The 57,671-nt window shown below is 68.7% G+C and carries 41 protein-coding genes, 3 tRNA genes and 1 other RNA gene (2 of these 45 only partly in view); 21 read left to right on the top strand and 24 right to left on the bottom strand.

Features of this window, described 5'->3' with window-relative positions:
* Together HMPREF9058_RS13595 and HMPREF9058_RS05975 are read right to left on the bottom strand one after the other, a co-directional pair.
* A protein-coding gene (locus tag HMPREF9058_RS13595; RefSeq protein ID WP_175284674.1) for a hypothetical protein crosses the window boundary here: on the bottom strand, positions 1 to 124 show its 5' portion. The gene continues 17 nt to the left of window position 1, outside the view; only the first 124 of its 141 coding nucleotides appear in the window; its start codon is at positions 122 to 124; the stop codon falls past the left edge of the window.
* Positions 125 to 623: 499 nt separating this feature from the next.
* Positions 624 to 718 (bottom strand) — tRNA-Ile (locus HMPREF9058_RS05975).
* 203 nt (positions 719 to 921) lie between these two features.
* On the opposite strand from HMPREF9058_RS05975, the gene HMPREF9058_RS05970 reads away from it, so the two are divergent.
* Entirely contained in the window at positions 922 to 1,824 is a 903-nt protein-coding gene (locus tag HMPREF9058_RS05970; protein WP_009405760.1) for a Nif3-like dinuclear metal center hexameric protein, read from the top strand.
* A gap of 46 nt (positions 1,825 to 1,870) precedes the next feature.
* Positions 1,871 to 2,605: a zinc ribbon domain-containing protein gene (locus HMPREF9058_RS05965; protein WP_009406071.1), complete on the top strand. Its 735-nt coding sequence runs from the start codon at positions 1,871 to 1,873 to the stop codon at positions 2,603 to 2,605.
* Positions 2,606 to 2,640: 35 nt separating this feature from the next.
* On the opposite strand, the gene HMPREF9058_RS05960 is transcribed toward HMPREF9058_RS05965, so the two are convergent.
* Positions 2,641 to 3,450 carry a YaaA family protein gene (locus HMPREF9058_RS05960; protein WP_009405819.1) on the bottom strand — a complete coding sequence of 270 codons (810 nt, stop codon included), beginning with the start codon at positions 3,448 to 3,450 and terminating at the stop codon, positions 2,641 to 2,643.
* Positions 3,451 to 3,535: 85 nt separating this feature from the next.
* On the opposite strand from HMPREF9058_RS05960, the gene rnpB reads away from it, so the two are divergent.
* Positions 3,536 to 3,927, top strand: an RNA gene (rnpB, locus tag HMPREF9058_RS12775) — RNase P RNA component class A.
* An 88-nt stretch (positions 3,928 to 4,015) separates the two neighbouring features.
* Here rnpB and HMPREF9058_RS05955 read toward each other — a convergent pair.
* From HMPREF9058_RS05955 to panB, 3 genes are all read right to left on the bottom strand, one after another.
* A complete protein-coding gene (locus HMPREF9058_RS05955) occupies positions 4,016 to 4,861 on the bottom strand; it encodes a hypothetical protein (protein WP_254654070.1) in 846 nt (281 codons plus the stop codon).
* Between the two features lie 494 nt (positions 4,862 to 5,355).
* Positions 5,356 to 6,261: a type I methionyl aminopeptidase gene (gene map, locus HMPREF9058_RS05950; RefSeq protein ID WP_043537828.1), complete on the bottom strand. Its 906-nt coding sequence runs from the start codon at positions 6,259 to 6,261 to the stop codon at positions 5,356 to 5,358.
* 105 nt (positions 6,262 to 6,366) lie between these two features.
* Complete coding sequence (gene panB / locus HMPREF9058_RS05945; protein WP_009406119.1) at positions 6,367 to 7,212, bottom strand: 3-methyl-2-oxobutanoate hydroxymethyltransferase; 846 nt, start codon at positions 7,210 to 7,212, stop codon at positions 6,367 to 6,369.
* 202 nt (positions 7,213 to 7,414) lie between these two features.
* On the opposite strand from panB, the gene HMPREF9058_RS05940 reads away from it, so the two are divergent.
* The 3 genes from HMPREF9058_RS05940 (at position 7,415) to HMPREF9058_RS05930 (ending at position 13,110) form a co-directional block, all read left to right on the top strand.
* On the top strand, positions 7,415 to 8,746 hold the full coding sequence (locus HMPREF9058_RS05940; RefSeq protein WP_004564746.1) for a glutamine synthetase family protein: 1,332 nt from the start codon (positions 7,415 to 7,417) through the stop codon (positions 8,744 to 8,746).
* An 18-nt stretch (positions 8,747 to 8,764) separates the two neighbouring features.
* Positions 8,765 to 12,361, top strand: coding sequence for a bifunctional [glutamine synthetase] adenylyltransferase/[glutamine synthetase]-adenylyl-L-tyrosine phosphorylase (locus HMPREF9058_RS05935; protein ID WP_009405616.1), 3,597 nt, complete (start codon positions 8,765 to 8,767; stop codon positions 12,359 to 12,361).
* Positions 12,362 to 12,456: 95 nt separating this feature from the next.
* Positions 12,457 to 13,110, top strand: coding sequence for a histidine phosphatase family protein (locus tag HMPREF9058_RS05930; RefSeq protein WP_009406468.1), 654 nt, complete (start codon positions 12,457 to 12,459; stop codon positions 13,108 to 13,110).
* A 12-nt stretch (positions 13,111 to 13,122) separates the two neighbouring features.
* Here the strand turns inward: HMPREF9058_RS05930 and HMPREF9058_RS05925 are convergent, their stop codons facing one another.
* From HMPREF9058_RS05925 to lipB, 7 genes are all read right to left on the bottom strand, one after another.
* Positions 13,123 to 13,923, bottom strand: a complete 801-nt coding sequence (locus HMPREF9058_RS05925; RefSeq protein WP_009405903.1) for an amino acid ABC transporter ATP-binding protein — start codon at positions 13,921 to 13,923, stop codon at positions 13,123 to 13,125.
* The gene (locus HMPREF9058_RS05920; RefSeq protein WP_009406426.1) at positions 13,920 to 14,885 is read right to left on the bottom strand and encodes an amino acid ABC transporter permease; all 966 of its coding nucleotides are present in this window, start codon (positions 14,883 to 14,885) and stop codon (positions 13,920 to 13,922) included. Before HMPREF9058_RS05920 ends, HMPREF9058_RS05925 begins: the two co-directional genes overlap by 4 nt.
* Before the next feature lie 3 nt (positions 14,886 to 14,888).
* Positions 14,889 to 15,809, bottom strand: a complete 921-nt coding sequence (locus HMPREF9058_RS05915) for an ABC transporter substrate-binding protein (RefSeq protein ID WP_009405604.1) — start codon at positions 15,807 to 15,809, stop codon at positions 14,889 to 14,891.
* A gap of 155 nt (positions 15,810 to 15,964) precedes the next feature.
* Positions 15,965 to 17,389 carry a type I glutamate--ammonia ligase gene (glnA, locus tag HMPREF9058_RS05910; RefSeq protein ID WP_009406456.1) on the bottom strand — a complete coding sequence of 475 codons (1,425 nt, stop codon included), beginning with the start codon at positions 17,387 to 17,389 and terminating at the stop codon, positions 15,965 to 15,967.
* Between the two features lie 192 nt (positions 17,390 to 17,581).
* On the bottom strand, positions 17,582 to 18,337 hold the full coding sequence (locus HMPREF9058_RS05905) for a DUF4191 domain-containing protein (protein WP_009747267.1): 756 nt from the start codon (positions 18,335 to 18,337) through the stop codon (positions 17,582 to 17,584).
* 75 nt (positions 18,338 to 18,412) lie between these two features.
* Positions 18,413 to 19,444, bottom strand: a complete 1,032-nt coding sequence (locus tag HMPREF9058_RS05900) for a lipoyl synthase (RefSeq protein WP_009405909.1) — start codon at positions 19,442 to 19,444, stop codon at positions 18,413 to 18,415.
* Positions 19,445 to 19,535: 91 nt separating this feature from the next.
* The gene (gene lipB / locus HMPREF9058_RS05895) at positions 19,536 to 20,237 is read right to left on the bottom strand and encodes a lipoyl(octanoyl) transferase LipB (RefSeq protein WP_009406303.1); all 702 of its coding nucleotides are present in this window, start codon (positions 20,235 to 20,237) and stop codon (positions 19,536 to 19,538) included.
* Positions 20,238 to 20,339: 102 nt separating this feature from the next.
* Between lipB and HMPREF9058_RS05890 the strand changes: the two genes are divergently transcribed.
* Complete coding sequence (locus tag HMPREF9058_RS05890) at positions 20,340 to 22,070, top strand: serine/threonine-protein kinase (protein WP_043537824.1); 1,731 nt, start codon at positions 20,340 to 20,342, stop codon at positions 22,068 to 22,070.
* A 66-nt stretch (positions 22,071 to 22,136) separates the two neighbouring features.
* Here HMPREF9058_RS05890 and HMPREF9058_RS05885 read toward each other — a convergent pair whose 3' ends face one another.
* Positions 22,137 to 24,404: an FAD-dependent oxidoreductase gene (locus HMPREF9058_RS05885; RefSeq protein WP_009747572.1), complete on the bottom strand. Its 2,268-nt coding sequence runs from the start codon at positions 24,402 to 24,404 to the stop codon at positions 22,137 to 22,139.
* An 87-nt stretch (positions 24,405 to 24,491) separates the two neighbouring features.
* Here HMPREF9058_RS05885 and HMPREF9058_RS05880 point away from each other — a divergent pair, with 87 nt between their 5' ends.
* The 3 genes from HMPREF9058_RS05880 to HMPREF9058_RS05870 all read left to right on the top strand — a co-directional run bounded on the left by HMPREF9058_RS05880 (position 24,492) and on the right by HMPREF9058_RS05870 (position 26,466).
* Positions 24,492 to 25,112, top strand: coding sequence for a TetR/AcrR family transcriptional regulator (locus HMPREF9058_RS05880; RefSeq protein WP_043537663.1), 621 nt, complete (start codon positions 24,492 to 24,494; stop codon positions 25,110 to 25,112).
* 134 nt (positions 25,113 to 25,246) lie between these two features.
* Positions 25,247 to 25,489: a hypothetical protein gene (locus HMPREF9058_RS13780; protein ID WP_009406403.1), complete on the top strand. Its 243-nt coding sequence runs from the start codon at positions 25,247 to 25,249 to the stop codon at positions 25,487 to 25,489.
* A 2-nt stretch (positions 25,490 to 25,491) separates the two neighbouring features.
* Positions 25,492 to 26,466, top strand: coding sequence for a Clp protease N-terminal domain-containing protein (locus HMPREF9058_RS05870; RefSeq protein WP_009405751.1), 975 nt, complete (start codon positions 25,492 to 25,494; stop codon positions 26,464 to 26,466).
* 141 nt (positions 26,467 to 26,607) lie between these two features.
* Here HMPREF9058_RS05870 and sucB read toward each other — a convergent pair whose 3' ends face one another.
* The 3 genes from sucB to HMPREF9058_RS05855 all read right to left on the bottom strand — a co-directional run bounded on the left by sucB (position 26,608) and on the right by HMPREF9058_RS05855 (position 31,948).
* Complete coding sequence (sucB, locus tag HMPREF9058_RS05865; protein WP_009747345.1) at positions 26,608 to 28,293, bottom strand: 2-oxoglutarate dehydrogenase, E2 component, dihydrolipoamide succinyltransferase; 1,686 nt, start codon at positions 28,291 to 28,293, stop codon at positions 26,608 to 26,610.
* 30 nt (positions 28,294 to 28,323) lie between these two features.
* Complete coding sequence (gene lpdA / locus HMPREF9058_RS05860; RefSeq protein WP_009405889.1) at positions 28,324 to 29,697, bottom strand: dihydrolipoyl dehydrogenase; 1,374 nt, start codon at positions 29,695 to 29,697, stop codon at positions 28,324 to 28,326.
* 238 nt (positions 29,698 to 29,935) lie between these two features.
* Positions 29,936 to 31,948: a leucyl aminopeptidase gene (locus HMPREF9058_RS05855; RefSeq protein ID WP_043537662.1), complete on the bottom strand. Its 2,013-nt coding sequence runs from the start codon at positions 31,946 to 31,948 to the stop codon at positions 29,936 to 29,938.
* A 21-nt stretch (positions 31,949 to 31,969) separates the two neighbouring features.
* Here HMPREF9058_RS05855 and HMPREF9058_RS05850 point away from each other — a divergent pair, with 21 nt between their 5' ends.
* Positions 31,970 to 32,524, top strand: coding sequence for a hypothetical protein (locus HMPREF9058_RS05850; RefSeq protein WP_009405434.1), 555 nt, complete (start codon positions 31,970 to 31,972; stop codon positions 32,522 to 32,524).
* A gap of 54 nt (positions 32,525 to 32,578) precedes the next feature.
* On the opposite strand, the gene HMPREF9058_RS05845 is transcribed toward HMPREF9058_RS05850, so the two are convergent.
* Both HMPREF9058_RS05845 and HMPREF9058_RS05840 read right to left on the bottom strand, forming a co-directional pair.
* Positions 32,579 to 34,531: a chloride channel protein gene (locus tag HMPREF9058_RS05845; RefSeq protein WP_009405764.1), complete on the bottom strand. Its 1,953-nt coding sequence runs from the start codon at positions 34,529 to 34,531 to the stop codon at positions 32,579 to 32,581.
* Positions 34,531 to 36,561 carry a S9 family peptidase gene (locus tag HMPREF9058_RS05840; RefSeq protein ID WP_009406361.1) on the bottom strand — a complete coding sequence of 677 codons (2,031 nt, stop codon included), beginning with the start codon at positions 36,559 to 36,561 and terminating at the stop codon, positions 34,531 to 34,533. The genes HMPREF9058_RS05845 and HMPREF9058_RS05840 overlap by 1 nt, the downstream gene beginning before the upstream one ends.
* Positions 36,562 to 36,914: 353 nt before the next feature.
* On the opposite strand from HMPREF9058_RS05840, the gene dxs reads away from it, so the two are divergent.
* The 4 genes from dxs (at position 36,915) to pflA (ending at position 42,693) form a co-directional block, all read left to right on the top strand.
* Positions 36,915 to 38,972: a 1-deoxy-D-xylulose-5-phosphate synthase gene (dxs, locus tag HMPREF9058_RS05835; RefSeq protein ID WP_009405471.1), complete on the top strand. Its 2,058-nt coding sequence runs from the start codon at positions 36,915 to 36,917 to the stop codon at positions 38,970 to 38,972.
* 385 nt (positions 38,973 to 39,357) lie between these two features.
* Positions 39,358 to 41,472: a pyruvate formate lyase family protein gene (locus HMPREF9058_RS05830; RefSeq protein ID WP_009406215.1), complete on the top strand. Its 2,115-nt coding sequence runs from the start codon at positions 39,358 to 39,360 to the stop codon at positions 41,470 to 41,472.
* 76 nt (positions 41,473 to 41,548) lie between these two features.
* Positions 41,549 to 41,794 (top strand): autonomous glycyl radical cofactor GrcA2, encoded by a 246-nt coding sequence (gene grcA2, locus HMPREF9058_RS05825; protein ID WP_009406209.1) that lies wholly within the window; start codon positions 41,549 to 41,551, stop codon positions 41,792 to 41,794.
* A 23-nt stretch (positions 41,795 to 41,817) separates the two neighbouring features.
* Positions 41,818 to 42,693 (top strand): pyruvate formate-lyase-activating protein, encoded by an 876-nt coding sequence (gene pflA, locus HMPREF9058_RS05820; protein ID WP_004564789.1) that lies wholly within the window; start codon positions 41,818 to 41,820, stop codon positions 42,691 to 42,693.
* Between the two features lie 110 nt (positions 42,694 to 42,803).
* Here pflA and HMPREF9058_RS05815 read toward each other — a convergent pair whose 3' ends face one another.
* From HMPREF9058_RS05815 to glgX, 5 genes are all read right to left on the bottom strand, one after another.
* Positions 42,804 to 44,078, bottom strand: a complete 1,275-nt coding sequence (locus HMPREF9058_RS05815; RefSeq protein WP_009406047.1) for an HRDC domain-containing protein — start codon at positions 44,076 to 44,078, stop codon at positions 42,804 to 42,806.
* Positions 44,079 to 44,230: 152 nt separating this feature from the next.
* A complete protein-coding gene (locus tag HMPREF9058_RS05810; RefSeq protein ID WP_081385241.1) occupies positions 44,231 to 44,827 on the bottom strand; it encodes a DUF3000 domain-containing protein in 597 nt (198 codons plus the stop codon).
* Positions 44,828 to 44,988: 161 nt separating this feature from the next.
* On the bottom strand, positions 44,989 to 46,788 hold the full coding sequence (treZ, locus tag HMPREF9058_RS05805; protein WP_009747467.1) for a malto-oligosyltrehalose trehalohydrolase: 1,800 nt from the start codon (positions 46,786 to 46,788) through the stop codon (positions 44,989 to 44,991).
* Positions 46,785 to 49,418 carry a malto-oligosyltrehalose synthase gene (gene treY, locus HMPREF9058_RS05800; RefSeq protein WP_009406002.1) on the bottom strand — a complete coding sequence of 878 codons (2,634 nt, stop codon included), beginning with the start codon at positions 49,416 to 49,418 and terminating at the stop codon, positions 46,785 to 46,787. Before treY ends, treZ begins: the two co-directional genes overlap by 4 nt.
* A gap of 93 nt (positions 49,419 to 49,511) precedes the next feature.
* Positions 49,512 to 51,719 (bottom strand): glycogen debranching protein GlgX, encoded by a 2,208-nt coding sequence (gene glgX, locus HMPREF9058_RS05795; RefSeq protein WP_009406109.1) that lies wholly within the window; start codon positions 51,717 to 51,719, stop codon positions 49,512 to 49,514.
* A 215-nt stretch (positions 51,720 to 51,934) separates the two neighbouring features.
* On the opposite strand from glgX, the gene HMPREF9058_RS05790 reads away from it, so the two are divergent.
* From HMPREF9058_RS05790 to HMPREF9058_RS05765, 6 genes are all read left to right on the top strand, one after another.
* Positions 51,935 to 52,007 (top strand) — tRNA-Gly (locus HMPREF9058_RS05790).
* Position 52,008: 1 nt separating this feature from the next.
* A tRNA-Val gene (locus HMPREF9058_RS05785) sits at positions 52,009 to 52,083 on the top strand.
* Positions 52,084 to 52,369: 286 nt separating this feature from the next.
* On the top strand, positions 52,370 to 53,611 hold the full coding sequence (locus tag HMPREF9058_RS05780) for a carboxylate--amine ligase (RefSeq protein WP_009405572.1): 1,242 nt from the start codon (positions 52,370 to 52,372) through the stop codon (positions 53,609 to 53,611).
* Positions 53,612 to 54,937 (top strand): peptidoglycan bridge formation glycyltransferase FemA/FemB family protein, encoded by a 1,326-nt coding sequence (locus HMPREF9058_RS05775; RefSeq protein ID WP_009747645.1) that lies wholly within the window; start codon positions 53,612 to 53,614, stop codon positions 54,935 to 54,937.
* An 87-nt stretch (positions 54,938 to 55,024) separates the two neighbouring features.
* The gene (gene thrS / locus HMPREF9058_RS05770) at positions 55,025 to 57,076 is read left to right on the top strand and encodes a threonine--tRNA ligase (RefSeq protein ID WP_009406107.1); all 2,052 of its coding nucleotides are present in this window, start codon (positions 55,025 to 55,027) and stop codon (positions 57,074 to 57,076) included.
* Positions 57,069 to 57,671, top strand: partial view of an HIT domain-containing protein gene (locus HMPREF9058_RS05765; protein WP_009747395.1) — the 5' portion only. It continues 12 nt past the right edge of the window; only the first 603 of its 615 coding nucleotides appear in the window; the start codon lies at positions 57,069 to 57,071; the stop codon falls past the right edge of the window. The genes thrS and HMPREF9058_RS05765 overlap by 8 nt, the downstream gene beginning before the upstream one ends.

The following is a 57,671-nucleotide window of genomic DNA, read 5'->3' as shown; positions in this document are numbered from 1 at the left end:
GGAACAGACCCAGCTCACGAGCGAGCTGGGCCAGATCGAGCGCCAGCTGACCGCCTACCAGGCCGACATAACCGAGGTGCGGCAGCGCCTCACCCAAGCCCTTGACCTCCTCGAAGACTGCCACCGCCTCTACACGGCAGTACCCGCCCACCTGAAGAAGCTGCTCAACCAGGTGTTCTTCGAGCGGGTTCTAGTCAATCCACTCGTTGATGAAGACGGCCGAGTCATCCTGCCGGAAGATGGAACGAATGATGGCAGAGGCAAGAACGCGACTGATGCAGCAGCTGGCGACTGCCCGATAGGGGAGAGTGACGATGGGTCATTGCAGCGGGCCGCAGCACCGCGCCTGCTGGCCGACGCAAGTAGCGATGCCAGCCTGGCAGCCGACCTCCGGCTGCCCTTCGCCTGCCTGACCAGCCGCCTGATGCACAACGTCGCACGACAGCACCGTGCGACCTTGTTGCAAGACAACCCGCGAGAAAACCGGGACATCCAACTGGACTGCCCCATCACCAACACCGTCTCTAACGACGAAGCGCTCACCAGTGGTGGTGAGCGCTTCGCATCTTCATCAACCAACCCAGACCGTGTTACTCATGACCTAGGTTTGGGTAAGGCTATCGTGGTACCCCCACTGGGATTCGAACCCAGGACCTTGTGCTTATCAGGCACGATACGAGGTATAAGCTCGCTGCTCTAACCGCTGAGCTATGGGGGCGCGGCCACGACATCGACGGCGTCGAGGAGGCCGACGCTGCCGGCACCGGAGGGGGCCAGCAGCGCGGAAGTAGGTTACCCCAGACGGCGGCCGTGTCGGTCGTTTTCCCCACTGTGTTCCGTCAGGTACGCCCGCACGCAGGTGCCACGCTCCGTCGCCCCTGACATCTCAGGAACTGCCCCGCATGCCGCTAGCCTGGTCGCATGAGTCACACTCCTGCACCCGCATCCCCTGAGGTCGGACCCGGGCCAGCACGCATCACGTCGGAAGGCCACCTGACCGTCGGTGACGTCGTCGCCCTCGTGGAGGCCGCCGCACCTCCCGGCCTGGCCGCCTCCTGGGACTCCAACGGGCTCATCTGCGGCGACCCCGCCGAGCCGGTGCGCAGCATCCTGCTGGCCGTCGACCCGGTGACAGCCGTCGTCGACGAGGCCATTGATGCCGGAGTCGACATGGTCATCACCCACCACCCCCTCTACCTGCGCGGAACCGACCACGTCGCGGCCACCGACCCCAAGGGCCGCACCGTCCACCGCCTCATCCGCGCCGGCATCGCACTCCTCAACGCCCACACCAGCCTCGACGCCGCCCACGGGGGAGTGGCCGACGCCCTGGCCGAGCGCGTCGGTCTTGTCTCCACCGTCCCGCTCGAGCCCGATCCCGTCTCCTCGGAACTGGGCATCGGACGGATCGGCACGCTGCCGCAGCCCGTCACCCTGCGCCAGCTCGCTAACGACGTCGCCGCTGCCCTGCCCGACTCCGCCCCCGGCCTCCTCGTGGGAGGGGATCTGGACGCCGTCGTCGAGCGCATCGCCGTCTCAGGTGGAGCGGGCGACTCTCTCCTGCAACGGGCCCGGCAGGCCGGAGCCGACGTGTTCCTCACCGCCGACCTGCGCCACCACCCAGCCTCCGAGCACCTGGAGGACGGCCGCCCCTATCTCCTGTGCGGAACCCACTGGGCCACTGAGTGGGTCGGCCTGGAGCCCCTGGCCCGCAGGCTCACAGAAGACGCCCACGCCCGCGGAGCCTCGCTGGCCGTCCAGGTCTCCCGCATTGTCACGGACCCCTGGGCGCTGCGCCTGCCGACCGGACCAGACCGGGCATGAGAGGATTCGCAGCAACAACTTGTACGCACATGAAGGAGCACACGCCGTGACAAGCGCCCCCATCGCCCAGCAGCGCCTTCTCATCGACCTGCAGGACCTCGACTCCCGCCTGGCACGGCTGCGTCACGAGCGCAAGCACCTTCCGGTCCTTACCCGCATCGAGTCGGTCATCGAACGCCTCAAGGTCAACAAGCGCGCAGCTATCCAGGCGGAGGCCGCCCTCGCCGAGGCCAAGAAGCAGGCCACCCGCAGCGAGAACGAGGTCGCTCAGGTGGTGCGCCGCGCCGAGGTGCTGCGCGAGCGCCTCCACTCCGGCACCAGCGCGGCCCGCGACCTCTCCGCCATCCAGGGGGAGATCGACCAGCTCGGCCAGCGCCAGTCTGCCTTGGAGGAGGCGCAGATCGTGGCCATGGAGGCGCTCGACTCCGCCCGCCAGGAGGCGGAGCGCCTCAGCCAGGAGGAGTCAGAGATCCGTACGGCCGGGCGGGAGCTCACCGCCAAGCGCGACGCCGAGTTCGCCCGACTCGATGAGGAGATCGAGTCCCTGGAGAACCGGCGGGCAGACCTGGCCGGAACCATCGAGGCGCCGCTCCTGGCGGACTACGAGGCCGTGCGCACCTCCACGGGCGGGCTCGGCGCAGTCGCTCTGAGAGGACGCACCGTTGAGGGCGGCGCCGTCGAGATCAGCCCGCAGGAGCTGGCCCGCATCGTGGCCGCCCCGGCCGAGGAAGTCATCCACGCCGAGGAGAACGACGTCATCGTCGTACGCATGGACATCTGACGGCGCGGCCCGTCTGAAGCCGGCCGCGACCGGCTTCAGCGGGTCACCAGGGTGAGAGCCCGACGCCCCTGCCGGTCCAGCTCACCGACCTCGACGTCGTCGATGCCCTCCAGATGCCCGGCGATGGTTGCGATGTCGTCCACGTGGACGTGCTCGGGCACGGATTCGCCGGCAATGGCCCTCAGGAGCTCTCCGGTGAGCAGCCCGCGAGCGTGCTTGGCCATGTGGGAGACCACCTTGCGCGAACCGTCGTCGGCGGTGCGCACCACGCGCACGCTGACGACCTCAATGCCGTCGCGCGCGGACGGCTTCCACGCGGCCGCATAGTCCGCCGACCGGCAGTCCACCACCAGTCCCTGTGCAGCCATCTCAGTGAGCGACGGCGCCAAGTGCTGCTTCCAGAACGCCGGCAGGCGCCCCGGTCCGGGGAGGGACGTGCCCATCGACAGGCGGTGGTCGGGCACCAGGTCAGTGGGGGACAGGATGCCCCACAGTCCCGAGACAACGACGCAGTGGCGCTCCAGAGCAGCCCGACCGGCCGCCTCCTCGGCGATCGAGTCGAGCCGGGCGGCCTCGTACAGGACCCCGGTGAACAGCTGATGGGCGGGGACACAGGGCGAGGTCTCCAGCGTCAGGTTCGTTGTCACTTGCTCTGCGCTGCGCGGCCCCAGTCCCAGGATGGAGGCTCCCTCATCGCTCCGGCTCACCTCAGCCAGCGCGGACATCACCTCGCGGCGCGCAGCAGTGAGCCTGTCCGCGTCCAGGAGCGAGTCAAGTTCCAGTGACGGTCCACTGGCAGGAGCGGTCTTTCCCTCTGAGGGAGGCAGCAGGATCAGCACCCGCACATGATAGGGGCTCCCAGCAGGTCAGGGGCCGACGGGAGCGAGGCTCCGTGCTGATGCCCCACGGCGCTACACTGACCCGTGCGGACGAGCCGACCGGGCGGCCGCGGTACCGGCCACCACCTTCATAACGGTGGCGGGCTGAGGAACGTCCGGGCTCCACAGAGCAGGGCGGTGGCTAACGGCCACCCGGGGTGACCCGCGGGACAGTGCCACAGAGAGCAGACCGCCCATCGGAAACCGGTGGGTAAGGGTGAAAGGGTGGGGTAAGAGCCCACCAGCGCGACGGGTGACCGTCGCGGCTCGGTAAACCCCGCCCGGAGCAAGACCGCACAGCTGGCGTTTGAAGGCTGCTCGCCCGAGTCAGCGGGTAGGTCGCATGAGGCCGCTGGCAACAGTGGTCCAAGATGAATGGTCGCCACCGCCCAGGCCGGCAACGGCGGGCGGCAACAGAACCCGGCGTACAGGTCGGCTCGTCCGCCCCATAGAACCTGTTGAAACGGCTGTGGCCCGCCAGGATGATCCTGGCGGGCCACAGCCGACACGTGGTCAGAGGCGGGTAGCGCGTTTACTTCGCCGCCACGTAGACCTCATTCTTGTTATCCACCTGAGAGAAAGCGCTCACTGTGAATGCGCCCTTTTTCTCATTAGCTGTGGACGAGTCAATGAGGAAGACGAAATCACCCTTCGCCTTGCCGCCGTCGCGGGGCATGCTCTGCCGGGAAAAGAGAGACTTTCCGCCGACAGACGACGTCGGTTGTGCCGTGTTTCCGTCGTTGGTGTACCCCACCTGCAGCCTGTAGTCGGCGAACTGTCCTTCACCGTGATAGGTGATCTCGACGGGGACGCGGATATACACCTGTCCGGCAGGGGGATCGTCGTAGCCATACGGGCCTGAAGCGGCCTTGAGGGTCTCATTGGCGTTCCACTCGACATCGCCGAAGGTGACATCAATCGAGGCGTTCGGGTCGTCGTCGTACTTACCGGCATTCAGCGTGATCGGCCCGGCCTTCGGGTCGAGGGGGTTCTTCTCGTTGGAGCCCGGGTCATTGCTGCCCGGCTTGCTGGTCTTCTTCTGATCCGAGCTGTCAGTGTCGTCAGAGTCGCTGGTCTTCTTCTTGGAGTCTGAGTCAGCCTTCTTCTGGCTCTTCGGTTCCGAGGTTGACGTGCTGTCCGCCTTGTTGTCCGACTCGCTGGAATCGCCCTTGAACATGAAGATGCTACCGATGACCAGGGCGACCACGACGACTGCAGCAATACCGGTCCAGAACCACCACTGCTGGGTCAGCGGCTTGGAACCGTTGCCAGGACCGGCCGGAGCGGCGGCGTTGGGCTGCCACCCGCCAGCGGGAGGCTGCATGCCTCCGGCAGCCCCCTGGGGCTGGTAGGGCGTGGGCGACTGCGCGTAGTCCATATTGGCCGCGTAAGGGCTGCCCCCAGTTGCGGGAGCGCCGGCGTAGTCCCCGGAGGGGGCGGAGGCCGACATACCTGTCGGGTCGGCAACCGGTGACGCAGTACTCAACGACGCCGTCGGGGCGGTCGACACCGCCTGGGTCGGAGCCCACGCCGGGTCGGCCTCGGAAGCGGCGCCTGCGGCCGAAGCAGCGGAGGCGGCGGAGTCGTCGACCCAGATCTGCCAGCCCTCTGGAGCCGGTCCCCAGGCCGGGTCGGGCTGCCAGCCTGCAGGCGGTTCGAAGCCCTCGGGTGGCGCGGGCCAGTTCGGCGGTGGATTGAAGCGCAAAGCCATGAGAACCTCCGGGAGGAAATAAACAGGGAGAAACCCGCATGGGTTTCCTGGGCAGAATAGAGATGTCCGCTACTCAGGGACCCTACGTCGTCACCTTATCGTGAGGCAACGTGACGGCGCTCGATCGTCCTGGATGTGGATGGGTAGCGATACCCACTGCCTCAAGGCAGGGTGAGCACCTCGGCGCCGTCCTCGGTCACCACGAGCGTGTGCTCGAACTGCGCAGTACGGGAACGGTCCTTGGTGACCACCGTCCAGCCGTCGTCCCACTGCTCCCACTCGATGCCACCGAGTGTGAGCATCGGCTCGATGGTGAACACCATGCCCGGCTCGATGACGTCGTCGTGCAGAGGGGCGGCGTCGTAGTGGGGGATGATGAGGCCGGAGTGGAACGCCTCCCCGACGCCGTGTCCGGTGTAGTCGCGCACCACCCCGTAGTCGAAGCGCTTGGCGTAGGCCTCGATGACCCGGCCGATGACGTTGACCTCGCGCCCCGGCTTGACGGCCTTGATACCCCGCTCCATCGCGGTGCGGGTACGTTCGATGAGCAGCTCCGTCTCGCGGTCGACCTCGCCGACGGCGTAGGTGGCGTTCGTGTCGCCGTGGACCCCGCCGACGTAGGCGGTGACGTCAAGATTGATGAGGTCTCCCTCGTTCAATCGGGTCGAGTCCGGGATGCCGTGGCAGATGACCTCATTGATCGAGGTGCAGATCGACTTGGGGAAACCCATGTAGCCCAGGCACGAAGGGTAGGCGCCGTGGTCGCACAGGTACTCGTGGGCGATCCGGTCGAGCTCGTCGGTGCTCACCCCCGGGGCGATCGCCTTGGCGGCCTCGGCCAGGGCGCGGGCGGCCAGCCGCCCCGCGACCCTGATCCGCTCGATCGTCTCGGCGTCCTTGATCTCCGAGGCCGTCACGCGCTCGGGGCCGTCGTGGAACATGTATTCGGGGCGTGCGATGGACGCAGGCACATGACGCTCAGGACTGAGCGTCCCGGGAATCAGCGTGCCACGCGGCGCGCGGTCGGCCAGTGAGGCCGAGGACGCAGGGGAAGCCGAAGAAGTCATGGTCGTAAGCATAGGAGGAGGCATCCGGTTCGCGTGACCTTCCCTCCAGCCTGTGGTTCAGGGCCTCCACCATGACGCTGTGGGTCTTATCACTGTCAGGAACCGTCAGGAGCTGAACCAGTGCTTCTCCGCGGGGAAGGACTCCTCGCGCACCGCGGCCCCGTAGTCGGCGGCCGCCTGCCTCAGGGCCTCGCCGACCTGTCCGAACTGGTGGGCGAAGCGCGGAGACCAGTCCGTCATCCCGGCCATGTCCGTCCACACCAGGACCTGTCCGTCGCAGCGCGCGCCAGCGCCGATACCGATCGTGGGGATCGTGAGCGACTCGGTGACGCGCGCGGCCAGGGGCTCGGGCACCATCTCCAGGACCAGGGCGACCGCCCCCGCTTCGGCCAGTGCTTGCGCGTCGGCCAGCAGCACGTCAGCGGCCTCGCCACGGCCCTGAACCCGGAAGCCGCCGAGCATGTTGACGCTCTGTGGAGTGAACCCCAGGTGCCCCACCACCGGAATGCCCGCCTGGGCCAGTGCCCTCACGCTGGCTGCCCGGGGGCTGCCGCCCTCGAGCTTGACGGCGTTGGCCCCGGCCTTCATGAGACGTACCGCGCTGGCCAGTGCCTGCTCGGGACCGGCCTCGTACGTGCCGAAGGGGAGGTCGGCCACAACCAGGGCGCGCTTGGTCGCTCTGGCCACTGAGCGGGTGGCCACTACCATCTCGTCAAGCTCCACCGGCAGCGTGGAGTCATGCCCCAGCATGACGTTGCCGATGGAGTCGCCCACCAACAGCAGGTCGGTTCCCGCCGCATCCAGGATCTGGGCGGTCACGGCGTCGTAGGCGGTGAGCATGACCAGCTTGGTGCCGTCCTTCTTGGCGGATGCCAGGTGGTGAACGCGCACGGGCTTGCCGCCTCCGACGACGGGAGCGGACGTACCGTAAGGGGACTCGGGTGTAGCCATGGCATGAGGCTACCTGAGGTGTTGCAGTGCGCCTGCGCGTCGGACGGGCCACTGACCTTCCTCTGACGTCCTTCGCCGAGGGCGTTGTCCGAAACCTGCCTGACGCACCCGCGCACTAGGCTGGTCCAAGCAGAACGTCTCAGGCGCAAGAACGCCGGCCACGCCGTCGGCCCGCTGCCGCACCCCACGCTGAGGAGGCACCATGGACAAGCAGCAGGAGTACGTGCTCCGAGCCATCGAGGAACGCGACATCAGCTTCATCCGCCTGTGGTTCACTGACGTCTCCGGACAGCTCAAGTCCGTGGCCATCGCACCGGCCGAGGTCGAGAGCGCCTTCGAGGAGGGGATCGGCTTTGACGGATCGGCGATCGAGGGACTGACGCGTGTCTTCGAGTCCGACATGCTCCTGGCCCCTGACCCCTCCACGTTCCAGATGCTGCCGTGGCGGGACGGGGACAACGGCGTGGCCCGCATGTTCTGTGACGTCCTCACGCCCGACGGCGAGCCTGCCCGCACCGACCCGCGCTCGGTGCTCGAGCGTCAGCTCGCCCGGGTCGCCGAGGCCGGCTTCACCTGCTACATCCACCCGGAGATCGAGTTCTACCTGGTCAACCGCGACGCCGACGGGCGCATCCGCCCCACTGACGACGCCGGCTACTTCGACCACGTGCCCGGGGGCACCGCTCACGACTTCCGCCGCCACGCCATCCTCATGCTTGAGCAGATGGGGATCTCGGTGCAGTTCTCCCACCACGAGGGTGGCCCGGGCCAGAACGAGATCGACCTGCGCTTCGCCGACGCCCTGTCGATGGCGGACAACATCATGACCTTCCGCGCCGTCGTGGAGGAGGTGGCCCTCAAGGAGGGCTGCCTGGCGACCTTCATGCCCAAGCCCTTCCCCAACGAGTTCGGCTCGGGCATGCACACGCACTTCTCCCTGTTCGAGGGTGACCGCAACGCCTTCTTCGACCCCGCCGGCCAGTACCAGCTCTCCGCCACCGGTCGCTCCTTCATCGCCGGACTGCTGCACCACGCCTCGGAGATCACGGCCGTCACCAACCAGCACGTCAACTCCTACAAACGCCTGTGGGGAGGGGACGAGGCCCCCAGCTACGTGTGCTGGGGCCACAACAACCGCTCCGCCTTGGTGCGCGTCCCCATGCACAAGCCCGGCAAGGCCCAGTCCGCGCGGGTGGAGTTCCGCGGCATCGACTCCTCGGCCAACCCCTACCTGGCCTACGCGGTCATTCTTGCCGCCGGCCTCAAGGGCATCGAGGAGGGCTACGAGCTCCCCCCCGAGGCCGAGGACGATGTCTGGGCACTCTCCGAGATGGAGCGCAGGGCGCTGGGCATTCACGCCCTGCCCACCTCGCTCAAGAGCGCGGTCGCCGCCATGGAGCGCTCCGACCTGGTGGCGGACACCTTCGGCGAGGACACCTTCGAGTTCTTCCTGCGCAACAAGCGCCGCGAGTACCGGGCCTATGACGCCCAGGTCACCGACTTCGAGATCAGCCAGTTCTTCCCGCGCGCCTGAGCGGAGCAGGAGACAGCTGTGAGAGACCGCAGCGAGAAGCGAGCGCCGATCGGGTCCCCCTCCCGGCACAGCTCCTCGCCCATGACCCTGCTGCTGCGGGCCGGATTCCACGACGCGGCCCGCGCTGGAAAGCTCCTGGGTGACCCGGCGCTGCTGCCCTTCCTGCCGGACGGCACTCAGGCCGACGACGTCGGCGAGGCAGGTGACCACGGTGGGCGCGCCTTGGCGGACCGCTCCACGCGGCTGGGCGGCCGACCTGCTGAGATACGGCTGGGGCCTGAGCGTGAGGAGCTCATTGACTCCCTAGCACTCACCGCCGATCCCGACATGGCTCTGCTCAGCCTCGTCCGGCTCGCCGAGGCCGCCACCGCGGCCGAATCAGCTCACCGGGCATCGGTGGGCGGTGTCGAGACTGGGGGTACGACGACGCCAGCAGCACTTCTGTGCAGCGTCATGAGCGATCCTGCCGCAGGGCCGCGTGAGCACAGGCGCCGCCTGCTCGCGGTCCTGGGCGCCTCGCAGGCCCTGGGCGACTTCCTCGTGGCCCATCCTGAGCGCCTCACCGCGCTCGCGCCTGACAGGGCGTGGGACGCCCCGCAGGAGCCCGGCGCCGGTGAGGCGCTGCAACGGGCGGTCCGCGATGCGCTGGGGCAGGCCGACCCCGTGAATGCGGACCCCTCGGACAGCGACGAAAGGCCCCCACACCCGGGAGACGCTGCCGTCAGCCGGGCGACCGCGGCGCTGCGACGCGCCTACCGGGACCGGCTCACGGCGATCGTCGCCGATGACCTCACCAGCGCCGACCCGATCGAGCACGTCCCCACCGTGTGCCGCCGCATGACCGAGCTTGCCGACGCCGCCCTGGACGCGGCCCTGCTCGTCGCCCGCGCCGTCGTCGGACCACGGGCCGACGACGTGGCCCTCGCCGTGATCGCCATGGGAAAGACCGGGGCCCGAGAGCTCAACTACATCTCGGACGTCGACGTCGTCTATGTCGTCGGTCCCACCCACGAGGCCTTCGGTGCTCAGGAGCCGATCAGCGAGGAGCGCCTCGTGGAGGTCGGCACGCATGTGGCCACCGAGCTCGCCCACGTCGTCTCCGCCACCGCGCCCGAACCTCCCTTGTGGCCACTGGACACGGCGCTGCGTCCCGAGGGCAAGGACGGTGCGCTCGTGCGCACGCTTGACTCCCACCTGGCCTACTACCGCAGATGGGCCGCCTCCTGGGAGTTCCAGGCCCTGCTCAAGGCCAGGGCCTGCGCCGGCGACGTCGAGCTCGGGGCCCGCTACGAGCAGGGCGTGGCGCCCTACGTGTGGGAGGCCAGCCGACGGGAGAACTTCGTCGAGGACGCCCGTGCCATGCGGCGCCGGGTGGAGAAGGAGTCCGTGCCGCGCGGAGGAGTCGACCGGCGTATCAAGCTGGGCCCCGGGGGACTGCGGGACGTTGAGTTCACTGTCCAGCTCCTCCAGCTCGTCCACGGCCGCTCCGACGAGAGCCTGCGCGTGCGTGCCACCCTGGAGGCTCTCGACGCTCTCAGCGCGGGCGGATACGTCAGCCGCACCGACGCAGCGGCCTTGAGCGGCTGCTACAAGGCCCTGCGGCTGCTGGAGCATCGCAGCCAGCTCTTCCGGTTGCGCCGCACCCACAACCTTCCTGAGAAGGAGGAGGACCTGCGCCGTGTCGAGCGGGGCATCAGCGACTGCCTGGGCCGCGGAGACAGCCTGTGGGAGGACTTCAAGGACCTGCGCCGGCGGGTACGGGCCCTCCACCAGGAGATCTACTACCGTCCCTTGCTGGCCTTCGCGGCCGCCCTCAGCGCCGATGAGATGGCTCTGAGTCCTCAGGCGGCGCGCGAGCGTCTTGCCGCAGTCGGCTACGCGGATCCCGACGGGGCCCTGCGCCACATCCAGGCCCTCACCGAGGGGGTCAGCCGTCGCGCCGCGATCCAGCGCCAGCTGCTGCCGGTCATCATCGGCTGGATCGGTGGGGGAGCCGACCCCGATTTCGGTCTGCTCTCCTTCCGGCGGCTGTCCGAGGCCATCGGGGGCTCGCACTGGTACCTGGCCATGCTGCGGGACTCCCCGGTGGCGGCGCGCAGACTGTGCCAGGTTCTCTCCAGCGCCCACTGGGCCACCGAGCGCCTCGCGGAGTTCCCCGAGTCCATCGCCTGGCTCGACGACGACGACGAGCTCGCCCCCCGCCGATCCGGCGCCCTGGCGGAGGAGGTCGCCGCCGTCCTGCGCCGCCGCAGCCTGACCGGCCCCGATGACGCTGCCCTTGCCGAGCAGGCGCTTGAGGCGGTTCAGGCGATCCTGAGAGTGCGCGCCCGCGAGGAGGTGCGGGCCTCACTGGCGGACTGCCTGGACGGTATCGACCCCGCACGCACCGCCTCCATCCTCTCCGACGCCACCGACGCGGTCCTGGCCGGGGCGCTGACCGTGGCCACCGGGCTGGTCATCGCCCAGCGCGACGGGTTGGAGGCCGTCTCCGCCGGGCCCGACGCCAGCGGGTGCTGGCAGGCCGCCCGCGCCCGCCACGCCATCATCGCCATGGGACGCCTGGGAGGCCGCGAGATCGGGTACGCCTCGGACGCGGACGTCCTCTTCGTCCACCAGGCCCGCGATGGGGCGGGTGAGGAGGATGCCGCCCAGGAGGCCGAGGCCGTCGCCAAACAGGTCATGGGACTGCTGGCCGCGGCGCTCCCGCACCCCCTTGAGGTGGACTGCGATTTGAGGCCCGAGGGACGCAACGGCGTCATGAGCCGCTCGCTGGACGCCTACCGCGAGTACTACGGCCGCTGGTCCGCCCTGTGGGAGCGTCAGGCACTGCTGCGCGCCCGTCCCTGCGCCGGAGACCGAGACCTGGGTCGGCGTTTCGAGGAGCTCATCAACCCGCTGCGCTGGGCGCAGGAGGGGCTGGCGCCCCAGGACCTGCGGGAGATCCGCAGGATCAAGGCGCGGGTGGAGGCCGAGCGCCTGCCACGGGGCATTGACCCGGCCCGCCACCTCAAGCTCGGTCCCGGTGGGCTCAGTGACGTGGAGTGGAGCGCCCAGGTGCTTCAGCTCGCCCACGCCGGTCGGATACCCCAGTTGCGGACCACCTCGACCGTCGGCGCGCTCCAGGCCGCGGTCCAGGCCGGGGTACTGAGCGCGGATGGCGGGGGAGAACTGGTCGCGGCCTGGATCCTGGCCAGCCGCCTGCGCTCGGCGATCGTCCTGGGAACCGGGCGCGCCTCGGGGCCGCGCTCCCAGGTCCTCCCCATCCAGAGCCGGGAGATCCGTCTGGTGGGGCGCCTCATCGGCCTCAGTGCGGGCAGGGAGCGAGAGCTCGAGGACCTCTACCGCCGCAGCGCCCGCCACGCGCGCGCAGTGGCCGAGCGCATCGTCTTCACCGACGCCGCCCACGGCTCCACCGCTTCAGCGCCGTCGAGCACCGTGTCAACGGCTCAGCCGCACAGCCAGGAGTCACCGCCGCCACGTTCAGCAGGCTCGGCCCGGAGCTCTCGCGCACGGTCCCGCCGAGATACTGGGGCGGCAGCCTTCAAGGGCTCCAGACGGGCCAGCCGTCCCCGCACCACGAGAAGGCGACCGGAGGGACCCTACCCCTGGAGCTGACCGGGTGCAGACGGCACCGGACGCAGGTCTTTGGGCGATGAGGATCGCACCATCGTCGTGGGTCCCCGCGCTACGAACCTGGCAGACTTGCCGCCGTGAGGCTCATTCTTGTACGCCACGGTCGCACCGAGGCCAATGTCATGCAGGCACTCGACACCGCCTTCCCCGGAAATCCCCTGGATGAGGTGGGACTGGGGCAGGCCGACGGATTGCCGGACCGTCTGGATAAGGCCGGACTGCTCGAGGGGCTGGGGTCACTGTGGGTCTCCCCGATCCTGCGCGCCAGGCAGACCATCGCCCCCATCGAGGCCGCCACCGGCCTGAGCGCCACCGTCGACTCGGGACTGCGTGAGGTTCTGGCCGCCGACCTGGAGATGAACACCGACGCGCGCTCGGTGGCCTGCTACGTGGACACCACCCGGGCTTGGATGGCGGGGCGCCCCGCCTGCCGCATCCCCGGCTCCCCGGAGAATGGGCACGACACGCTTCAGCGCTTCGACGAGGCCGTCGACCGCATCTGCGAGCAGGCCACCCGGGCGGGAGACTCAGCGGCCCTGCTCGTCTCCCACGGCACCGCGCTGCGTCTGTGGACCTCCCTGAGGGCCGCGGCTGGAGGCGGCGTGGACCCGCTGTGGGTCGCCGATCGCCCCATGCACAACACCGGGATCACCGTCGTCGACGGCGATCCCGGCGGTGGATGGAGCCTGACCTCCTGGGATGACGGGGCCTGGGACCAGGCCCCCTCCTGAACCGGCCCGCCCCTACAGGACCGAGGAGAGGAAGGCCCGGGTGCGTTCGGCCTGAGGATCGTCCAGGACCTTGACGGGGTCACCGGACTCGCAGATGACACCGCCGTCCATGAAGATCAGCTGGTCGCCGACCTCCCGGGCGAAGCCCATCTCGTGGGTGACCACGACCATCGTCATGCCGGAGGCGGCGAGGTCCTGCATCACCTGTAGCACCTCACCGACCAGCTCGGGGTCCAGGGCCGAGGTCGGCTCGTCGAAGAGCATGAGCTCGGGGTCCATCGCCAGGGCCCGGGCGATCGCCACTCGCTGCTGCTGGCCACCGGAGAGCTGGGAGGGGTAGTGGTCGAGGCGATCCCCCAGCCCCACCCGCTCCAGCAGCTCAATGCCGCGTTCACGGGCCTTGGCCTTCGGAGTCTTCTTGACCAGGACCGGTGCCTCCATGACGTTCTGCAGAGCCGTCATGTGGGGGAAGAGGTTGAAACGCTGGAAGACCATGCCGATCTTGGCGCGCTGAGCGGCGCGGGCCTTGTCCGACAGGGCGTGCAGCTCGATGCGCCCCCTGCGCTCGACCTCACGCATCCCGATGAGGTCGCCGTCGACCTTGATCCGGCCGGCGTCGATGGACTCCAGCTCGTTGATGCAGCGCAGCAGCGTGGACTTTCCCGAGCCCGACGGGCCGATGAGGACCGTCACCGAGCCGGGCGGGACGATGAGGTCGATGCCCCGCAGCACGTGCAGCTCACCGAAGAACTTGTGCAGGTCGCTGATCTCGACCTTGGGCGTGGCGGCTGCTGCCTGGGCGGATGTGCTCATGGGGTGACCTCCAGGAAGGGATCGTCCTTGGTGGTGTGTGCATCGAGGATGGCCTGCTGACGGGCCGACAGGCCCCGGCCCGAGGAGCCGGAGGACTTGTCAGAGTCGAAGCCCTTGCCGTAGTAGCGCTCGATGTAGTGCTGTCCCACCATGAGGATCGAGGTGATGATGATGTACCAGATGGCCGCGACCAGAAGCAGCGGAATGATCTGGTAGGTCAGCGACGCGTAGGAGTTGGTGACGAAGGTCAGATCCAGGGTGAAGGGGACCGCCAGCACCAAGGAGGTCGTCTTGAGCATGGAGATCGTCTCGTTGCCGGTGGGCGGGACGATGACCCTCATCGCCTGGGGAAGGACGATCCTGCGCAGGATCTGGCCCCTGCTCATGCCCAGAGCACCGGCGGCCTCGCTCTGGCCCTTGTCCACTGAGTTCAGGCCCGAGCGGACAATCTCGGAGAGGTAGGCGCCTTCGTTGATGCCCAGCCCCAGGACCGCCGCGACGAAGGGGGTGAAGACCGTCGTCGTCTTGAAGGTCAGCAGCTCGGGACCGAAGGGGATGCCCAGACTCAGCTTCTGGTAGAGCGCGGACAGCGCACCCCAGAAGACCAGCTGGGTGTAGATCGGGGTGCCACGGAAGAACCACAGGTAGGCCAGCGCCACCCAGCGCAGGACCGGGTTGGAGGACTGGCGCAGGATCGCCGTGGTGACCGCCAGCACGATGCCGATGGCCATGGCCATGAACGTCAGCAGCAGCGTCCAGCCGACGGCTTTGACCACGTGGACCTCACGCAGGAAGAACCAGACCGTGGACCAGTGGAACTTCTCATTGGTGACCAGCCCGTGGATGAGCATGGCCCCCAGGACCGTGACGATCGCGGCACTGATCCACGTCCCCGGGCGGGGGACGGGCTTGGGATTGTTGAGGACGACCTTGTCGTGCTCAGAGGCGGGTGAGGCGGTCACTGCTCACTCCTTCACTGCGGGATTGAGTTCTGCGGTGGTCAGGGCGGCGTCCTTCACGCCCCAGTTGTCCAGGATCTTCTGCCAGATGCCGTGGTCCATGAGGTACTGGACGGCGGCCTGGATCGCGGCGGTGAACTGGGGGTCGGCCTTGGCGGTCACCACACCCTGGGGGGCGGCGTCCTCGATCTCACCGAGGGTGACGATCTGGCCATCGGTCAGCTCGACGGCGTAGCCGGCCACGGTGGAGTCCGAGTAGGTGGCGTCGATGGTGCCGCCCACCAGGCCGGTGGTGGCCTCGGACTGCTTGGAGTAGGAGCGTACGGACAGCACCGGCTTGCCTGCCTGGGCGCACTTGTCGGCGGCGTCGCGCATGGTGGTCTCCTGGGCGGTTCCCACCTGGACGCCGATGGTCCGTCCGCACAGCTGGAGGTGGTCGGAGGTCTCGACGCCCTTGGGGTTGCCGGCCTGGACGTTGAATCGCGAGCCCACGTTGATGTAGGCGGTCATGTCGACCTCCGCGGTCCGTTCGGGGGTGACGGTGAAGGAGGAGATGCCGGCGTCGTACTTCGAGCCGATCGAGGCGATGATGGAGTCGAACTCGGCGGTGTGCACCTGGCCCTTGACGCCCAGGACGGCGGCGATCGCGTTGGTCAGGTCGACGTCGTAGCCCACGGCCTTGCCCGAGGGGTCGAGGAACTCGGCCGGCGCGTAGTCCGTGGAGGCGGCCACGTCGAGGACACCGTCCTCAAGGGCGCCCTGAGGGAGCTTGGCAATGATGTCGGGCTGCGCCTGGATCGACGAGGTGTCGAAGGAGTGGATCTGCGAGCTCCGGTTCGCGTTCCAGTCAGCGGCGTTGGTGCATCCGCTGAGGACCAGGCAGGCTGTGGCTGCCAGCCCGAGGGAGGCGTGATGGCGGATCCTCATCGTGGGATCTCCTCTTCGGAGTGGATCAAGACAGAGAAAGAATATCCGCAATGCAGTATAGATATGCAAACTGGGGTGGTGGCGTACAGCACGACGGCGGCCCTGAGCCTCGTGCGTAGGAGGCTCAGGGCCGCCGTCTGAGCTGGGTCAGCGGCTCACAGGTCGTAGTAGAGCTGGAACTCGTAGGGGTGGGGGCGCAGCCGCAGCGGCTCGATCTCGTTGGTGCGCTTGTACTCGATCCAGGTCTCGATGAGGTCGGGGGTGAAGACGTCTCCCTCGGTGAGGAAGTCGTGGTCGTCCTCCAGGGCCTCCAGCGCCTGGTCCAGGCTGTCGGGGAGCTTGTCGATGTCGAAGTACTCCTCGGGAGCCAGCTCGTAGAGGTCCTTGTCGATGGGCTCGCGGGGCTCGATGCGGTTGCGGATGCCGTCAATTCCGGCCATGAGGACGGCGGCGAAGCACAGGTAGGGGTTGGAGGAGGGATCCGGCACCCGGTACTCCACTCGCTTGGCCTTGGGGGAGGAGCCCGTGACCGGGATGCGGATGCAGGCCGAGCGGTTGCGCGCCGAGTAGACCAGGTTGACCGGCGCTTCGAAGCCGGGGACCAGGCGGTGGAAGGAGTTCACTGACGGGTTGGTGAAGGCCAGCAGCGCCGGGGCGTGGGCCAGGATCCCACCGATGTACCAGCGGGCGAGGTCTGAGAGCTGGCCGTAGCCCCGCTCGTCGAAGAACAGCGGCTTGCCGTCCTTCCATAGCGAGTGGTGGGTGTGCATGCCCGAACCGTTGTCGCCGAAGATCGGCTTGGGCATGAAGGTGGCCGTCTTGCCGTTGCGCCAGGCCTCATTCTTGATGATGTACTTGAACTTCATCATGTCGTCGCCCGCGGCGAGCAGAGAGCTGAAACGGTAGTTGATCTCCTGCTGTCCGGCGGTCCCGACCTCGTGATGGGCCCGTTCGATCTCCAGTCCGGAGGCGAGGCAGGTGCGGACCATGCGATCACGGATATCGGCCATCTGATCGTTGGGGGAGACGGGGAAGTAGCCGCCCTTGAAAGCGGTCTTGTATCCCTTGTTGCCGCCCTCCTCCTCGCGGCCGGTGTTCCAGGCCGCCTCGCAGGAGTCGATGGCGTAGAAGGACTCGGCCGGTGAGGCCTCGTAGCGCACCGAGTCGAAGAGATAGAACTCGGCCTCGGCCCCGATGTAGCAGGTGTCGGCGATTCCGGTGGAGCGCAGGTAGTCCTCGGCCTTGGCGGCGATCGAGCGGGGGTCGCGCGGGTAGACCTCGTCCGTGAAGGGGTCGACGATCGAGAAGTTGACGACCAGGGTCTTCTCCTCGCGGAACGGGTCCAGGAAGGCTGTGGTCACATCGGGAACCAGCTTCATGTCCGACTCGTGGATCGCGGTGAAGCCTCGGATTGATGAGCCGTCGAACATCAGGCCGTCAGTGAGGGCCTCGTCCTTGAAGGCGGCCACAGGAATGGTGAAGTGCTGCATGACGCCGGGTAGGTCGCAGAACCGCACATCGACCAGCGCGACATTCTCCGTCTCGATGAACGTCAGTGCCTCGGATGCGTCCTTGAACATATCTCCTCCAGGTGGGAACGGCGCACATACTTCACGCGTATGCACTGTGGCTGACGGCGGTCACTATATTGACGTTACCGTGACAAAGGAATGGCGTCAGTGTTGCCTGAGTGTTTCGCCCGTTGATCGCCGGACTCTTCGAGTCGGCAGGGCCCTGTGTCATGGGAGAAGGAGGTGATCTGGGGCGGAGATTCAGCGTCCGCGCATGGCACGGCGGTCGGGGCGGACCCGATTGGGGTCGATGTGCTTGGGGATCGGCAGGTTCTTGCCCGCCATCGACGTCAGGCGCTTGGAGACCTGAGTGATCTCGCTGTCAGTCAGTGACGTGGGCTTGGTTGGAAGCTGGCGCAGCGTCTTGGACAGGTCCGTCAGGCGTACCTGGCCGGCGTCAGTGCCCACCTGAAGGGTGTGGATGGGGACGGTCGACAGCAGCCGATGGACCTTGCGCTCCTCTTCGGCCAACATGCGTCGGGTGCGGGTGCTGGGTCCCTCCGCGATGAGAACGACACCGGGGCGTCCCACCAGCCGCCACACGAGGTCCTGATCCTTGGTGAAGGCCACGGGCTCGGGCTCCACGAACCAGCCCCGACCGATCTGGTCCAGAACGGCCTTCGCCGCTCCTGGCATTCCCTCGATCTGGGAGAAGGAAGCGCGGCGCACCGTGAACGACAGAATGACCATGTCGATCATGAGCGCCATGAGGATGCCCACCATCAGCCAGTACCACAGGGACAGTCCGTAACCGAAGGAGACAGCGGCCCCCAGTGCGAGGCCCGTGGCGAGCACCGCCAGCATCGTCCACCCGATCCACGGGTAGCTTCGCCGCGAGATCGTGTAGGAGTCCTTGATGTTCTGAAGGTACTGAGCCAGCCGGCGCTTCTTCTTCGGCTGGGGGGACTGGGCACTACTCACGGGCACACCATAGACGACGTTGGTGCGCCGGCACACATGGTCTCGCCGTCAGCGTGGCAGGCCGGTACGCACCGGGAACCCGGTCGGCTGCGTGGGACCCGTGTGGAGTCCTCAGCAGGCGGCGGCGAGGTGGGGGTGGGCTCCCAGCAGGGCCGACGCCTCCTGGCGGGCGGTGGCCGGCTCGGCGAGCTGCGAGAGGTGCTCGGGGATGGGGCGACCGCGCTTGACCATGGCCCGTCCCCACAGCATGCCGGCGCGGTAGGAGGAACGCACCATGGGGCCGCTCATGACGGCGGCGAATCCGATCTCCTCGGCCAGGCGGCTGAGATCCACGAACTCCTGAGGCTTGACCCAGCGGTCAACAGGGTGGTGCAGCTTGGAGGGGCGCAGGTACTGGGTGATGGTGAGGATGTCGCAACGCGCCTCCACCAGGGCGGACATGGCCGCCTCGATCTCGTCACGGGTCTCGCCCATGCCCAGGATGAGGTTGGACTTGGTGACCAGTCCTGCCTCCGCGGCGGCTGTGATGACGTCGAGGCTGCCCTGGTAGGAGAAGGCCGGCCGGATCCGCTTGAAGATGCGCGGGACCGTCTCCAGGTTGTGGCCGAGAACCTCGGGGCGCGAGGAGAAGACGTCCTCAAGCGCGTCGGGGTTTCCCTTGAAGTCGGGGATGAGCAGCTCGACACCGGTGCCCGGCGAGAGCTCGTGCACCTGGCGGGCGGTCTCGGCGTAGAGCCAGGCGCCACCGTCGGGACGGTCGTCGCGGGCCACCCCGGTGACGGTGGCGTAGCGCAGGTCCATCTCCTTGATCGAGACCGCCACACGCCGGGGCTCATCGACGTCGTACTCGGTGGGGCGGCCGGTGGCGATGTCGCAGAAGTCGCAGCGTCGGGTGCACATCTCGCCACCCACCAGGAAAGTGGCCTCACGGTCATTCCAGCACTCGTAGATGTTGGGGCAGTTCGCTTCGGCACACACCGTGTGCAGGCTCTTCTCCCGCACCAGGCCGCGGACCTCCTGGTAGGTGTCGGAGACGACGGCGCGGGTGCGCAGCCAGTCGGGCTTGGACTCAATGGGGGTCTGGGCATTGCGCGCCTCAACCCGCAAGAGCTTACGTCCCTCAGGGGCCACGGTGGTGCTCACGTCTACCTCTCCTCGCTGACGACGGTTCTACGGGGAGTCTAGTACGCTCCCGAGGTTCTTAGGACCTCCGGCCTAGGAGTAAGGCCTGTTGTCACGTGGCATCCGCCACCAAGGGCAACAGGTGGCTCTCCAGGGTGGATACCAAGGCGTCCGCGGGGGCGCTGGTCTCCAGGTGCCGGCCGGTCTCCGCTGCCAGTGAGGTCACGCCGGCGTCGTCGATTCCGCAGGGAATGATGCGATCCAGGGAGAAGGTCTCCAGGTCGGGATCGACGTTCAGGCCGATCCCGTGCATGGTCACGCCGCGGGCGACCCTCACCCCCAGGGCGCAGATCTTGCGCTCGGGGCGCGCAAGCTGATCCGCCTCGCCCGCGGCTTCAGGATCGGCCGGCAGCCAGACCCCGGAGCGCCCCTCGACACGGATCGTCTCCAGTCCGTAGAGGTCGCACAGGTCAATGACGGCGGCCTCCAGGGCCCGTACGTAGCGGATGACGTCAATGGGCTGGGCCAGGCGCAGGATCGGGTACACGGTCAGCTGTCCGGGCCCGTGCCAGGTGGTCTTGCCGCCACGGTCCACGTCGACCACCGGTACGTGACCGGGCTCGACGACGTCGGCGCTGGGCCGCTCCCAGGAGTGGGCCCTCCTGCCGACGGTGTAGACCGGTTCGTGCTCCACGAGCAGAAGGGTCGAGGGGCGGTGCCCCTCCACGATCTCGCCGTGAACATCCCTCTGCCGCTGCCAACCCTCATGGAAGGGGATGAGCCGGGAACCGAGCTCCATGTCCTCACGCAGCACGGGCGCAGTCTACGTGACCACAACCGGCACCCGAACCCGAGTTATCCACAGGCCGGTCGAAAGGGCTGGTCATCACGGTGCGCCGTGATGACCATGGAGTGCATGAGCCCGACGACGTGCCCCTGCCCCGCCGACCGCCCCGGAGATGGAGCCTCCCACCGTCCCCGGCCCCGACGCCGTCCCGTACCTCGCCGGCGACTCCGGCCGCGCCGCGCGAGCGCCCCTCGCGCCGGCTCACTGCCACCCTCGGACGCGGAGCCGAGTATCCCTGACTCGGCGCTCGGCGCCCTGTCGCAGCAGGGCTACACCGTCGGTGAGGTCATGGGGCGCTCCACTGCCCCCAGCGCCCCTCGCCGTGGCCTCGATGCGCAGGGCCGCCATGTGGTCGTCCGGGTCGTCGACCTGCCCCACGGACGTGCTGGAGCCATAGTCCTGCGGCGCCTGGCCGACCTGCGCGTCCTGCGCCACCCCGGCCTGGTCACCGTGCGGGAGGTGGTCTCGCTGCCCGAGCATCGGGCGGGCGTCATCATGGACCTCGTCGACGGGGCGGGACTCGACGTGGTTCTGGGGGCGCGAGGACGACTGAACGTCTCCTCGCTGGCCACGCTCCTGGACGTTCTGGGCTCGGCACTGGCGTACCTGCACGAGCACGGAGCGACCCACGGGGACGTGTCGAGCGGCAACGTCCTGGTGACCGCCGATGGGCACCCGGTTCTCGTCGACCTGCTGGGCTCCGTCATGGAGACGGGCACGCAGGAGTATGCCGCGCCGGAACGCCTCGCCGGTGCCCCGCCTTCCGCGGCCGGTGACGTCTACGCCCTGGCTCGTCTGCTGACCGAGTGCTCGGGACAGGGCGGTACCGCCTCCCGGCGCCTGGCGGGAATCCTGACTGATGCCCTGGCCGAGGAGCCCGCAGACCGTCCCACCGCACGGGATCTGGCGGCCCGGGCACCTCAGCTCGGGCAGGCCTCACCCATCGAGCTGCCTGACGGCGCCCGCATGGCTGCCGGCTCCCTGCGAGCAGCGGCCCGCACCCCGACCCGCACGGTCGGCTCCAGGCTCACGCCCAAAAACCGACCGAGCCGCCGGCCGAGGACGAGGAGCGAGCCACGGAACAACCATGGCAGTGCCGGCCGCACCGGGCGAGGGCCCGCGGCCATACGCTGGGGGAGAAGGGGAGGATCAGGGCGCTCGCGCACCCGCGCCTGGGGACTTACGGCAGTGGCGCTGGTGGCCATCTGCCTGGCCGCCTGGGGGCCGGCCAAGGCCCTGGTGTCGCACAGGCCCGCGTGGGCGCTCGGAGCGGCCGCCGGCCCGCCAGCATCGGCGCGGCCGCTGACCTCCTCCCGCGCCGGAGCCATCCCTTCAGGTAGCCCGTCTCCCTTAGTCGCCGGGAGCTCAGTCGCAACGGCGTCGACGCAGGCTCCTGGCGGGAGCGGCGGCGTCGACGTGGCCAGCGTCGTCGTCGGACTGTCCGCGGCTCGAGACCGGGCCCTCATGGCCGGCGATGCCGTCGCTCTGGCTGCCACGACGGTACCGGGGTCGCCCGCGGCGCGGGCCGACACTCAGGTTCTCACTGAGCTGTCCGACTCCGGTGAAGGCGTCAAGGAGCTGCACACCTCCGTCAGCCAGGTCGCTGAGGTGAGGCTGCCTGACGACGCGGCGGAGCAGTGGGCCGGCGCGAGAGCGGTCCAGGTGACGCTGTCTCAAAGCGCCTCAACGCGTTCGGGGCCTGAGGGAACGCGGACGGTTCCGGCCCTCGCACCCCGCCAGGTCGTGCTCATCGTCGTCCCGGAGCCGTGGCGCGTTGCGGACATTCGAGCCGTGGAGTGACCTCTCAGGGGCACCGCAGGCCAGGCGCGGTCGATGAGTGGTGCGGATACGGACCTCTCGTTGGGTTCAGTAGGGCTCGGTCAGGACCGACGTGTAGCCCTCGTGCTCGAGCACGTCTCGTGCATCTGCCACCATCGCCGCCGAACCGCACAGGTAGACGTCCGTGCACTCGGGATCGAGCTGGAGGTCGTGAGCGAGCGCGGTGAGGGCCTGGGTGACTCGTCCGTGGAATGCGCCTGGAGCCTCCTGGCGGCTCAGACAGCGCACGACGGTCCCAGGCAAGGGGGAGCTGATCCTGGTGGTCAGGTCCTCCTCCTGGTGACGGCACCCGAAGAGCAGAGTGTCGTGCTCCAGGCCCGCAGCCTGAGCGAACATGGCCAGCATGGGTGCGATCCCCGTGCCGGTGGCGATGAACAGGCGGCGCCTGCCCGAGTCGGCGAGCCCGAAGCCGCCCAGGGGCAGCTCCACCACTGTCTGCGCGCCCGTGTCCGCGTTCTCAATGAACTGGGAACCTCGGCCGCCTGTCCGGGTGGAGATGAGCAGACGAAGACGATCCTCCTCCAGCCCCGCGATCGAGTAGTCACGCCATGCGTCATCGCCCACGTGCAGACGGGCGAACTGCCCTGGCGCCCACAAGCCGATCCTGCCGTCCAACTGCAGCTCCGCCTCCCACACGCTGGGAGTCAGGCGCCGTTTGGAGACCAGGGTGGCGAGGTGCTTGCCCTCGGGCAGAGGGTGCACTGCTCGAGACTCAGGAGCCTCGGGCCTCTCTCGCAGGGCGGAGGCGATAGTGGGATACCCGCGGGGCCCAAGGACCTGGCACGTGGCTGCGACTCCGCCCATCATGGCTCCCATGATGCCGGTGCTCCCGGCGTCCTGGCCGGAGAGGAACAGACCGGGGACGGCCGTGCGCGGCCCCAGGGGGTGGGACCGGAACCTCAGCGGAGTGGCCGGAGGACCGTAGAAGGCCCCGGCGGGATGAGCGGTGTAGTGCTCGTAGGTCAAAGGAGTGGAGGTCTCCACGTAGTCCACGAGCTCGGTCAGCCCCGGGGCCGCGCTCTCAGCCAGCTCCAGCATGCCTTGGGCGATGCGCTCCTTGAGAGCGAAGTACTCGGGGCCGCGGTTTTCTCGGGGCTGCTCGGCCCACTGCCGGAAGGCTCGCGCGTCACAGAAGGAGATGAGCTCGGCGGTATGTGGGGACTCGCCGGACTTCAGAGAGGGGAAGGAGACGAAGACGTCGTGAGGGCGCCCCTCGAGCAACGAATCCCTGTACCGTTGTGCGCCCTCGTGATCGAGGTCCCGGTTCACCCAGATGTTTCCACCATCGATGCCGATGCGGCGCGGGTCATCACGCAAGCGTAGGAAGACGGTGACCGCGGACGTGCCCGTACCCAGGTGCTCCAGCGAGCGGCGTGCGGGCCCGGTGCGTCTCCCGATCTCTCCCAATGTGGGCAACAGGCGGTTGAAGGTGTTGGAGGCGCCGATGGCGGACACGATGACCGGGGCGCGGTAGACGCGTTCGCGTACCTGGGAGCCTCTGTGGTCCATGACGCGGACCCCGACCGCCTTCCCGTTCTCGGTGAGGATCTCGGTGACCTCCTGAGCGACGCGGACCGCGCCTCCGGCCTGCTCGATGCCCTTCTCGAAGGTGCGGGCGATCCGAGCGCTGCCGCCGCGGGGGAACCAGGCGCCCTCGAGGTAGTGGGAGACGATCAGTGCGTGCACGGCAAAGGCCGATCGGGACGGCGGCAGGCCGTAGTCCCCCCACTGACTGGCCAGGACGGCCTTGAGCCTGGGGGAGCGGAAATGGGCATCCAGATACGCCTTCGTCGTCCGAGTGGCTTTCCGGCCTCCCAGGCGCTGGGCGGCCCTGAGCAGCGAGGCCGCAGGTCGGGGGACCATCCCCTGGACGAAGCTCAGCGTCACCCACCGTGTCACCCGGCGAACATCCTGGAAGTAACGGTGAATGGCTCTGGCCTCCTGGGGGAACGCGGCAATCAGGTCGCGCTCGTACCGAAGCGGATCGCTGCTGACGCGCAGGTCCACGCCCGGGTAGACGAATCTGTCGTAGGAGTCGGGCATGCGGTTCCACTCCAGCTCACCACCGGAGAGGTAGTCGAAGTAGGCGCGGCCCTGGCTTCCGGGACCGAGCTGACCGATGTAGTGCACCCCCACGTCCCAGGAGGCGCCGTCACGCCGGAAGGTGTGCGTCAGTCCGCCCGGTTCCGTATGCCGCTCCAGGACCAGAACTCGCTTGCCGGCGGCCCGCGCCAGCAGGCCGGCAGTCGTCAGGCCTCCAATACCCGAACCGATCACGATGACGTCGTAGGACATCCTTTACCCCTCCAGTAACTAGACAGTGTCAAGTCAGCATAGCAGTCAACTGGACACTGTCTAGTAGTTCGGTTCTAGACTCCTTCCATGACCTCAGAAACGACAGGTGCCTCAGGGCGCCGCGGCGGCCGGGATCTGCGCTCCGAGCTGCTGCGAACCAGCAGGGAGCTCCTCGATGAAGCCGGCCCCAGTGCCCTGAGTATGCGAGAGGTTGCACGTCGTGCCGGTTGTACGCACCAGGCGCCGTACCACTACTTCGCAAACCGCGAGGCCATCCTGGCGGCCTTGGTATGTGAGGGCTTCGATGAGCTCGCGGACAGGCTTGCTGCGGCGCACGAGGGGCTTGGGGGTGCAGATCTGCATGCGGTCCTGGTGGCTTCGGGAAACGCTTACGTTGAGTTCGCGCTACGCCATCCCGGGGTGTTCCGAGTGATGTTCCGGCCCGACGTCTGCGATCCCGAGCGCTTCCCGGAGGTGGTGCAGGCCGGTGAGCGTGCGCGTCATGAGCTGGCCCGTCTGGCGAAGGCCATGATGGGCGATGGTGCTCAGGTCGAGGCGGAGGTTCTGATCTGGTCTGGCGTGCACGGCCTGGCCTCGCTGCTCCTCGACGGCCCCTTGGCAGGCGAGTTCAGCTCCACGGAGGATCGCATCGACTTTGCTCGCGGCGTCGTCGGTCTTGCTGGGGTGCCTGGGGTTGGTAGGGGATGAGGGAGCGGGAATCGTCATAGTGGCAGGTGTGTGACGGAAGCGGAAAGGTGTTCGGTCTCCTGGCTGAATGTCTTTGTTGAAGTTGAATAGCAACTTAGGTTGACAAAGTAGTTTCGTCAACCTAGGTTGCTCGCATGGATGCGCTCACCGCAGCCACTGAGGCTGCTGACACCACTCGCCCCGAAGATGGGCTACGAGCCGTGGCGGCTCTGCGACGACTGACGGACAGCCTTGAGCTTGCGCAGGTCGAGGCCGCTCTGCGCGCGGGCATGGGATGGATCGAGATCGCCTCCTGTCTTGGAGTCTCTCGTCAGGCAGTCCACAAGAAGTACGCAAAGCGAGTTCAGCCCGGATTGGCCCCGACCCGAAGGAGATGACGATGCCCGCCGTTAACCACTACCTGACCTGGCTCGAAGCCACGCACGCGGAAGCCGCGCGCCTTCGCCACCGGGAGGTCGAGCCGGAGCACATGCTCCTCGGTCTCCTCGCCCAAGGCGGGACGGCTGCGGCCGTCTTGGCGGCCCAGGGCGTGACTCTCACGCGAGCGCGTGCCGCCATCGACGACATGGCTCATGCGGATCTTGCGCGCGTGGGCATCAGCCTTCCCGACGCCGTCAGACCTGCGCCGATCTCAGCCGAAGAGCTGACCGCGGAGGCGGGAGGAGAGATTCCCCTCTCGGACGCTGCTGCCGAGTTCTTTGACAACACGGGGGCTTCATTCAGCACCAGCGCTCAGGCTCTACAAGCCCTCATCTCCTCATCCACCGTCTCGCTCCAGTCCCCGGTTGTCAGGCTTCTGGCTCACTGCGGTGTTGATGTCGGCTACCTGCGCACTGAGCTCAGCGAGATAGCAGCCGACGAGGAATCGGCCCGGGGACGCTACCGGATGACTGATGAGTACCGTGGGTACGGTCTGGATCGGGTCCTGAGTCAGGAACGCTTCATCTCAGCGCCGGTGGCTCAGCTGGCGGCCCTACTGAGGGACCCGGAACGGCTCACGTGGTGGGGGATGCCCCGGCAGCAGCTGGTTGAGGTACTTTCCGACGGCGCCGTGCAGAGGGCGGAGGGGCGACGTCGAACCGCCTTCCTGAGGTGGCGGCTGGAGACGGTCGTGGACACGAGGGTTACCTGGTCGTGCACCGTCGTCTCAGGGCGTCGCGACGGTGAGGTGGCATCCGTTCGTGACCTGCACCTGATTGAGGCGCCAGGCGGCACTCGTGTCCGTGTGGTCCTGGCACATCGCACATGGGGACGGCTGGGGACGCTGCTCTACCCGATCGTCTGGCGCGGGACTCGTCTGGGGCTGGAGAACACGCTCGCCGGTATCGCACGGGCTGCAGCGGAGGACTCCTGAGCCAAGCCGTGAGCCCGGGAACGGACAGCGGCGGTTGTCGTATGCCCGAGTACAGGACCCGATGGCCCGGGTACAACGAACGGGGCCCCGCACCGTGATGGTGCGGGGCCCCGTTGACGGCCTAGCGGGCCGAGCGCAGGCTCACAGCCCCAGCTCGCCGCCGAAGTCGCCCTCCTCGAGGCGCTTCTTGACCGTCATGAGGTAGCGGGCCGCGTCCGCGCCGTCCACCAGTCGGTGGTCGTAGGACAGGGCCAGGTAGCACACCGAGCGGATGGCGATGACCTCGCCGCCGTCGGCATCCTTGATGACGCGCGGCTGGCGCTGGATGGCGCCCAGCCCCAGGATCGCGACCTCCGGCTGGTTGATGATCGGGGTGTCGAACAGGGCACCGCCGCTGCCGGTGTTGGTGATCGTGAAGGTCGAGCCGCTGAGCTCATCGGGGTTGACCTTGTTGTCCCGGGTACGGGCGGCCAGGTCGTTGATGCGCTTGGCCAGCCCGGGGATGTTGAGGTCCCCGGCGTTCTTGACCACCGGCACGAGCAGGCCGCGCGGCGTGTCCACCGCGATGCCGACGTGCTCGACATCGTGGTAGGTGACGTTCTTGCCCTCGATGGAGGCGTTGATCTTCGGGTGGGCCTTGAGGGCCTCCGTCGCCGCCTGGACGAAGAAGGGCAGGAAAGTCAGCTTGGTGCCGTTCTTGGCCAGGAAGTCGTTCTTCGCGCGGGCCCGCAGAGCGGCCACGCGAGTCACGTCCACCTCGACGACGGTGGTCAGCTGGGCGGAGGTCTGCAGGGAGTCGATCATGCGATCGGCGATGACCTGACGCAGCCGGCTCATCTTCTCCGTGCGGCCACGCAGGGTGGTGTCCACCTCGGGCTTGGCCGAGGCCGGCTTGGCCGCGGCGGCAGGCGCCGAGGCCTCAGTAGCCGGAGCCGGGGCGGCTGCCGCCGCGCGGGCCTCCTCAGCGGCCTTGGCGGCAGCCTCCACGTCCTGCTTGCGGATGCGTCCGCCCACACCCGTACCGGTGACGGTGGACAGGTCCACACCCTTGTCCTTGGCGAGCTTGCGCACGATCGGCGTGACGTAGGAACCCGAGGCTCCAGAGCTCACCGGGGCGGCGGCCGCAGGCGCCGCGGTCGCAGCCGGTGCCGGGGCGGGAGCCGGGGGGTCGGGTGCGGCATGGGGCGCGCGGGCGGCCGGTGCTGGGGCGGAGCCTGCGTCAGAGGGGTCGCCGATGATGGCCAGGACGGTGCCGACCTCGACGGTCTCGTCCTCGGGGACGCGGATCTCCAGCAGGACGCCGGATGCGGGGGAGGGGACCTCGGTGTCGACCTTGTCGGTGGCGACCTCCAGCAGGGGCTCGTCGGCCTCGACGGTGTCTCCCACGGCCTTGAGCCAGGAGGAGACCGTCCCCTCGGTGACGGACTCACCCAGAGCCGGCATCTTCACCTCAGTGCCCTCGGCCGAGCCGCCGGCCTGCGGGGCGGCGGGGGCCGGGGCCTCAGCGGCTGGGGTGGGAGCCGGTGCCGGGGGCTCGGGTGCGGCCTGCGGCGCGGGCGCCGCAGGAGCCGGGGCGGAGCCCGCCTCGGAGGGGTCGCCGATGATGGCCAGGACGGTGCCGACCTCGACGGTCTCGTCCTCGGGGACGCGGATCTCCAGCAGGACGCCGGATGCGGGGGAGGGGACCTCGGTGTCGACCTTGTCGGTGGCGACCTCCAGCAGGGGCTCGTCGGCCTCGACGGTGTCTCCCACGGCCTTGAGCCAGGAGGAGACCGTCCCCTCGGTGACGGACTCACCCAGGGCGGGCATCTTCACGGACTCTGACATTACTGTCTTCCTTACTCTCGTCTAGCTGGATCAGCCGTGGTTGTGCAGCGGCTTGCCGGCGAGGGCCATGGCGGCCTCGCCGAGGGTCTCGTTCTGGGTGGGGTGGGCGTGGACCAGGGCGGCGACGTCGTCGGCGTCGGCCTCCCAGGACACCATGAGCTGTCCCTCACCCACCTGCTCGCCCATGCGGGCGCCGATGGCGTGGAAGCCCAGGATCGGGCCGTCCTTGAGGGAGACGAGCTTGACGAAGCCCTGCGTCCCCAGGATCTGGCTCTTGGCGTTGCCGGCCACGTTGAACTCGGCGGAGGTGATGTTCTCCTTGCCGTGGATCTCGGCGGCCTTGGCCTCAGACAGCCCCACCGAGGCGATCTCGGGCTCGCAGAAGGTCACCTTGGGTACCAGGACGTCGTCGACCGGGGTCGGGTCCAGGCCCGCGATCTTCTCCGCCACGACGATGCCCTGGGCAAAGCCGCGGTGGGCGAGCTGGACGCCGGGGACGATGTCACCCACGGCCCACACGCCCGGGACGTTGGTGCGGCCGTACTCGTCGGCCAGGACGAAGCCGCGGTCCATGGCGACCCCGACCTCCTCGTAGCCGAGGTTGGCGGTCGCCGGTCCACGGCCCACGGCGATGAGGAGGACCTCGGCCTCATGGGTCTTGCCGTCCTGGGTGCGCACGGTCACCCCGCCGTCGTGGCGCTCGACCGACTCGAACATCGTGTTGGTGCGGAAGGTGATCTTGCGCTTGCGGAAGGCGCGCTCGAGCTGCTTGGCGATCGCCTCGTCCTCGTTGGGCACCAGGTGGGGCAGCCCCTCGATGATAGTGACCTGGCTGCCCATGGAGGCCCAGGCCGAGGCGAACTCCACCCCGATGACGCCGCCACCCAGAATCACTGCCGAGGCGGGGACGTGGTCCATCTCCAGGGCTTCCTCGGAGGTGATGACGCCTCCGGAGATCTCCTGCCCGATGGTCTTGGAGTAGGAGCCGGAGGCGAGGACCACGTTGCGGCCGGTGATGCGACGGCCGTCAACCTCGACGGCGTCGGCGGCCACCAGACGTCCCCACCCCTGGATCAGGTCAATGCCCCGCGAGGACACCAGGCCCTCCAGGCCCTTGTGCATCCGCGAGACGATGCTGTTCTTGTACTTCTGGACGCCAGGCATGTCCACGCCCTCGAAGGCGGCCTTGATGCCCACCGTGGCGGCCTCGCGCACGGCATCGGCGGTCTCGGCGGCGTGCAGCAGGGCCTTGGTGGGCACGCAGCCGCGGTGGAGGCAGGTGCCCCCCAGCTTGTCCGCCTCGATGAGGGCGACCTTGAGGCCCAGTTGGGCGCCACGCAGGGCGGCGGCGTAGCCCCCTGATCCCGCGCCCAGAATGACCATGTCGTAGACGGTCTCTGTCACGAACTCACTCCTTGTTGGTTGGTCACGTCGCCCCCGCGGGGCGGCTCGGCACGGGGCCATTGTTCCACCTGAAGAGGGAGTGCAGGAGCCACGGGGGTTGCTGTTTAGGGACCAGAGTCCTGAAAACGGGGTGAGACGCATCACCGTTCATGGGTGGTTTCGGCAACGAGCCGTGCCGGGGCGCTCGTGTGAGGCCCCGGCACGGCTCGTCGTCAACTCGTCTCCGCTGGGCGCGGGCTCAGGAAAGGATGCTGACCTCGGCGGACAGCGAACGGAGCAGCTCCACCAGGGTGGAGACCCCCATGCCCGTCCCGCCGGTCGGAGTCAGGCCCCAGGGAGAGGAGTCGTTGTAGGCGGGACCGGCGATGTCGAGGTGGGCCCACGGCCGGTGCCCGACGAATTCGCGCAGGAACAGCCCGGCCGAGAGCATCCCGCCGGCACGCGAGCCGACCTTGGTGTTGCGCAGGTCGGCGAAGGGCGAGTCCAGGGTGGCACGCAGGTGCGCCGGCAGCGGCATCGGCCAGAAGGACTCTCCGGCCCGCTGCGCCGCGGCGACGACCTCCTCGCGAAGGTCCGGCGTCCCCATGACGGCGGCCACGTGGTCGCCCAGGGCCACGATTTGCGCCCCGGTGAGGGTGGCCACGTCCAGGACGGCATCGGGCTCCTCCGTGACGGCCCGTGCCAGGGCGTCGGCCATGACCAGGCGCCCCTCGGCGTCGGTGTTGGTCACCTCCACAGTGGTGCCGTCGAACATCGTGATGACGTCGCTGGGGCGCTGGGCGTCGGCGCCGGGCATGTTCTCGGCCAGCGCCAGCCACGCGGTGACGCGGATCGGAAGTGCCAGGCGCGCGGCCGTGACGATGGCGCCCAGCACGGTGGCGGCCCCCGCCATGTCGGACTTCATCTCCGGCATCGAGGAGGCCGGCTTGAGGGACAGGCCGCCGGAGTCGAAGGTGATGCCCTTGCCGATGAGGGCGACGTGCTTGGGGCGACCGGCTGCTCCGTCACCCTCGACCTGTGAGCCCTCCTGCCCGCCGGAGGCCTTGGCTGCGTGCTCCGGCGACCACTCCAGACGGACCAGGCGCGCCGGGTGCACCGAGCCCTGAGCCACGCCGAGGATCCCCCCGAAGCCCTGCTCGACCAGTGCCGGGGCGTCCCAGATCTCAACGCGGATGCCGGCCTCCTGCCCGGCTGCGCGGGCCCTCTCGGCGAAGACCTCCGGAGTCAGCCGGTTCGGCGGCTCGTTGACCAGATCCCGGGTCAGTGCCGTGGCCTGGGACAGCGCCAGGGCTCCCGCCAGCGCCTCCTGCCCCTCGGGGGTGTCGGCCAGGGGGGAGATGATCGAGATGGTCGTGAGCGGGGAGGTGTTCTTCGAGGCCGTCTCCTGTCCGGGGCGGTCCTCGTTCTTCGTCGCGCTCCAGGAGTATGCGCCCAGGGCGGCTCCGTGCGCGACGGCGGCGAGCTGCTCCTCGCAGAGCGTGGGCAGTGCCAGGACCGCGGAGTCGGTCTCGGCCAGTGCTCGGGTGGCGCGTCCGGCTGCCCGGCGCAGGAGACCGGTCTGGTTGTAGCCCAGTGCGGCCTCGTCGTCAGTGGTGACGGCGAGCGGATCGGTGTCGGCCCAGCCCGTTCCGACGCCGACCACGAGGATCGTCGCCGGTCCCCGGTAGCCCTGGGCAGTCACCGCGGAGGAGGGCAGACGCACCACCGAGTCCTGGGCGCCCGAGAAGCCCAAGGCGGGCAGCAGGGTCACCAGGGCGTTGACGTCCAGGTCCTCCAGGGCGGTGCTCGACGGCGGCTCGAGGCCCTCCAGGAGAATCTCGGGGGCCTCGGCCCCGTCCCGGCCCGGCGCTGCGGCCAGGACGAGCACGTCGGCCTCGGTGCCGGAGGCGTCATCAGGGACGACGTCGGATCCCGCCTCGGATCCGCTGCCCTTGACGCTGGCACCGTCGGCGTTGCCCTCCTGGTCCTCGGAGGCATCCTCGTCGCCGTCGGAGTCCTGCTTCAGGTCCCGCTCGGCGGCTTCGGCATCTGTCGAGCCGGCCCCGTCGCCGGCTGCGGGAGCCTCGGAGCTCTCGGCCTCCTTGTCCGTGTCGACCTCGGCCTGACTGCTGAGGTCGGTATCCTTGCGGTCATCGTCCGCCGAGGCGCGTGCGTTCAGGGATTTGGTCAACTTAATGGTGCTCACGTTGTGAATAGTAACGTTCTGGCATTGGTTGGAGGTTGAACCGGTGCTGCGCGTGCCGAAGGTCATCACACGGAAAGGTCGTTCCTCATGGACGAGCGCTCATCGGTACGCCCGGTTCAGGACACCCGCCGTCCCGCATACGGGTGGGGGCGGATCCTGGTCGGCGTCTTCGCCGTCTTCGGGGCGATCGTCCTCGTCCCCTCCCTGACGACGCTGTTGAGAAGCCCCGATGAGGAGCCCGCGGTGTGGTCGCTCAACCTCCTGGGGGGCGTCCTGTACCTCCTGCTGGCCGTCTGTGTGGCTCACAACGGGCGCCGGATGCGCAATATCGGCTGGATGTGCCTGGGGGCGCTGGCCACCATGGCAGTGCTCATCGGTGTTCTCACCCTGCCCACCCCTTCGCCCGCCGACCTCAGCGTCTCGGTGTGGGCGCACTGGGGCCGGTCTCGGTGGTACCTGCCCGCGATCCTCCCGGTGGTCGCCGCTGCGTGGATGTGGATGTCCGACCCCCGGCGCATCGTGGCCAACGCCGAGCGCATCACCGAGCTATCCGACACCCTCACCGAGAGCATCAGCGAGAAGGCCCGGGCGGTCCAGGAGGGCCGGACTCACAAGACGTCCCGCGGTGGTCGGGACCGGTGAGGCGCTGCGGCGAGTCCTGAACAGGGCCGCAGCGCGTTGAGCCCCGGCGGACTTTCATCGGCGCCGGGAACGGCGTGAGCTGCGCGAGCTGACTCGGCTGATACGGCTGATCCTTCCGATTCTGCGCCGAGGAACGGGGCGGGAGTGCCACCTGTCCTGAAGCCGTGAGCCCCAGGAGGTGTAGGTGGCGGCGGCTGTGCGGGCCTGCGCCTGGGCCTCGTAGACCCGTTCGACGACGATCCTCCGGGACACCCAGCCCACCAGCTCCTCCGCACCGGAGCCGGCGGTGCGGGCGACCACCGGAAGGCCCTCCAGGCGGGTATCGGTCAGGGCCTGAAGCACGTCGGTCGCCTCGTCCTCGCAGTCGAGACGGTCACGGACCAGCGTCAGGTCCGCCACCGTCGCCGGCCGGGCAGAGACGTCGTCGGAGTCCTCGCTCAGGAGCGACTCGGCGAGCTGTGCGGCCGTCACGCAACCGAGCAGCTCGCCGCCGGTGCCGCCCTGTCCGGTGGCGACCACGGGCAGGGCCGAGAGGCCACGGCGGCTCATCACGGAGGCGGCCTGGCTGAGTGACGCCGTGGCCTGGAGCACCCCGGGAGGATCCACCATGAGTCGGGAGGCGCGGGTGCGTCCCAGGAGTGTGGTGGCCATCGGGTCCTCGACATCCTCTCCGCGACGACGCAGCTCCTCGGTGAACAGTGTGCCGCGTGACAGGAACCGGCTGATGAAGGTGGCCAGCACCGTGGCCAGCATGAGGGGCACCAGGAGCGCGTGCTGCCCGGTCATCTCAATGATGAGCAGGACCGCCGTCATCGGGGCGCGAGCCGCACCGGCGAAGACCGCCCCCATGCCGATCACCCCAAAGACTCCGGCGGCCGGCGCGTAGCTGGGAGCCACGAGGGTGCCGAAGGCGGCGCCGAGCGTCCCACCGATGAACAGGGACGGGGCGAACACCCCGCCGACGAAGCCCATTCCCAGGGTCAAGGAGGTCGCCAGCATCTTGGCCACGCACAGCACCAGCAGCAGCGTCAGGGCGTAGCGTCCTGCCAGCGCCCGGTTGAGAGCGGCTGATGACTCGCCGTACATCTCGGGCAGAATCAGGAGAGTCGTACCGACCGCCAGCCCGCCAATGCCCGGACGCGCCCAGATCGGAATGCCCAAGCGCTGCCAGGCGCGGGTCAGGGCGTCGAGGATGACGAAGCGAAGACGCATGAAGCCGACACCGACTCCGCCGCCCACGGCTCCCAGCAGCGCGACCCAGCCCAGCTGGGCGTCACCGGACAGGTCCAGGTAGGGGAGTGACAGAGACAGCGTCGTTCCCAGTAGGTGGTGCGACAGGACCGTCGAGGAGACGCAGGCCAGGACAATGACGATGAAGGCGTCGGCGCTGAAGCCCATGAGGATGACCTCCAGGGCGAAGAAGGCCCCAGCCAGTGGCGCGTTGAAGGCGGAGGCGATGCCGGCGGCCGTTCCGGCGGCGGCCAGGTGGCGGATCGAGGACCGGTGCAGCCGCAGCCTCCGTCCGATGATGCTTGCTGTCGACGCGCCCAGCTCGGCGATCGGCCCCTCCGGACCGACCGAGCCCCCGCCACCGATCGTCAGCGCAGCCGACGTCGTCGCGGCCAAGGCCGGTAGGGGCGCCATGGTGCCGTCGCCGTGACGAGTCGACCAGATGACGCCGGCCACCCCGTGGCCCGTGGGGGTAAGGCCCAGTCGGGACATCAACGGTCCTGTCAGCAGGCCGGAGAGCACCGGGGTGACTAGGACGAACCAGGTTCCCAGAGGTGCCAGGAGCCCGACCGAAGGCCCCATCGACACGGTGTAGTCGTCGGCTCCGCTCAGCAGCTGGGACCAGGCGTCGATTCCCAGCCGGAACAGCACCGCACCCAGGCCCGAGGCGAGCCCTACCAGCACCGCCAGGATGTAGAGGCCGAAGCGATGATGGCGGAAGAGGCTGCCTGCGCGCTGCGACAGGGGGGCGGACAGCCTCTTCCAGACGCGATCCATCAGTGCAGGTTCTCCACCTTGACCGTGAAGGTCTCCTCCTCACCCTGCCCCTCGGCATGGGAGGAGGCTGTGCCGATCCTCCACACCTGCCGGTAGAAGCTCAGCTCGGCCTCGTAACGCCGCCGGATGTTCGTCGCCAGACGGAAGCCGTGGCCCTCACCCTGGAAGACCTCCAGGGCCACCGGGGCGCCGGCCTCCTTGAGGGCCTCATACATGGCGGTGGCCTGCTCCGCCGGGACGATCGGATCCTCCGAGCCCTGGATGAGCAGCAGCGGGACGTTGATGTCCTCGATGTGGTTGATGGGGCTGCGCTCATCGAGCACCGGGTCGTCGATGTCCTGGGTTCCCATGAGCTGGCCGATGTAGTGCGACTCGAACTTGTGGGTGGTGCGCACCAGCCTCTTGAGGTCGGTCACCCCGAAGCAGGAGCTGGCCGCCGTGAACACGGAGGAGCGGGTGATGGCCGACAGTACCGTGAAGCCCCCGGCCGAACCTCCGCGGATCGCGATACGGCGCGGGTCGACGAGCCCGGCGTCGACCAGGTGCTGGGCCCCGTTGACGCAGTCGTCGACGTCGTAGATGCCCCACTTGCCCTCCAGGGCCTTGCGGTAGCCGGTTCCGTAGCCCATGGAGCCGCGGTAGTTGACGTCCAGGTAGCCGAAGCCCCGGCTGGTCCAGTACTGGATGCGCAGGTCGTAGCCGGGGACCGCCGTGGCCGTCGGGCCGCCGTGGACGTTGACGATCAGCGGCGCCAGCTCGCCGTCGGGGCCAGTGTGAGAGGCCGAGGTCGGCGGGTAGTAGAAGCCGTGGGCGGTGTCGCCGTCGCTGGTGGGCCAGGAGACCGGCTCGGGGAAGGACACCCCGGTGCCCTCAGGCACGAACTCGCCCGAGCCTCGCAGCACCTTCACCGTGCCGTTCTTGACCTCCACGATGCTGGGCATCGACATCTCGTTGGAGGCCAGCATGACGACGCGCCCGGCGTTGGAGGCGACGTTGCCGATCGGCTGCCACCCCACGTTCCACTCCTCGAGCTCCCCGTTGGCGAGCTTGATGGTCCCCAGGTGGGAGACCGCATCGCGGGCCCAGGAGGTGATGATGTGCTCGGAGTCGAGCACGTCGAAGGAGTGCGGCCCCAGCTGCCAGGAGGCCGGGTTGGTGAAGGTGGCCTCGGCCGGGTGCAGGGGGCGGGTGCGCAGCTTCTCCGACCAGCCGGTGCGGTTGGTGCCGCGTACCGGGAAGCCCTCAGTGCGGTAGAGGTTCCAGAAGCCCGAGGCGTTGGAGCCGTGCACGAGCTCGCACTCCTCGGTCCAGCGGGGCTCGGAGACCGAGTGCCCGTTGCCGCCGTCCACCAGCGTCTGCTCGCCAAGAGTCCCGTCCGGGCCGAGATCCCCCACGTGCAGGCTGGCGTTGTCCCACGGCATCCCCGGGTGGTCCCAGGTGATCCAGGCCAGGTGCTCGCCGTCGGGGGACAGCGTCGGGGCGACCACGAAGTCTGTGCCCGACACCAGTGTGCGCACGCGGGAGTCATCGCGGGCGGCCGAGCCGTCCAGGGGAATGGCGACCAAGGTGTTCACGGCCTCGCCGCCGCCTCGGTGGTCCTCGCGGACGGCGTAGACCAGGCCCCGGCCCGTGTCGATCTCCAGGTCGCCGTGTCGCACGTCCCCGTAGATCGTGAGCGGGACCAGGCCCCGCATGCGGTGCGCCACGTCGTACCGGTAGAGGCGCCCGTCCCCGGCGTGCGAGACCACGATGATCCCGCTGTCGACGGCGTAGGCCCGCCCTCCGTACTCGTGCACCCGGGTGCGCACATCGACCAGCTCGTCGGCGGGTGTCAGCGGAAGCACCTCACCGATCTGGCCGTCGCCGTTGCGGCGGAGCAGTACGTTGCGGCCCGCCTGTGAGGCGCGCTGCTCCACCCAGTAGGTGTCTGCGCCGTCCACACGGACCTGGGAGAGCAGGACCGTCCGGGTCGTGATGGTGCCCGGGGTGATGGGCGAGGGCCAGGTACCGAAAGGGGCTGTGGTGCTCATGGTTCCTCCTGGAGGGCAGTCCTGAGGGGCGGTCGGGCGATCACGAACGACGCCGTCGACCGGTGGGCGCGGACGGTTCGACGTCCAAGGCATACAGTACGTGCTCAGCCGTGACCCGCGTGACACGTGGCCGCACAGTGGTCGTGGCGGCTCTATGCTGAGCACCCTCGGTCGACTCAGGAGCGTCGCTCCGGGAAGCCTGGCGGTCCCCGGGCCCGGGAAGGAGACTCCTGGGAGGACCCCTTCGCCTCGTCAACGGCTACCCTGTCCCGAGTGCCGCTTCAGCGACCCGCCGCGGCTCGCTCGTGAGCGACACGAACAACTCGTCACCACCTTCGACAAGGAGGCGCACCGTGCCAGCAGCTGCTGAGCGCCCGGCAGGGCCCGCCGGACAGACCGGCAAGGCGCTCCTGCCCTGCGTGCGCAAGCCCGCCGACCTCGATCGGCTCACCAGCGAGCAGCTGGTGACGCTCGCCTCGGAGATCCGCCAGCATCTTGTCGCCTCAGTGGCGCGCACCGGCGGCCACCTCGGCCCCAACCTTGGGGTCGTCGAGCTGACGATCGCGCTGCACCGCACCTTCCGCTCCCCGCGGGACACCATCGTGTTCGACACCGGCCACCAGGCCTACGTCCACAAGCTGCTCACCGGTCGTCAGGACTTCACTCATCTGCGCGAACGCGGCGGCCTGTCCGGATACCCCTCACGGGCCGAGTCCGTCCACGACGTCGTGGAGAACTCCCACGCCTCCACCTCCCTGTCCTGGGCCGACGGCATCGCCCGGGCCAACCACCTGCAGGGCCACGACGAGCGCCACGTCGTCGCCGTCATCGGGGACGGCGCCATGACCGGGGGAATGGCCTGGGAGGCCCTGGACAACATCGCCGACTCCTCGGACCGCCACCTGGTCATCGTCGTCAACGACAACGGCCGCTCCTACGCCCCCACCATCGGGGGACTGGCCCATCACCTCGACGCACTGCGCACCAATCCCGGCTACGAGCGTGTCCTGTCCGGGGTCAAGCGGACGCTCCTGTCGCAGGGCGCCCCCGGCCGGGCCGCCTTCGACGCCCTGCACGGACTCAAACGGGGGCTCAAGGACGTCCTGGTTCCCTCGGCCTTCTTTGAGGACCTGGGGATCAAGTACACCGGACCGGTTGACGGCCACGACATCACGGCCGTCGAGTTCGCCCTCACTCGCGCCCGCGAGTATGCCGAGCCGGTTATCGTCCACGTCATCACCGAGAAGGGGCGGGGCTACACCCCGGCCGAGGAGCACGTCCCCGACCGCTTCCACGCGGTGGGCCAGATTCATCCCGAGACCGGCTTGCCGGTGGTGGCCGAGCGCTTCGGCTGGACCGCCGTCTTCGCCGAGGAGGTCGTCTCCCTGGCCCGCGGAGATGAACGGATCGTCGGGGTCACTGCCGCCATGCAGGCCCCGGTGGGTCTCCAGCCCCTGGCCGATGAGATGCCGACGCGGGTCATCGACGTCGGCATCGCCGAGCAGCACGCGCTGACCTTCTCCGCCGGCCTCGCCTTCGCCGGCATGCACCCGGTGGTCGCCCTCTACGCGACCTTCCTCAACCGCGCCTTCGACCAGGTGCTCATGGATGTCGCCCTGCACCGGGCCGGAGTGACGATCGTCCTGGACCGGGCCGGAATCACGGGAACTGACGGGGCCAGCCACAACGGCATGTGGGACATGGCGCTGCTGGCGCACGTTCCTGGTCTGCGCCTGGCGGCTCCCCGCGACGAGGCGACGCTGCGCGAGAGCCTGCGCACAGCCGTGAGCACTGACGATTCCCCCACCGTCGTGCGTTACCCCAAGGGCGCGCTGCCCGAGCCCCTGACCGCGTTGCGACGCCTCAGTCCGGAGTCGGAGGAACCGGGGCGCGGCGGGGATCCGGTGCACCAGGACACGCCTTCCGTGAGTGTCTTCGACGTCGTCGATGTCCTACTCGAGAGCCGCCGGCCGGCCGGTGGTGCGCGAATCCTTCTGGTGGGGGTGGGTGCCATGGCCACCCAGGCCTACGAGGCCGGCAGGCTCCTTGAGCAGGAGGGGTACGCCGTCACCGTGGTGCACCCGCACTGGGTGATTCCTGCCCCGGCTCCTCTCGTGACGGCCGCAGCCGACGTCGATGTCGTCGTCGTGGTCGAGGACGGTCTGGTCGACGGCGGTATTGGCTCCCAGCTGCGTGACGCGGTCGAGGAGTACCAGGCCGCCCACGGCGCTACCGGTGGCTCGCCGGTCTTCCGCCGCATCGGCGTTCCGCGCCAGTTCGTCGACACGGCCACCCGTGCTCAGCTGATGGAGGACTTCGGCATGCGAGCGGCTGATATCGCCCAGGCGGCCCGCAGGGCGGCCGACGGCGTCGCAGGGCCCCGCGCCGACCAGGACCTTAGGGCCGAGTAGGGCACGAGTAGGGCAATGGAGGCTGCGCCTCGGCTCCGGTTCCCCGCACGGTAACGGTAATCCGCTGGGACACCTGTCCTAATCGTTCCGATAGGTTGATGTGCTGGGAACGCGGCCCCATTCGTCCTCGTTGTCGAAGGCTGGAGGGAGTTGGTGGCTGGTGGCGGAGATTCTCCTGAGGGGTCGATATGGGGACCTATGTCCCGGATTGCGACGACGGCGATCGACCTGTGAGTCATCTAACCGGCCCTTCTTGGGACCAGCGACCCACAAGCCATCCTCTGAGTTCTAGTCTGAGACCGACGGCGCGCCGATGTGCCGCCTCGCCTCATCAGGGCGATCACAACCGGGTGGCTCTCCGGTCACCCACATGAGGAGGGCACGGATGACCACTGAGGTCACAACATCTGCCACCACGGCGAGCGGCAATGACGCCTGGGAGGGCTTCGTTACCGGACCGTGGACCGAGGACATTGACGTCCGCGACTTCATCCAGCGCAACTACACCCCCTACGACGGCGACGCCTCGTTCCTTGCCGACGCCACGGACAAGACCCTGCGTCTGTGGGACACCCTGGAGAAGAACTACCTCTCCGAGGAGCGCAAGGTTCGCATCCTCGACGTCGACACCCACACCCCCGCCGACATCGACGCTTTCCCGGCCGGCTACATCAGCGAGGACGATGACGTCATCGTTGGTCTGCAGACGGATTCCCCGCTGCGTCGCGCCATGATGCCCAACGGTGGCTGGCGCATGGTGGAGACCGCCATCAAGGAGGCGGGCAAGGAGGTCGACCCCGAGGTCAAGAAGATCTTCACCCGCTACCGCAAGACCCACAACGACGCGGTCTTCGACATCTACACCCCGCGCATCCGCGCGGCGCGCTCGAGCCACATCATCACCGGTCTGCCCGACGCCTACGGCCGCGGCCGCATCATCGGTGACTACCGCCGCGTGGCGCTCTACGGCGTCGACTTCCTCATCGAGCAGAAGCAGAAGGCCAAGGACGCCGTGGCGGACAAGCCCTTCTCCGAGCACTGGGCCCGCTACCGCGAGGAGCACTCCGAGCAGATCAAGGCGCTCAAGAAGCTCAAGGTCATGGCTCAGAGCTACGGCTATGACATCTCCGGCCCGGCCAAGAACGCCCACGAGGCGGTCCAGTGGACCTACTTCGCCTACTTGGCCTCCGTGAAGTCCCAGGACGGCGCTGCCATGAGCATCGGCCGGCTCTCCGGCTTCCTGGACATCTACTTCGAGCGGGACCTGCGCAACGGGGTCATCGACGAGACCCGCGCCCAGGAGCTCATCGACAACATCGTCATGAAGCTGCGCATCACCCGCTTCCTGCGCACCATCGACTATGACCAGATCTTCTCCGGCGACCCCTACTGGGCCACCTGGTCCGACGCCGGCTTCGGTGAGGACGGTCGCGCCCTGGTCACCAAGACCTCCTTCCGTCTGCTGCAGACCCTGCGCAACCTCGGTCCGGCCCCGGAGCCGAACATCACGATCTTCTGGGACGAGAACCTGCCGCAGGGCTACAAGGACTTCTGCGCCCTCATCTCGATCACGACCTCCTCCATCCAGTACGAGGCCGATGAGCAGATCCGTGAGCACTGGGGCGACGACGCCGCGATCGCCTGCTGCGTGTCCCCGATGCGCGTGGGCAAGCAGATGCAGTTCTTCGGCGCCCGCGTCAACTCCGCCAAGGCCCTGCTCTACGCCATCAACGGCGGCCGCGACGAGATGACCGGCAAGCAGGTCGTCACCGGTCTGCCCGGCATTGAGGGCGACGGCCCCCTCGACTTCGACGAGGTCTGGGACAAGTACGAGAAGATGCTCGACTGGGTGGTGGCCACCTACGTCGAGGCCCTCAACATCATCCACTACTGCCACGACCGCTACGCCTACGAGTCCATCGAGATGGCGCTGCACGACTCCGACATCGTGCGCACCATGGGTTGCGGCATCGCCGGCCTGTCGATCGTGGCCGACTCCCTGGCGGCCATCAAGTACGCCAAGGTCACCCCGGTTCGCGACGAGACCGGCCTGGTGGTCGACTACGTCACCGAGGGCGACTTCCCGATCTACGGCAACGACGACGACCGCGCCGACGACATTGCCGCCACCGTGGTCCACACGATCATGTCCAAGATCAAGGCCCAGCCCTTCTACCGCGACGCCATCCCGACCCAGTCGGTGCTGACGATCACCTCCAACGTGGTCTACGGCAAGGCAACCGGCTCCTTCCCCTCGGGGCACCAGAAGGGCACCCCCTTCTCGCCCGGAGCCAACCCGGAGAACGGGATGGACACCCACGGCATGGTCGCCTCGATGCTCAGTGTCGGCAAGCTCGACTACAACGACGCCCTCGACGGCATCTCGCTGACCAACACGATCACCCCGCAGGGACTGGGCCGCACTCTCGACGAGCGCGTCGCCAACCTCGTGGGCATTCTCGACGCCGGCTTCGTCCCCGACGACTGCGCCGAGATCTGATCGAGCCGCTCAACCCGGCCGATCACACCGCAGCAATTTCCACACATCGATCACATCACCTCAGAAAGGGGCCACCATGGCCACGTACGAAGAGCGCCTCGCCTCCATGAAGGCACAGCGTCAGGACAACGGCGGCGTCAAGGGCCTGTACCACGCCAACATCAACGTCCTGGACCGCAACACCCTCGAGGACGCGATGGAGCACCCGGAGAACTACCCGAACCTCACGGTTCGCGTCTCCGGCTACGCCGTCAACTTCGTCAAGCTGACTCGCGAGCAGCAGCTTGACGTCCTCCACCGCACCTTCCACTCCCAGGCCTGAGCCCTGGAGCACGGCGAGCGGTCATGACGCAGACCACGACGACCGTGCGCGACGGCGGTCGGGACCAGGACTTCCTGGCCCCGGCCGCCCGCTTGCGCGGTGCGGGCATCGGCGGGCTCGAGGAGCTGACGGATCTTCAACGCTCGGAGCGCCTGGCTCGGATGCGCGATGGCGAGCTGGGCTCGATCCACTCCTGGGAGCTCGTGACCGCGGTGGACGGCCCCGGCACCCGGATGACGGTCTTCCTCAACGGATGCCCCCTGCGGTGCCAGTACTGCCACAATCCCGACACCTTCCTCATGAAGGACGGGGAACCGGTGGAGGCCTCGGAGCTTCTCCGCCGCATGCGCCGCTACCGGGGGGTGTTCCGCGCGTCCAAGGGCGGGATCACGCTGTCGGGCGGCGAGGTCCTCATGCAGCCGGCCTTCGCGGGCAGGCTCCTGGCCGGGGCCAAGAAGATGGGCATCCACACCTGCATCGACACCTCAGGATTCCTGGGCGCCAATGCCAGTGACGAGATGCTCGATAACATCGACCTGGTCCTGCTCGACGTCAAGAGCGGTGACGAGGAGACCTACAAGAAGGTGACGGGGCGCTCCCTGGCCCCGACCATCACCTTCGGTGACCGTCTGGCGGCCAAGGGGATCGAGATCTGGGCCCGGTTCGTGCTGGTCCCGGACCTGACGGATGACCCTGAGAACGTCCACAACGTGGCCCGGATCATCGAGCGCTGGGGCTCGGTCAGCCGCGTCGAGGTGCTGCCCTTCCACCAGATGGGTACCGACAAGTGGGACGCCTTGGGACTGACGTACCAGCTTCGTGACACCAGGCCCCCGGAGCCGGAGCTGGTGGAGTCCACTCGCGCCATTTTCCGTTCCTACGGCTTCGAGGTCCACTGAGGCCGGCGAAGGTCACTGGTTTCTCGAGCCGAGCTCCTCTGACGAGAATCACGTCGTGCGCCGTCCACGTCTCCGTGGGCGGCGCACTGTGGTACGCGCGTGCTGGCGCGTCAGCCCAGTGCTGCGGCGAGAGCGGGGGCGGCCTGCTCGATCTGCCACGGCCTGGCCCCCATGGCGGCCAGACGCTCACTGATCTCCTGAGCAGTGACTCTGCCGGTGCGACCTGCCTCGATCTCCGCGCCGAGGTCCCAGGCCAGACGACGTTGGCACTCCGGGGTCAGGAGGAGCTCCTGGGGCACGCGGATCTCCTCAGCGTGCTGTCTGATGGCCGCGCGTACCTCGGTGAGCCGCTCGGCGGCCGCGGCGTGGTGGCGCTGCCAGGAGCGCGGATGGGGGAGCTCGCCGGGCGCCAGTGGTGCGCGGGTGGGGGGAAGCTCGTCGTCGGGCAGCTCCAGGGCGCGTTCGATGGCTCTCCACCAGCGCTCCTGGTTCTGGCGGGCCTGGCGGGAGGAGAACTCCTTGAGGGCGCTCATCTTGCGTCGTGACCGGGGGCGGGCGACGGCAGCGGCGACGAGTGCCTGGTGGGGCAGGACCTTGGAGGGGGTGCGGTCGAGCTCTGCGGCCAGCTGCTCGCGCGAGTTCCACAGCTCGCGCAGAATAGCCAGTGAGCGGGGGGAGCGTACGGAGCTGCCTGCTCGTGGGGTCTTGCGCCACGGGTCGACCTTGGCCGGCCTGGCGGGCTTGGTGCGCACGTGCTCGAACTCCTGGGCGGCCCACTGGTCCTTGCCGGCTGCTTCGAGCTCGGTGGCCAGGGCGTCGCGCAGGTCGATGAGCAGCTCGACGTCGAGGGCGGCGTAGGTGAGCCAGGAGGTGGGCAGGGGCCGGGTGGACCAGTCCGCGGCCGCGTGGTCCTTGGCCAGGCGCAGGCCCAGGGTCTCCTCGATGACGGCGCCGAGCCCGACGTGCTGTCGGCCCAGGAGGCGGGCTGCCAGCTCGGTGTCGAACAGGGAGGCGGCCTTCAGGCCGCGTGCGGTCAGGCAGGGGATGTCCTGGTCGGCGGCATGGAGGATCCACTCGGGTCCGTCAAGGGCTGTGGCCAGCTCGGTCAGGGGCCCGGTGGTGACCGGATCGATGAGCAGGGTGCCGACGCCGTCCCGGCGTAGCTGGATGAGGTAGGCGTCCTGTCCGTAGCGGAAGCCGGAGGCTCGTTCGGCGTCGACGGCGACGGGGCCCCGACCGGCCGCCAGGAGCTGAGCGGCTCGGTTCAGCTGGGTGGGGGTGGCGGTGATCTCGGGGAGCCCGTCCTTGGGACGGGGGTAGTCGACGATGTCGTGCGGGTTGATGGGGTGATCTGTTGTGCCAGGGGGGACGACTGGGCGGGGCACGGCCGAGGAAGCAGCTGGGCGGGGCACGGCCGAGGAAGCAGCTGGGCGGGGCACGGCCGAGGAAGCAGCTGGGCGGGGCACGGCCGAGGAAGCAGTTGGGCGGGGCGCGGCCGAGGTCGCAGCTGGGCGGGGCACGCCGGTGCGGCGGGGCGTCACCTTCCGGCTCCGGCGAGAGTGAGGGGGTGGACTGCGGCCGGTTCATGGCCGGAGGCGACCAGCAGCAGCTCGTGCCAGGCGGTGAGGTGGGGGCCGAGCTGGGGGGTCGTGGGGGACCAGGACGCCCGGATCTCGGCGTGGGCGCATGAGTCGGTGAGGGTCAGCCCACCGAAGGTCTCGGACAGGACCCTGGTGACGGTTCCGACCAGTGCGTGGTAGCCGGCGCGGGAGTCCTCCAGGCTGTCGGTGAGCCAGCTCCAGGCGGCGGACTCGAAGACGGGGTCCATGCCGATCTCGTCGTCGATGCGGGCGCGCGCCTGCACCACGATGCGGAAGTCCCCGTCCCAGGCCTCCTGGCCGTCGGGGTCGTGGAGGACAACGAAGCGTCCGGTGGCCACGGGGGTGGCGCCGACAGTCTCCACGGTTTCGGCGCTCAGGGCGGCGGAGTAGGGGGCCAGCTTCTTGGGGGCGGGCACCTCCTCCATGAGGAGTCCCCGGGGGCGGGGCGCGTCGCGAAGGGACAGGAGCGCTTCCTCGAATCGTTCGGGGATGCCACCTGCCTCATTCTGACGCGGCCTACCGTTGACAGTCACGGATGCCACGCTAGTGTGCTACCGCAGTGGGCACATGAAGCCACGCCGCTGGGAGGGTTGCATTGTGTCAACGAGGTGCCTGCCTTTCTGAACGGATGTGCATCGGCCGCTTCCGGTTCGCCGGCATCTGGTCGGCCGGGGAAGCCTCCTGGTGGGACTGGTCAGCGTCGGGCGACGAGCGTCTGTCCGGGGGGCAGGCAGGACGGGTCGGAGCCGACCGGGGCCCAGGAGAGGAGCACGTCACTCAGCTCGGCAGCGGGCCGTGGCCTCCCGGAGAGGTTGGTGACGACGACGATGTCCTCGTAGGTCACGGTGACAACATCGTCGGCCTCATCGATCTGCGGCCACGCGGTGCGTTGGGACCAGGCCAGCTCGCGGCGCAGGGCGGTCAGTGCCCGGTACCAGGACAGCATGTGGGCGTGTTCGGCTTTGTCCAGCTCGGACCAGTCCAGGCGCGAGGTCTCGACGGTCGCGGTGTCCTGGGGGTCGGGGATCTCGTCAGCGTCCCAGCCGAAGGCGGCGAACTCCCGGGCGCGCCCCTGGCTGACGCTGCGGGCCAGGTCCTCCTCCTCATGGTCGGTGAAGAACTGGAAGGGGGCGCGGGTTCCCCACTCCTCGCCCATGAAGAGCATGGGCGTGTAGGGCGACAGGAGCACCAGGGCGGCAGTGGCGGCCAGGGCGGCGTCGTCGAGTCCGGCCGAGGGACGGTCCCCGACGGCTCGGTTGCCGATCTGGTCGTGGTTGGATCCGAAGACGACGAAGCGCCTGGGGTCGGTGTCCTCGGGGACGGGGGCACCCCAGACCCGGTCCCGGAAAGTGGACCAGGTGCCGTTGTGGAGGAAGGCGCCGCTGTAGGCCTTGGTCCACGCCCCGGGCTCGGCGAAGTCGGCGTAGTAGGCCTGCGCCTCGCCGGTGATCCGTGCATGCAGGGCATGGTGGACGTCGTCGGCCCACTGGGCGGTCATGCCCAGGCTGGGTGTTGCGGCGGGGGGCTCCTGGTCGGTGGGGGTGATGACTCCGACATCGTTGAGGTCGGCCTCGGCCACCAGGCTCAGGGGCCGGTCCAGCTCGTCGGACAGCGCAGCCACGGCGTTGGAGAGCTCGGCCAGGACGTGCGTCTGTGGAGGGTCGGCGGCTGCGGCGTCGTCCTTGATCTCGTGGATGGCGTCCAGGCGCAGGGCGTCGATGTGGAAGTCCCGCAGCCAGCGCAGGGCCGAGTCGATGACGAAGGCACGCACCTGATGACTGCCGTCGTGGTCATAGTTGACGGCCTCACCCCAGGGCGTGTGATGGGCGGGGGTGAAGTAGGGGCCGAAGACGCTGAGATAGTTGCCCGACGGGCCCAGGTGGTTGTAGACGACGTCGAGGCACACGCCGATGCCGGTGCGGTGGGCGGCGTCGACGAAGCGCATCAGGGCCTCGGGGCCCCCGTAGGCCTCGTGGACGGCCCAGAGGCCCACCCCGTCGTAGCCCCATCCGGCTCGACCGGGGAAGGCGGCCAGGGGCATGAGCTCGACGATGTCGACGCCCAGCTCGGCCAGGTGATCGAGCCGGGAGATGGCGCTGTCCAGGGTGCCCTCGGGGGTGAACGTGCCCACGTGGAGCTCGTAGATGACTGAGCCGAGCAGGTCCTTGCCCATCCAGTCCTGATCGGTCCACTGCCAGGCGGTCGGGTCCACGGTTCGTGAGGGGCCGTGGACACCGTGGGGCTGCAGGGCGCTGCGGGGATCGGGGCGGTCGGGGGAACCGTCGACCCGGAAGGCGTAGTCGGTGCCCGGCTCCAGGTCGAAGGGGGCGGCCCACCAGCCGTCGGGGGCCGGGACCATGTCAACCAGCCGGTCATCCAGTCCCTCATCGCCGGGCAGGTGCAGCTCGACCCGCCTCGCCGTGGGGGCCCACACGGGAACGCGGGGGCCCACAGGCAGGGCCGGTGACTGCCAGGTCCGGGATGCCGGGCTCATCGGGCGGCCTCCTGCTCCTGGGCGGCCTGGTCTGAGTCGGTCTGGGAGTCGGGGGAGCCGACCCTGGCCAGGACGACGACGGCATCGTCCCCGACCACCTCGGCCAGAGGCTGGCTGCCTCCCTCCACGGTGCCGGTGCGCAGGACGTGCTCCCAGGTCCCCTCCGGCAGGACGATGCTCTCCTCACGCCATCCCCCCAGCTGCTCGAGCCGCCGGGACAGGCGCCTGACGATGACGACGACGTCGGGGATCTCGTCGAGCAGGCGGGTGTAGGCGAAGGCGAAGGAGGTGGTCACCGGGATCGTGCGGTAGCCCGAGCGGGGACCGACGAAGGTGTGGGGGCGAGCAGCGCGCAGACGCGCCAGGCGTGAGGTGAGGAAGAGCTTGTCCTCATCCAGGCTGCGCGGTGCGGCTCCGGAGTCGAGGCGCTCCAGGGCGCTGATGAGACCCGAGGGCCCGGCGTAGTCGACCGTGCGACGGTTGTCGGGGTCCACCAGTGAGGTGCGGGTGATCTCGCTGCCCTGATAGATGTCGCTCACGCCCATCCAGGTCAGGGCCAGCGCCTTGCCGGCGAGGATCGCGGTGCGTACGGACCTGGCCGTCAGGGCCGCGAAGGCCTCGAGCTCGTCGCGGACCTCCTCGCTGGTGAGCAGATGGGTGGCGTAGTCGGTCAGGGCCTGCTCCCGAGCCAGGTCCGGGGCGGTCCAGGTGGTCCAGATCTTCTGCTCCCGGGAGGCCTTGATGAGATAGGCGCTCAGGCGCTCGGGGGTCATGGGGTCGTCGCTGTCGGGCGCCCAGGTCCCCCACAGGGTCTGCCACAGCAGGTTCTCGCTGCGTCCGTCGAGGTCCAGGGGGCGGACCTGCGCGGTCATGGCGCGCAGACGGTGGATGAGGTCGCTCCACTCCTCGGCATAGGAGGCCAGCACGTCCAGGCGAGCGCGCACGTCCTCACCGCGCTTGGTGTCGTGGGTGGTGGAGGTGACCATCGTGTCGGGCCAGGTGTTCTGGATCCGGTCGGCCCAGGCGTGGGCCTCGTCGGCACTCAGCGCGAAGCCGGCCGGGTTGCCGCCGACCTCGGTGAGGCTGGTCAGGTGGGTCCATCGGTAGAAGGCGGTGTCCTCCACGCCCTTGGCGGTGACGGCCCCGCACACCTGCTGGAAGCGGATGATGGCCTCGGTGCGCTCGGGGGACTCAGACAGGCCCTCGGAGCCGACTGGCTCACCCAGGAGGATGGCGACCACGAGGTCGAGGGTCTCTCCCTGGTCCGGCTCGAGGCGCTGGCGGGCCCGCTCGGCGTCGGCCTGGAGGACGGCGGCCGTCTCCGGGCCTGGGGGCGTCCCGGGAACGACATAGACCCGGTACTGGTCTGCGGCCACGAGCAGCTCGACGACGCAGGCCCGCAGGTCGCGCAGGGTGTGGTCGCGCAGGCGCACGTCCTGGGAGGTCAGGGAGTCCAGGATGCGGGCCAGACGGTCGACCTCCGCGGCCAGTGAGCCGGCGATGACCTCTCGCTTGGCCTCCTCGACGATGCGGTCGTAGTCCACCGGAGCGTCCCCGGTGAGCTCCTGCATGAGCGCGCCCAGGCGGGCCGCGCCGGCGGGGTCCACCTGGAGCTGGTCGATCCGCCAGGCGGCGTCGTAGCCGGTGGTTCCGGCCACCGGCCAGGAGGTGGGCAGGGACTCGTCGGGCGCCAGGATCTTCTCCGCGGCGATCCACGCCCCGCTGGTGGCCTCGGCCAGCTGGGTGAGGTAGCCACCGGGGTCGGCCAGGCCGTCGGGGTGGTCGACCCGCAGAGCGCTGATGACTCCGTCTCTCATGAGGTCGAGGATGAGGCCATGGCTTCCGGCGAAGACGTCGGGCTCCTCGACGCGGATCGCGGCCAGGGTGCCGACATCGAAGAACCGTCGGTAGTTGATCTCCTCGTCGCCGACCTTCCAGTAGGCCAGGCGGTAGTGCTGGCGCTCGACGAGGACGTGCATCGGCAGCGCCTCGGTGCCCTGGGCAACGGGGAAGGCGTGGTCGTAGTAGCGCAGCACCCACTGCTCGCCCAGATCCTCCTGCCCCGGAACCACCATCTGCTCCAGGGTGAGCTCATCATCGGCCAGGACGGCGCCGATGCGCTTGCCCAGGATCGGCATGAGGATGGGCTCGTCCAGGGAGAGGTCGAACCAGGCGGCGTAGGGGGAGTCCGGTCCCTCACGCAGCACCGACCACAGGGGCAGGTTGTGCCAGCCGGGGGTGGGCACGGCCATGTGGTTGGGAACGATGTCCACCACAACGCCCATCGCATGGGCGTCGGCCTCAGCGGCCAGGGCCTCGAGCTGCTCCCTTCCTCCCATGACGGCCGAGACCCGGCGGTGATCGACGACGTCGTAGCCGTGGGTGGAGCCCGGCGCGGCGGTGAGGATCGGGGAGAGGTAGAGGTCGGTGACTCCCAGATCGGCCAGGTAGGGGACCAGGGCCTTGGCGTCTGCGAAGGTCAGATCCTCACCGAGCTGGAGACGGTAGGTGGTCACCGGCGTCCGGTGCTCCGGAGCCGGCACGTGCCCCGACCACGGCGCGTAGGCGGGTGTCTCGGCCGAACCCGCCGAACCTGCCTGATCCACTGCTGCGTCCACTGCGTCGGTCATGTCACTTCCTGAAGCTCGTCTGGTCTGCGTCGGGTGGTGCTGCTTGATGGGTGATGTGCGTTCGGTGGCGCGCCGGAGGGCCGCAGAGAGCCCCTACCTCGGGTGGCGCTCCGTGGTGGCGGCGGACTCGGGGGCGTCGATGAGGAAAAGCATGGAGCGGGCCTCGACCACGACGGTGTCGTCAGCAGCGAGAACCGGGTCGGAGTCCCCGTCCACTGCGGGAGCCGTGTCCAGCGCGACCTTCCAGGTGGGGGCGTACCCCTCGCCGGGCAGGGTGAAGGTGATGTCCTCGTCGGAGGCGTTGATGAGTACGAGGAAGGAGTCGTCCACGATCCTCTGTCCGCGCTCATCGGGCTCGGCGATCGCCTCCCCGTTGAGGAAGACCATCATGGCCCGGGCGTACCAGGTGGTCCAGTCCTGGTCGGTCATGGACTCACCGGCCGGAGTGAGCCACTCGATCTCGCCGAGCTCGCTCTCCCCGCCGTGGCGGGCGTCCCCGGTGAAGAAGCGCCGACGCCGCAGCACCGGGTGGTCGCGACGCAGCCACATCATGGTGCGGGTGAACTCCAGCAGGTCGTTGTCCTGCTCACTGAGATCCCAGTTGACCCAGGAGATCTCGTTGTCCTGGCAGTAGACGTTGTTGTTGCCCCCCTGGGTGCGTCCCATCTCGTCGCCGTGACAGATCATGGGCACGCCCTGACTGAACAGGACGGTGGCCAGGAAGTTGCGGGTCTGGCGCTGACGCAGCTCGGTGATCGTCGGATCGTCGGTGGGACCCTCGGCGCCGCAGTTCCAGGACCGGTTGTTGTTGTCCCCGTCTGCGTTGCCCTCGAGGTTGGCCTCGTTGTGCTTCTCGTTGTAGGAGACCAGGTCACGCAGCGTGAAGCCGTCGTGGGCGGTGACGAAGTTGATGCTGGCCACCGGGGTGCGCCCGGCATGCTGGTAGAGGTCGGAGGAGCCGGTGATACGGGAGGCGAACTCGCCCAGGGTGGAGGGCTCCCCGCGCCAAAAGTCGCGCACGGTGTCGCGGTACTTGCCGTTCCACTCGCTCCACAGGGCCGGGAAGCCGCCCACGTTGTAGCCGCCATCGCCCACGTCCCAGGGCTCGGCGATGAGCTTGACCTGGGAGAGCACCGGGTCCTGGTGGATGATGTCGAAGAAGGCGCTGAGCTTGTCCACCTCGTGGAACTGCCGTGCCAGAGTGGAGGCCAGGTCGAAGCGGAACCCGTCGACGTGCATCTCGGTGACCCAGTAGCGCAGCGAGTCCATGATGAGCTGGAGGACCGCCGGCGATCGCATGAGCAGCGAGTTGCCGGTACCGGTGGTGTCGAAGTAGTGGCTGGCTGAGCCATCGACGAGGCGGTAGTAGGAGCTGTTGTCGATGCCTCGGAAGGACAGGGTGGGGCCCAGGTGGTTGCCCTCGGCCGTGTGGTTGTAGACCACGTCCAGGATGACCTCGATGTCGGCCTCGTGGAAGGCCTTGACCATGGACTTGAACTCCTGGACCTGCTCACCCTCGGCGCCGTAGGCGGCGTAGGTGTTGTGCGGGGCGAAGAAACCGATCGTGTTGTAGCCCCAGTAGTTCGACAGGCCCTTCTCCTGCAGGTGGGTGTCGTTGACGAACTGATGGACCGGCATGAGCTCGATGGCCGTCGCGCCCAGGTTCTTGAGGTGGTCGATGACGGCGGGCTGAGCCAGACCGGCGTAGGTGCCCCGCAGTTCCTCGGGAACCATCGGGTGCAGCTTGGTCATGCCCTTGACGTGGGCCTCATAGATGATCGTCTCGTGGTACTCGTGGTTCGGGGGACGGTCGTGACCCCAGTCGAAGTAGGGGTTGATGACCACCGAGCGCATGGTGTGGCCCGCCGAGTCCTCCTCGTTGCGCACCTCCGGGTTGTCGAAGGAGTAGGAGTACAGCGTCTGGGACGGGGTCACCTCGCCGGAGATCGCCTTGGCGTAGGGGTCCAGCAGCAGCTTGGAGGGGTCGCAGCGGTGACCGGAGGCCGGGTCGTAGGGGCCCGCCACCCGGTAGCCGTACTTCTGACCCGGAAAGATCCCGGGCAGGTAGGCGTGCCAGACGTCGCCGTCGACCTCCTTGAGCGCCACCCGCTCCTCGTGGCCCTCGTCGTCGAACAGGCACAGGTCGACACCGGTGGCGGCCGAGGAGTAGAGGGCGAAGTTCGTTCCCGAGCCGTCGTAGGTCGCCCCGAGCGGGTAGGGGTGGCCCGGCCAGATCTGGCGCTGGGGGCCCTCCTGAGGTTCCGGTGCGGCCTGAGGCGTCGGTGTTGTCGGCGTGGTCATGGGGACTACCCTGCCACGACTGAGGTGCGAAGGCAGGAGAGTGGGAGAAAGACATGTCACGTCGGAGCGTCTCCCGGCACGTCCCCGGGTGCTGCCCAGTGATCGAGGCGGGTCGGCGGGGCGTGAGACACCTCATGAGGACACGGGCTCGGCTGCGTTTTGCCTCCGAGGGATACCTCTGCTAACTTTCTTCCCGCACCCCACAAGGGTGTCACGCGGATGTGGCTCAGTTGGTAGAGCATCACCTTGCCAAGGTGAGGGTCGCGGGTTCGAGTCCCGTCATCCGCTCGGGCGATTGGCGCAGCGGGAGCGCGCTTCCCTGACACGGAAGAGGTCACTGGTTCGATCCCAGTATCGCCCACCAGAACCGATGGTCGAAGTGAGCCCGGAGCCCAGCGCTCCGGGCTCTTGTCGTTCTCCGGGAAGGCGGCCTCGAGCAGGGTGGCATGTGTCACCGTCAGGCCGCGATGTCGTCGTCGAGGTGCGGACTATCGCTTGGAATCACGCTGGATTGAGGGGGTGGGGTGGAGGCGGTCGGGGACGGTCCCGTGTCTGGATCGTGATGTTCCTGGAGCGGTCGGGAACGGGGCGTCCCGGCGTGCTCTACCATCTGGGGAGGAGTTGGCCCCTGCGGCAAGAAACGGATGGTTATGACGCAACGCTTCAGGCACCTGCTGCCCGTGGTCCTCGGCGGTGATATCGGCGCCTACGCCCTGGCGCGGCAGCTTCATGAGGTCACCGGCACGTCGGTGACGGTCGTGGCCTCGGATCCGATCGTCGCGATCTCCGAGTCGGTCTACATCACCGTGGTCCACCAGGAGGCCGGGGCCCCGCCGGAGCGGACCATCGCGCTGCTGCGAAAGCTGGCTCAGGGCCGAGGACCCCGCAGCGCTGTGCTCATGGCCAACACCGACGCCGCGGCCGCCATGATCTCGGCCCACCGCAGCGAGCTCGAGCCCACCTATGTCCTGCCCTTTCCGGACATCGACGTTCTCGATGCCGTCAGCGACAAGGCCTCCTTCTCCCGTCTGTGCGCCGAGGTGGGGGTGCTCACGCCCCGGGAGGTCGTCGTCGACCTGGCCGACCCCGACTGCGTGCCGCCGACCAGCGCCGACGAGCTCGGCATGGAGTTCCCGCTCGTGGCCAAGGCGGCCATCGGCGCTGACTACGACCGTATCTCCTTCCCTGGCAAGCGCAAGATCTGGTTCATCGACGACGCCGCCGAGCTGGCAGGCATGTGGAGGAGCCTGAAGGAGGCCAGTTACCGCTCCACCTTCCTGGTGCAGGAGTGCATCCCCGGTGACGACACCGCCATGCGCTCGGTGACGGCCTACATGGACTCCACCGGTGAGCTGCGCCTCATCGGCTCGGCGCGTGTTCTGCTGCAGGACCACGCGCCCACCATGATCGGCAACCCTGTGGCCATGATGACCGAGGCCTTCCCCGACCTGTGGGAGGCCACCGGCCGCCTGCTGCGTCATGCCGGCTACCGCGGCTTCGCCAACCTCGACATCAAGGTCGACCCCCGTGACGGACGGGAGCTCTTCTTCGAGGTCAACCCCCGTATCGGCCGCAACTCCTTCTACCTGACCGCCGCAGGTGCCAACCCCATGGCCGTCATGCTCAAGGACCTGGTCCTGGACCAGCGTGACGAGCCCATCGAGGTCACCCGGCAGATCCTCTACTCCCTGGTTCCCGACGGCGTCATCGCACGCTACGTGTCCGACGAGGCTCTGCGCCGCAAGGCCAAGGGCCTGGGGCGGGGCGTCGACCCGCTGCGCGATCCGGCTGAGCGCTCGCTGCGCCGTCGCGTGACGATCGAGCTCCAGCGCCTCAACCACTACCGCAAGTTCGCCCGCAACTATCCGCAACGAGTCGACAGGTCCCGCTGAATGCCCGAGAACGAGAACATGCCCGACAGCACCACCCCCGACGCCACGACTGATTCCGCGACTGACTCCACCCCTGAAATCAAGGTCGAGGCCGGTGCGCCGGCTCCCCAGAAGGCTCAGGCGACTCAGCCCAAGAACAACAAGGGGCGCAAGGGCGGTGAGCCCGAACAGCCCGAGCAGCCCGAGCAGAAGGTTGACCCGACCGACAAGCCCGCCCAGCCCGCCAGGGCCGACAAGACTGACAAGCCCAAGGCGCCTCGGCTCACGCACCCCGAGCCGGTGCACTCCACCCCGGACCGCTCCGAGACCCTGCGTCGGGTCGACGGGCGCGAGATGCGTCTGGCCGTGGGCAACAGCCACTTCCCGGTTGAGCAGACCGAGGCCTGGGAGCGCTTCGAGGAGGCCATGGGCCGCCCCCTGTGGGGCCGCTACCTCTATGAGGACGAGGGTAAGCCCGTGGCCGCCATCGCCCTGTACCGCTACGAGATGGGCGGCCAGACCTTCCTGTGGGCCAAGCACGGCCCGGTTTGGCTCAAGGAGCAGTCGCCCGAGCGCGAGGCCCACCTGCGTCGTCTGCTGCGCTCCGTGGTCAAGGAGCGCGACCGCTCCGTGCGCTTCATCCGCATGCACGCCCGCTACCGCGCTGCCGACCTGCGAGAGCTGCTGTCCACCATCACCTATGACCGCACCTACGTCATTGACCTGGTGCCCAAGACACCGGAGAAGATCGCGGCGGTCATGCCCAAGGACGGGCGCCGCGCGGTCAAGCGCGCCGAGCGCGTCGCCCGGGAGGCCGGCTGCACCATCAGCGACGAGACCGGCCTGAGCCGCGAGGAGTTCGACCAGGTCTACGAGGTCCTGCGCGAGACCGCCGAGCGCGACGGCTTCAAGCCCCACGACGCCGAGGTCTACTGGACCATGCTGACCTCCCTGGGGGAGAAGAACGCCCGCCTGTTCGTCCTGCGCAAGGACGGCATCCCCCACGCCTGGGACCTCATCCTCACCTCGGGCAAGGACTCCGTGGCCTACTACGGCGCCTCCTCCAACGAGTCGCGCACCTTCCGCGGGGCCGAGGCCCTGGACTGGTGGGCCGCCTGCACCCTGGCGCAGGAGGGCTACCGCGGCCTGGACCTCATGGGCGCCGGCTCCACCCGCGTCCCCTCGCTCTACACGGTGGGCCAGTACAAGAAGCGCTACGCCCAGCACGTCACCGAGGTGGACGGGGCCTGGGACGTCCCGGTCTCCCGAGTCATCTACTCCGGGATGTCCGCCGCCAAGCGCCTGCGTGACGCACTGCGCGCGCGGCGTGGCTCACGGGAGGACTGAGCCCGCGCGACCACGACGTAGACTCGCGGTCGAACCGGGGTGCACCAGTACAGCGCCCCGCACCGATGCAGCAGAGGAGACGAACCCGTGTCAGACCAGCCCATGATTGAGATCACCCTCGACGGCGCGCCCCGCACCATTGAGGCGGGCATCACGGGGGCGCTCCTCCTGCAGGACGCCGTCAAGAAGGACGGCGTTGTCGCGATGTGCGTCAACGGCGAGCCCTGGGACCTGGAGCGCCAGGTCCCGGCCGGCGCCGTCGTCGAGCCCATCACCCTGGCCAGCGAGGACGGCCTCAACATCCTGCGCCACAGCGCCACCCACGTCATGGCGCAGGCCGTCCAGGAGATGTTCCCGGACGTCAACCTCGGCATCGGCCCCTTCATCACCGACGGCTTCTACTACGACTTCGGCGCCATCGACGCCGTCACCCCCGAGATGCTGCGCGAGATCGAGAAGCGCATGAAGCGGATCGTCAAGGAGGGGCAGCGCTTCGTGCGCCGCGACATCACCGAGGACCAGGGGCGTGAGGAGCTGGCCGACCAGCCCTACAAGCTCGAGCTCATCACCACCAAGGGAGCGGGCGCCGAGGGCGCCTCGGTCGAGGTCGGCGCCGGCGGGCTGACCATGTACGACAACGTCCGGCGCGACGGCACCGTCGCCTGGACCGACCTGTGCCGTGGCCCCCACCTGCCCTCGACCCGCCTCATCGGGCAGGGCTTCGCGCTGACCAAGTCCTCGTCGGCCTACTGGAAGGGTGACCAGTCCGGTGACTCCCTCCAGCGCATCTACGGCACTGCCTGGGCCAGCAAGGACGATCTCAAGGCCTACCAGACCCGCCTGGCCGAGGCCGCCAAGCGCGACCACCGCAAGCTCGGCGCCGAGCTCGACCTCTACTCCTTCCCCGAGGAGATCGGCCCCGGCCTGGTGGTCTTCCACCCCAAGGGCGCCATGCTGCGCCACCAGATCGAGCAGTACGTCGTCGACCGCCACCAGGACTACGGCTTCGACTTCGTCCACACCCCCGAGATCTCCAAGGGCGGGCTCTTCCACACCTCGGGCCACCTGCCCTACTACGCCGACACCATGTTCCCGCCCATGCTCGCCGACGAGGAGCGCGACGCCGAGGGCAACATCACCAAGGCCGGCCAGGAGTACTACCTCAAGGCCATGAACTGCCCGATGCACAACCTCATCTTCCGCTCCCGCGGACGCTCCTACCGCGAGCTGCCGCTGCGCTTCTTCGAGATGGGCCACGACTACCGCTACGAGAAGTCCGGTGTCGTCCACGGGCTCACCCGCATGCGCGGCTTCACCCAGGACGACTCCCACACCTACTGCACCCCGGAGCAGGCCGGCGAGGAGATCCGCGCCCAGATCGACTTCTTCCTGTCCATCCTCAAGGCCTTCGGACTGACCGACTTCTACCTCGAGCTGTCCACCCGCGACGAGGACGGCACCAAGAAGGACAAGTTCATCGGATCCGATGCCGACTGGACCGCCGCCACACAGGCCCTCCAGGACGCCTGTGACGCCTCCGGGCTGGAGGTCGTTCCCGACCCGGGTGGCGCCGCCTTCTACGGTCCCAAGGTCTCGGTCCAGGTCAAGGACGCCATCGGCCGGACCTGGCAGATGTCCACCATCCAGTACGACTTCAACCAGCCCGAGCGCTTCGACCTGGAGTACACGGCCGCTGACGGTACCCACCAGCGCCCCATCATGATCCACTCGGCCAAGCTGGGCAGCGTGGAGCGCTTCATCGGGGTGCTCACCGAGCACTACGCGGGCGCTTTCCCCGCCTGGCTCTCCCCGGTGCAGGTCCGGCTCATCCCCGTGGCCGAGGCCTTCGACGCCTACGTCGACGACGTCGCCGCCCAGCTGCGCGCCCAGGGGGTGCGCGTCGAGGTGGACCACTCCGACGACCGCTTCGGCAAGAAGATCCGCAACGCCTCCAAGGACAAGATCCCCTTCACCCTCATCGCCGGGGGAGAGGACGCCGAGGCCGGCGCCGTCTCCTTCCGGTTCCGCGACGGCCAGCAGACCAACGGCGTGCCCGTCAAGGAGGCCGTGGCCCACATCGTCAGCGTCATCGACGCCCGTATCAACGACCCGGCGGGGGAGAAGCTGCACAGTGACTGAGGAAGTGACCGGAGAGACGATCAGCGCCCCCGGGGGCGGTGACGACGTCGAGGTGGAGGCTCCCTTCTACCACGAGGGCGCTCCGCAGGCCTTTCAGCGGCTGTGGACCCCGCACCGCATGGCCTACATCGGGGGGCAGAACAAGCCCTCCGATGACACCCCCGCACAGTGCCCGTTCTGCACCGGGCCGCAACGCGGTGACGAGGAGTCCCTCATCGTCCACCGGGGCCAGACCAGCTACGTCATCATGAACCTGTACCCGTACAACACCGGTCACCTGCTGGTGTGCCCCTACCGGCACATCTCGGACTGGACCGAGGCCACCGCGGCCGAGCGCCAGGAGATCGGTGAGCTGACCGCCACGGCCATGAGCGTCGTGCGCTCGGTGAGCCGCCCCCACGGGTTCAACCTGGGGATGAACCAGGGTGAAGTCGCCGGTGCGGGGATCGCCGCCCACCTCCACCAGCACATCGTGCCGCGCTGGAAGGGGGACGCGAACTTCATGCCCATCATCGGTCGGACCAAGCCCGTTCCCCAGCTGCTCGGGGAGCAGCGGGACATGCTCGCCGCCGCCTGGGCCGCCCCGGTCGGGCAG

The organism is Actinomyces sp. oral taxon 175 str. F0384 (assembly GCF_000223355.1).
GTDB classification, from domain to species: Bacteria; Actinomycetota; Actinomycetes; order Actinomycetales; family Actinomycetaceae; genus Actinomyces; species Actinomyces oris.
Note: the sequence above shows the minus strand (reverse complement) of the source record. Positions and strands in the feature narration are given on the sequence as shown.

Coding starts and splice junctions, on each gene's coding strand:
- HMPREF9058_RS05970 (WP_009405760.1), top strand. CDS start 922: ATGAGTCACACTCCTGCACCCGCATCCCCTGAGGTCGGACCCGGGCCA.
- HMPREF9058_RS05955 (WP_254654070.1), bottom strand. CDS start 4,861: ATGGACTACGCGCAGTCGCCCACGCCCTACCAGCCCCAGGGGGCTGCC.
- map (WP_043537828.1), bottom strand. CDS start 6,261: ATGACTTCTTCGGCTTCCCCTGCGTCCTCGGCCTCACTGGCCGACCGC.
- panB (WP_009406119.1), bottom strand. CDS start 7,212: ATGGCTACACCCGAGTCCCCTTACGGTACGTCCGCTCCCGTCGTCGGA.
- HMPREF9058_RS05940 (WP_004564746.1), top strand. CDS start 7,415: ATGGACAAGCAGCAGGAGTACGTGCTCCGAGCCATCGAGGAACGCGAC.
- HMPREF9058_RS05925 (WP_009405903.1), bottom strand. CDS start 13,923: ATGAGCACATCCGCCCAGGCAGCAGCCGCCACGCCCAAGGTCGAGATC.
- HMPREF9058_RS05915 (WP_009405604.1), bottom strand. CDS start 15,809: ATGAGGATCCGCCATCACGCCTCCCTCGGGCTGGCAGCCACAGCCTGC.
- glnA (WP_009406456.1), bottom strand. CDS start 17,389: ATGTTCAAGGACGCATCCGAGGCACTGACGTTCATCGAGACGGAGAAT.
- HMPREF9058_RS05890 (WP_043537824.1), top strand. CDS start 20,340: ATGAGCCCGACGACGTGCCCCTGCCCCGCCGACCGCCCCGGAGATGGA.
- HMPREF9058_RS05885 (WP_009747572.1), bottom strand. CDS start 24,404: ATGTCCTACGACGTCATCGTGATCGGTTCGGGTATTGGAGGCCTGACG.
- HMPREF9058_RS05880 (WP_043537663.1), top strand. CDS start 24,492: ATGACCTCAGAAACGACAGGTGCCTCAGGGCGCCGCGGCGGCCGGGAT.
- HMPREF9058_RS13780 (WP_009406403.1), top strand. CDS start 25,247: ATGGATGCGCTCACCGCAGCCACTGAGGCTGCTGACACCACTCGCCCC.
- HMPREF9058_RS05870 (WP_009405751.1), top strand. CDS start 25,492: ATGCCCGCCGTTAACCACTACCTGACCTGGCTCGAAGCCACGCACGCG.
- sucB (WP_009747345.1), bottom strand. CDS start 28,293: ATGTCAGAGTCCGTGAAGATGCCCGCCCTGGGTGAGTCCGTCACCGAG.
- HMPREF9058_RS05855 (WP_043537662.1), bottom strand. CDS start 31,948: ATGACCTTCGGCACGCGCAGCACCGGTTCAACCTCCAACCAATGCCAG.
- HMPREF9058_RS05850 (WP_009405434.1), top strand. CDS start 31,970: ATGGACGAGCGCTCATCGGTACGCCCGGTTCAGGACACCCGCCGTCCC.
- HMPREF9058_RS05845 (WP_009405764.1), bottom strand. CDS start 34,531: ATGGATCGCGTCTGGAAGAGGCTGTCCGCCCCCCTGTCGCAGCGCGCA.
- HMPREF9058_RS05840 (WP_009406361.1), bottom strand. CDS start 36,561: ATGAGCACCACAGCCCCTTTCGGTACCTGGCCCTCGCCCATCACCCCG.
- HMPREF9058_RS05830 (WP_009406215.1), top strand. CDS start 39,358: ATGACCACTGAGGTCACAACATCTGCCACCACGGCGAGCGGCAATGAC.
- grcA2 (WP_009406209.1), top strand. CDS start 41,549: ATGGCCACGTACGAAGAGCGCCTCGCCTCCATGAAGGCACAGCGTCAG.
- pflA (WP_004564789.1), top strand. CDS start 41,818: ATGACGCAGACCACGACGACCGTGCGCGACGGCGGTCGGGACCAGGAC.
- treZ (WP_009747467.1), bottom strand. CDS start 46,788: ATGAGCCCGGCATCCCGGACCTGGCAGTCACCGGCCCTGCCTGTGGGC.
- treY (WP_009406002.1), bottom strand. CDS start 49,418: ATGACCGACGCAGTGGACGCAGCAGTGGATCAGGCAGGTTCGGCGGGT.
- glgX (WP_009406109.1), bottom strand. CDS start 51,719: ATGACCACGCCGACAACACCGACGCCTCAGGCCGCACCGGAACCTCAG.
- HMPREF9058_RS05780 (WP_009405572.1), top strand. CDS start 52,370: ATGACGCAACGCTTCAGGCACCTGCTGCCCGTGGTCCTCGGCGGTGAT.
- HMPREF9058_RS05775 (WP_009747645.1), top strand. CDS start 53,612: ATGCCCGAGAACGAGAACATGCCCGACAGCACCACCCCCGACGCCACG.